The sequence below is a fragment of the Microbacterium sp. NPDC057659 genome, assembly GCF_042799915.1.
In the GTDB taxonomy this organism is placed as follows: domain Bacteria; phylum Actinomycetota; class Actinomycetes; order Actinomycetales; family Microbacteriaceae; genus Microbacterium.
On record NZ_JBHVHU010000001.1, the window covers coordinates 806,381 to 862,331 of the forward strand.

Consider the following 55,951-nt stretch of genomic DNA (forward strand, 5'->3'; position numbering starts at 1 on the left):
AATCCGGGGCACACTGCGGTCACGGTCACGTTGTCGCGGGCGTACTCCGCGTTCGCCCAGCGGCTGAACCCGATCAGCCAGGACTTGCACGCCGAGTACGTCGAGCGCGGGATGAACCCGGCGACGGATGCCACGTTGATGATGCGTCCACCGCGGCCGCGCATGGTCTGCAGGGCGGCGTGCATCAGCCGCATCGAGGCCTCGACGTGGACCCGCAGGTGGCGCACCTCGGCGTCGATGTCGTTGTCGGCGAACTGCAGCGGCAGACCGAAGCCGGCGTTGTTCACCAGCAGGTCGACCGGGTTAGCGGCGTCGCGCAGTCTGACGGCGACGACCTCGACGTCCGCCTCGGCGGAGAGATCGGCGGAGATCACGTCGGCGGAGACGCCGTACGCGTCGCGCAGCTCTGCGGCGAGCGCCTCCAGCGCATCCGCCCCACGGGCGACGAGAATCAGATCGGCACCACGTGCCGCGAGCTGCCGCGCGAACTCGGCGCCGAGTCCGGCACTCGCGCCGGTGATGAGCGCGGTGGGCATCAGCGCTCGTAACGCAGGAACCGATAGCGGATGCCGGTGCGGGAGGTCTGCCAGTCCCCCTCGGACACCAGTCGCCAGCCGGCCTTCGAAGGGGCGTAGGCGTCTCCCGCGACGTCGAGGTCGAGCTCGGTGACCTCGAGGCGGTCGGCGTCGGCGATGACCTGGGCGAAGATCTCGGCCCCGCCGATGACCCAGACCTCGTCGAGGCCGCGCGCGGCATCCTGCACGCTGGCGGCACGCCGCGCGCCCTCTGCCGTCCAGTCCTGCTGTCGGGTGATGACGATGTTCTCGCGCCCGGGCAACGGGCGGAACCGTTCAGGAAGGGAGTCCCAGGTCTTGCGTCCCATGATCACGGGCGCACCGAGGGTGATCTCCTTGAAGTGTGCCATGTCTTCCGGCACGTGCCAGGGCATGCCGCCGGAGGCGCCGATGACGCCGCCGTGCGCTTCGGCCCAGATCAGCCCGACCCAGGTCATACCGCGACCGCCGCCTTGATCGGGGGGTGGTGCTGATAGCCCTCGACGACGAAGTCGTCGTAGGCGTAGTCGAGGATCGACTCGGGCTTCCGTGCGAAGCGCAGCGTCGGATACGGGTACGGCTCGCGAGTGAGCTGCTCGCGCACCTGCTCGACGTGATTGTCGTAGATGTGGCAGTCGCCGCCGGTCCAGACGAAGTCGCCCGGCTCGAGCCCGGTCTGCTGCGCGACCATCATTGTCAGCAGAGCATAGGAAGCGATGTTGAACGGAACGCCGAGGAAGAGATCGGCGCTGCGCTGATAGAGCTGGCAGGACAGCCTGCCGTCGGCGACGTAGAACTGGAACATCGCGTGGCAGGGCGCGAGCGCCATGTCGGGGATGTCGGCGGGGTTCCACGCCGACACGATGAGCCGGCGGGAGTCCGGTGTGTTCCTGATCTGTTCGATCACCTGGGCGAGCTGATCGATGTGCCCACCGTCGGGCGTGGGCCAGGAGCGCCACTGCACGCCGTACACCGGGCCGAGGTCGCCCTCGGCGTCGGCCCACTCGTCCCAGATGGTGACGCCGTTCTCCTGCAGCCAGCGCACGTTCGAGTCGCCGCGCAGGAACCAGAGCAGCTCGTAGGCGATCGACTTGAAGTGCACGCGCTTCGTCGTGATGAGCGGGAAGCCCTGGGCGAGGTCGAACCGGATCTGGCGGCCGAACACGCTGGTCGTGCCTGTGCCGGTGCGATCGTCCTTGTGGGTTCCGTTCGCGAGGACGTCGCGGAGCAGATCTTCGTACGGCGTGGGAACGGTCATGACAGACACGATACCGGCGGGGCACCGACACCGGCCCGTCATCGAGCGACACATCCGCCCCTCTCCCCCGGAGCCCGCCGTACCCTCGGAGGATGACCCCGCTCGCTGCTCTCGCCGCCGTCGGCGTGCTCGTCGTCCTCGCCCTGGTGGCGGGGCTGGTGTGGCGCGCGCGGGACGGCCGCCGCCGCACGGGCCGTGGCGAGACGGTGGATGCCGCGGATGCCGGAGGGCTGGGATCGCGCGCCACTCTCGTGCAGTTCAGCACCGAGATGTGCGCACGGTGCCCGCAGGTGCGCCGGATGCTGGGGCAGGTCGCCGCCGGCCACGACGGCGTGCTGCACGCCGATGTGGATCTGACCCACCGCACCGACCTGGCGACGAAGTACCGGGTGCTGCAGACCCCGACTACGTTCCTGGTGGACGGGGACGGCACCGTGCGCGCGCGTTTCAACGGCGTCCCCCTTCGCGCCGACGTCGAAGAAGCCCTGGGCTCGCTGCCCGCACTGCAGGAGGCATGATGAGCACCCCGACCGGAATCGATCCCCGAGGGCCGCGGTTCGCGGCATCCATCACGGCCGTGCTGTTGCTGATCGCCGTACTGCTGGGGCTCACCGGGCTGTCGACGCAGCAGTCACAGGTCGCATCATTCGGCTGGTTCGCATATCAGCCGCTCGTCTCGGACCCTTCATGGGCGATCACGGCCGCGCCGTTGTCGGCGCGCATCCTCGACCCCGCATTCCTGCTCCTCCTCGTCATCGCGCTGCTCTTCCTCTGGGGCGTGCTCTCGCCGCGCACCCAGCCATGGAGTGTCCTGTTCCGCAGGTTCGTGCAGCCGCGGCTCTCACCGCCGACCGAGCTCGAGGACCCTCGCCCGCCGCGCTTCGCGCAGGGTGTCGGCCTCTTCGTGGTCGGAGTCGGTCTCCTGCTGCATCTTCTCGGGGTGCCCTGGGCGCTGCCGATCGCGGCCGCCGCGGCGTTCATCGCGGCCTTCCTGAACGCGGTGTTCGGATTCTGCCTCGGCTGCGAGCTGTACCTGCTGCTGCGGCGCGCCGGCATCCTGCGCGACGCGACCGCCTGACCCACCCACGGCGGCCCCGCGCTGGGTAGGCTGGCACGATCGACCCCCGACTCACAGGAGGAACCATGCCCGTCACCAGTGAAGCTGCCAGCACCTGGACCGGATCGCTCATCGAGGGGTCGGGCACGGTCGCCTTCTCCTCTTCGAACCTCGGCACCTTCCCGATCGACTGGAAGGCCCGCAGCGAGGGGTCCGACACGACCACCACGCCCGAAGAGCTCATCGCCGCCGCGCACGCGTCGTGCTTCAGCATGGCGCTCTCGAACGCCCTGGCCGAGAACGGCACGCCGCCGGAGCGCGTGAACACGACCGCATCCGTCACGTTCAAGCCCGGCACCGGCATCACCGGCAGCCACCTGAACGTGAACGCGACCGTCCCGGGGCTCACCCCCGAGCAGTTCCAGCAGTTCGCCGAGGGCGCCAAGGCCGGATGCCCGGTCTCGCAGGCCCTCGCCGGCATCGAGATCACCCTCGAGGCCGCGCTCGCCTGAGTGCTCTGACACGCACAACGCCCCCGTCGCCGACGGGGGCGTTGTGCTTTCACCGAGTGGGCGTGCTCAGCGTCGGATCTGACCCGCAACGCGCCAGGAAGCGTCACCGACTCGCTGGTCAGCGACGTGCGGCATCCGACGTCGGGACCGGCCGGCTCAGGGCGCGGTCTTCGCGATCCGGATCGCCTCGCGGATGCTGGCCCTGGCGTCCTTGCGGCGCCCGGCCGCGTCCTGCACCACACCGAGCCGGTAACGGGCGCGCCAGTCCTGGGGCGCAGCATCCGCCGCATCCGCGTACCTGGTCACGAGCGGTTCGATGTCGTCCTTCATCAGCCGCCCGCTGGGCGTGAGCTGCTCCGGCGCCTCCGGCATCCCGCCCTCGCCGTCGAGCAGCCGGCCGAGCCGGTCCGCGGCGAGGCCGAAGGCCAGCTCGCGGTACATCGCCCAGGCGCCGATCGGCGCGATCACGATCAGTGCGACGCCCATGGCGATCCCCGCGCCCGTTCCGCTGCGCAGGAACAGCACCGCGATCCAGACGACGGCAACGATGTACAGCAGCAGCGCGGCGGACATGACGGCGACGCCGATGCGAGAGGTCATGCATCAATCCTATGAGCGGGCGGGACCGGCCCCCGCCCGCTGACAGCGGGTGACAGCGGCGGACAGCGCCGCGACAGCGGGCCGACAGCGGGCGGGCGGATGCTCGTCGCATGACGAATTCCACCTCAGAATGGGCCATCGCGGCCGACGGACTCGTGAAGGTGTTCGGTGAGAACCGCGCAGTCGACGGCGTCGACCTGCGCGTGCCCGCCGGCACCGTCTACGGAGTCCTCGGCCCGAACGGCGCCGGCAAGACCACCACCATCAACATGCTCGCGACACTGATGCGCCCGGACGGCGGCGGCGCCCGCGTCTTCGGCCACGACGTCGTGCGCGAGCCGCACGTCGTCCGCCAGCTCATCGGCGTGACCGGCCAGTTCGCCTCGGTCGACGAGACCCTGTCGGCGAACGAGAATCTCATGATCTTCTCGAGGCTGCTCGGGCTGACACGTGCGGAGGCGCGCGCCAAGTCCGCGGATCTGCTCGACCGGTTCGGGCTCACCGAGGCGGCGCGCCGCCCACTCGCCCAGTTCTCCGGCGGTATGCGCCGTCGCCTCGACCTGGCGGCGTCGCTGATCGCCCAGCCCCCGCTGATCTTCCTCGACGAGCCGACCACCGGGCTCGACCCGCGCACCCGCGGCCAGATGTGGGACACCATCCGCGAACTGGTGCGCACCGGCTCCACGGTCATGCTGACCACTCAGTACCTCGACGAGGCCGACCAGCTGGCCGACCGCATCGCCGTGATCGACCGGGGCCGCGTCGTGGCGGAGGGCACCCCCGACGATCTCAAGGCCTCCGTCGGCGCATCCTCTCTGCAGTTGCGGCTCAGCGAGCCGGCTGACGCCGAGGACGCACTGCGCGCGATCGAGCGGGTGCTCGGCGTGCAGGGTGTGCTCTCCCCCGAAGCCGCGCGCATCACCGCGCCCATGACCGACGCCGATCGGGTCGCGGATCTGCTCATCGTCCTGCGCGAGGCCGGCATCGGCCTCAGCGAGATGAGCGTGCAGAAGCCGACCCTCGACGAGGTCTTCCTCACCATCACCGGTCACTCCGCCGAGGACGAGACCGACGCTCCCGCGGCCACGGCCGCCTCACAGAAGGAGGAGGTGCGCGCATGAGCGCTCTCGCCCCCGCGGCCACCCGCATCATCCCCGCATCCGAACGAAATCTGAAGAACCACGCAGGTCTCGGACTCGCGCTGCGCAACACCCTCACGATGGCAGGGCGCGGCCTCATCAAGATCCGGCGCACACCGGAGCAGCTGATGGATGTCACGCTGCAGCCGATCCTGTTCACTCTGATGTTCACGTACATCTTCGGCGGGGCGATCTCGGGCGACGTGCAGTCGTACCTGCCCGTGATCATCCCCGGCATCCTGGTGCAGACCGTGATCACCACTTCGGTCGTCACGGGCGTGCAGCTGCGGGAGGACATGGACAAGGGCGTGTTCGACCGCTTCCGGTCGCTGCCGATCGCCCGCATCGCGCCGCTCTCGGGCGCGCTGCTCGCCGACACCGTCCGCTACGCGATCGCCACGGTGCTCACGTTCTCCATGGGCGCGCTGATGGGCTTCCGCCCGGGCGGCGGGCTCGGGTCCGTGGTCGCTGCCGGCCTGCTGGTCGTCGTCTGCTCGTGGGCGGTGAGCTGGATCTTCGCGTTCTTCGGGGTGATCGCCCGCACCGCCTCGAGCGTTCAGGGCATCTCGATGATCATCCTGTTCCCCCTGACGTTCCTCTCGAACGCCTTCGTCCCGGTCGACACGATGCCCGACTGGATGCAGTGGTTCGTCAACGTGAACCCCGTCTCGCACCTGGTCACCGCCGTCCGTGATCTCACGTCGACCGGCGCCTTCGGCGTGGATGCGTGGATCTCTCTGCTCGGCGCGGCCGTGATCGTCGCGATCTTCGCGCCGCTCACCGTGCGGGCCTACATGCGCAAGGCCTGACCTTCAGGCGGAAGGGGCGTCCGCCGTCGGCGGGCGTCCCTTCTCCGCACCCGCTTCAGCGGCCGCTGAGCACCGCCAGGCCGCGCTCGACCCGCTGCTCCGGAGCAAGCGCGCCGGCCTCGGCGCGAACCCTCGACACGATGTCGGCGCCTGCGATCCGCTCGGCATCCGCGAGGTGCTCGGTGAGGTCGAGCGTCGGCATGTTCTGCCGACCGCCCAGGACCTCCGCGAGCGCGACCGCCTCGACACCGCGCGCGACCTGCCCGGGGCTGCGGAGCGCCCAGGCCGACCAACCCATAAGTGCGGTGCCGAGCACCGGACGATCCACCCCCTCACGGCGCTGCCGACAGGCGGCGATCGTCCTCGTGCGCAGCCTGCGTTCCCAGACCGCGACCTCGTCGGCGGGCAACCCCAGTGAGCGCACGGCTGCCGCGAGGTAGCCCGACATCGCCATGAGGTACCACGGCGAACGCCGGGTCGTCGGTTCTGCGAACGCACGCATCGCGGCGGCGAAATACTCGGATGCCTTGCCGAGATCGCCGTCCAGCAGGGCGGCCTCGGCAAGACCGTAGACGCCGATGGAGGTGAGCTCCAGGCCGTCCTGACTCAGCCCGCCCTCGTCTACCAGCCGTTGGAAGAGAGGCCTTGCCTCCGCCGTGCGTCGCAGGCAGAGCAGCGCGCCGCCGCGCACCCATTCCTGCTGACTGAGCTGATCCTGCGCGTCGTACTCCCGGAACACCTCGGCCGCGCGGTCCAGCCAGACCAGCGCGTCCTCGGCATCCCCGCTCTGCGCCGCCAGTTGTGCGGCGAGGTCTGCGGCCATGCCCTCGGCCCAGCGCTCGCCGATCCGCCGCGCACGCTCCCAAGCGCTGCGAGCCGCACGCATCGCCGCTTCCGGCTCACCGTCGTTCTCCGCGGCCTGAGACAGGAGGATGTCGGCAGCCAGTTGCGCTCGAGGATCCGTCTCACCCGCGGTGATGTCCGCGGCGCCGGCAGTTCCGCCCCGGGCCGCCACCTCCAGAGCCTCGGCCAGCAGCCGCCAGGCCGGGGCGAGTCGGTCACCGGCCGCGTCTCTGCGCAGACGCAGCAGCGCCAGACCTCGGCCCGCGCTCGGGTCACCGCTGATCATGCACCCGAGCACGCCCATCGCCAGGGCGATGACGACGAGGTCGCTGCCGATGCTGTCGCGCGCCCCCGCGGCCGCGCCGACCATCCGCGGGGCGTAGCCGATGAACTCCGTGAACGAGCCGCGGATGAACCATGACTGGCCGAGCACGGTGAACAGCACGACCGCATCGGCGTCACGGTCTTCGGCGAGGAGATGCCGCAGGACATGCACCAGGTTGTCGTGCTCCCGGCTGACCGACAGATGCTCGGCCGCGGTCAGCCCCGCCGGAAACCGCCTGCTCCCCTCGCCCTGGGCCACGGCGAACGACGTCGCCCAGCTGATGACGGCCTCCCACGCCACGCCCTCGCTTCCGGCTTCCTGGAGTCGCCTCTGGCCGAACTCGCGCACGGTCTCCAGCATCCGGAAACGCACCTCGGCTCCTTCGGGACTCTCGATCACGCCGAGAAGAGAGTGCGAGACCAGCATGTCGAGCACGTCGTCGGCAGGCTCGCCGAGCACCGCCTCGGCGATCGAGGCGGAGAATCCGCCGGGCAGAACCGAGAGCAGAGAGAGCGCGCGCTGGGCTTCGGGCGCGAGCAGATCCCAGCTCCACTCGATCACGGCCTGCAGGGTGCGATGCCGTTCCGGCGCCGTTCTGTCGCCGGTCGTCAGCAGCGCGAAGCGGTTCTCGAGTCGCCGTTCGATCTGCTCCGGCGTCATCGTGCGCACCCGGGCGGCGGCGAGCTCGATGGCCAGCGGCAGTCCGTCGAGGTGGCGGCACAGCCGCGCGACCGTCTCGAGGTCGAGCGTCGCTCCGGGGCGGGCGGCACGCGCCCTCTCGATGAAGAGCCGGACAGCAGGAGCCTCGGGATCGGCGGCGATCGTCAACGGCTCGAGCGGCAGCACCCGCTCGGCGGTGATCGCCAGCGGAGTGCGGCTCGTCGTGACGATCCGCAGCGTCGGCACGGCCGCCAGCAGCTCTGCCGCGCACTGGGCGGCGCCGTCGACGACCTGTTCGCAGTTGTCCAGGACGAGCAGCGTGCGCCGCTCCCCGAGCATCGCGATCACGCGCGCCATCAGATCGGGTCGCGGCACCGCATCGTTCAGCCGGCGACCCGGCGTGATCTCGCTGATGCCGAGGGCAGCGGCGACGGCGATCGGCACCCCCGCATCCTCGCGCACGCCGGCGAGCGGAACGACGACGACCGCCGGCGCATCGGCGTCGAGGGCGATCGCCTGCGCCAGGCGTGTCTTACCCAGGCCTCCGGCGCCGAGGATCGTCAGCAGTCGTGTGCGCGCCAGCAGAGCCTTAGCCTCGCGAAGGGCGTCGTCCCGGCCGATCAGCTCGTTCGGCGCGGCCTGGACGCCGATGCGCATCCGCGGCCCTGGCTGATCCGACGACTGAAGCAGCCGCGCATTGAGCTCGACGGCTGCGGGCGACGGCGAGGTGCCGAGCTCGTCCCGCAGCCGGGTGCGCAGAGCGGCGAAGAGCGAAAGAGCCTCGGGGGTCCGGCCTGCGCGCGCCAGCGACTCCATCAGCGCAACGTGGACGCGGTCGTCGAAAGGACGCTCGTCGGCCAGGACGGTCAGCAGCGCGATGGCCTCGGAATCTCGGCCGGCGTCGGCGTACGCGGTGGCGAGGCCGGAGCGGATCGTGTCGATCAGTGCGGCCGCGGTGCGGGCCAGCTCGCCGGCCACGGGCGCGTCGCCGAGATCGAGCCCTGGCTCGCCGTGCCACAGCGCGACCGCAGATTCGAGCAGATCGATCCGCTGCGACGCCCCGACCGCCCGGTCCGCGGCCGCCGACACGACTTCCCGGGCGCGCTGCAGATCGGTCGCATCAGTGCCCAGGGCATAGCCGCCCGGAGCGCTGCGCACGAGATCCGCGCCGCCGGCCGCCCGCGCTCTCGAGACGAGCGTCTGCAGCGCCGCCTTCGGATTCTGCGGCTGCTCCTCTCCCCAGATGTCGTCGGCGAGGGCCGCGACGGAGCGGACCGAGCCGCTGCCGGTGAGGGTCAGCGCCACCAGAAGAGCGCGCATGGCGACGCCACCCGCATCGCGACCGGCGAGCTGGACGGGGCCGAGCACGCCGACCCGGAAAGTCATGCGTTCGGGCGCAGGCCGAGGTCGATGATGTTCTCCAGGCCGACGACGACACCGCGCGCATCGCGCGCGTAGGGCAGCGCGAGACGGATGCCGGGCGCGTAGGCGGACGCGGAGTCGACGGTGTCATGGATGATGGTCAGCGACTCCCCCGCACCCGACAGGATGACCTCCTGCTTCGCGATGACGCCGGGGCGGCGCAGCGAGTGCACCGGCACACCGGCCACCCGCTGTCCGCGGGCGCGCTGATCGGCGTGGGGCGCGGAGACCGGGCCCTGCCCCGCGCGCGCATCGGCCATCAGCTCCGCGGTGCGCACCGCGGTGCCGCTGGGCGAGTCGATCTTGGTGTCGCGGTGCGCCTCGATGATCTCGGCCGAGGCGAAGAACGGCGCGGCCGCCGCGGCCAGCGCAGAGCCGAGAGCCGAGCCCAGCGAGAAGTTCGGGATGAATACGACGCCGGTGCCCGCGGCATCCACCAGCGGCCGGACGAGAGCGATCCGCTCCTGCGACCATCCGGAGGTGCCGACGAGCACGTTGATGCCGTGCTCGATCGAGGCGCGGACGACCTCGATGCTGACCGACGGGGTCGACGCATCGACGACGAGATCGGCGCCGTCGAGCTCGGAAAGGTCGCTGGACGAGCCCAGCACCCGCCTAACCTCGAAGCCGTCGAGCTCGTCGATCACCGCGCGGATGATGCCGCCGAGCTTGCCGGATCCACCAACGAGGGCAACCTGTGTGGTCATGATTCCAGTTTAGGTATATGACTGCGGTCACGGCTCTGAACCTGCCGTGACCAGCGATAACGTTGCTCCATGGTGACTTTCCGTGCCGTCCCTGCCACAGACCCCTCGGCCGTCGCCGTGCTCACCGACTACTTCGCGATGCGGGCCGCCGCGTTTCCCGGCGAGTACCGCCCGGCGTTCCCTGGTCAGGATGCCTTCCGAGAGCCCGGCGGGGTCTTCCTGCTCGCGCTGGACGACCACGGCGCCGTACTCGGATGCGGCGCCGTCAGACGCCTCGCCGACGGCGACTCCGGCCCGCGCTTCGAGATCAAGCACCTGTTCGTGCAGCCCGCGGAGCGCGGCGCAGGCACCGGTCGCGCGATCCTCGAGGAGCTCGAGCGCCGGGCGGCGAGCTGGGGAGCGACCGAGTTGGTACTCGACACCCACCACACCCTCGAGGCGGCGGGCGGCCTGTACGCCCGCAGCGGGTACGAGCAGATCGAGCCGTACAACGAGAACCCGAACGCGACGCGCTGGTACGGCAAAGCCGTTTCCTGACCCGGCTACCATCGTCCGGTGAGCAGATTCTCCGTCATCCCGGCGTCCTATGTCTTCCTGCGCAGTGACGCGGGCGTGTTGCTGCAGCTGCGGCATAACACCGGATACATGGACGGGATGTGGAGCGCGGGCGCGGCCGGTCACATCGAGCTCGGTGAGACCGCCACCGGTGCGGCCGCGCGCGAGGTCGCCGAGGAGCTCGGCGTCACCGTCGCCCAGGATGATTTCGCCCCTGTCTGCGTGCTCCAGCGCACCGACGGCACCGACGACCCGATCGAGCAGCGGGTCGAGTGGTTCTTCACCGCCGACGTCTGGACGGGCGAGCCCGTGATCCAGGAGTCCGAGAAGTGCGCCGAGCTCCGGTGGTTCGCCCTCGACGCACTGCCCCAGAACATACCCCCGCACGAGCGGCACGCACTGGACTGGTTGCGAGAGCACGCCGAGATCGGCATTCTCGCACTCGGATTCGAGACCGATCAGACCGAGGCGTAGTCGGGCAGGCCGGTGCGCAGCTCCATCGGCAGGTGACCGAGGTCGTTGTGCGTGAGCAGCGACCACGGCCGGCCCTGCTTCTGAGCGATCACCGTCAACCCGCAGTGCGCCTGATTCAGCGTCATCCAGCGCCACTCCGGTGCGCCGAGCACCTCGCGCACGAACCACGAGATCACGAAGTTGTGCGTGATCAGCACCTCGTGGACCTCGCCGTTCTTGCGCATGAGGAACTCGTTCACAGCATCCGACATCTGCGCCTTGCCGGCCTCGACCTCGGCATCCGTGACCGAGCCGAAGAACGGCTCGAACACGGCAGGGGTCTCTTCCGTCATCCCCGTCGGGACGCAGTCGAATAGCAGCGCGGAGGGCTCGGGATCAACCGACGGCAGCCGCGCGGCGACCGCTCGCGCGGTCTCTGCGGCACGCAGGAGAGGCGAGTGCCAGACCGCGTCGAGCGGCAGCCCGGACAGACGATCTGCGATCAGCTCTGCCTGTCGCTGACCTCGCGGCGAGAGGGGTCCGTCGTCGACGCCGTGCTCGGCGTCCTGATGTTCACCGTGTCTGACCAGATAGATGTAATGCGTCACAACCCGCTCGCTTCATGCCCCCTCATCGGGGCACCACCAGCCTATGCCACCCCGCCGACCCCGGACTCCGGACTGAGTCAGCTCGCCGCTCGAGTGAGGTCGGAGATCTGCGCGCGCGACAGCGTCACGCCGGCGCCCTGCATCAGCTCGTCCACCTGCTCGGCCGCGAACGTGTTCACGATCGGCGCGGCGATCGTGCGCTGGGCGAGCAGCCAGGCGATCGACACCGCCGCGACCGGCACGCCGAGCTCCTGCGCCACCAGGTCGAGGGCGCGCAGGATCTTGATGCCGCGCCGGTTCAGGTGGGAGCGGAGCTGCTCGCCACGCACGCCCGTCGCCGACTGCTTGCTGCGGTGCCGCCCCGACAGGAACCCGTGCTCGAGTGCGTGCGATGGGGTGACTGCCAGGTTCTGCGCGCCTGCCACGAGCCGCAGGTCGCCCTCGAAGGGCTCGCGCCGCACGAGATTGTACGGCTCGTCGATGACGTCGATCCGCGGATAGCCGGCGGATGCCAGGATGCGGCCCTCCACCAGGCGCTCGGCGGCGAACCGGAAGGCTCCCACCGATCCGATCTTGCCCGTCTCGCGCAGCCACTCCACCGTGGCGAGGGTGTCCTCGAGGTTGGTGGTCTGGTCGAGGGTGCCGTCCAGATACAGGACATCGATGTGCTCGGTGCCGAGTCGGCCGAGGGATGCCTCGACCGCACGGACCAGGTTGACCGAACCGAGACCGGGATTGTCGGGGTGCGCGCCGACGCGCGCTCCGAGCACGATACGATCGCGCACGCCGCGCGACGACAGCCACTGCCCCACGATGTGCTCGCTGCGACCGCCGGAGTAGCCGTCGGCCGTGTGCACGGCGTTGCCGCCGAACTCGAGGTACCGGTCGAGGATCGCATGGCTGGTGTCGCGGTCGACGTTCCAGCCGAACTCGGCGGCGCCGAGCATGAGCGGGAAGGTGTGCAGTCCCGTCTCCCCCAGTTCGACCCGGATGCTCTCGCCGACACCGGGGCCGACAACGGGGATCGGGGCGGAGGGATGCTCATCGATCCGCTGCGGGGCGCGCTCGGCTTCGGCTGATGTGCCGACGCTGAAAAGACGCATACTCTAAACCCCCGCGGATCCTGCGACCCGTTCGTTTTCAGCACCCCCCGGTGCGTACTTCGAGGGTAAGCGACGATTTCCGCGGCTCCTGCTGATTTCCTGGGAACGGGCGAAATGATGCCGTAACGGTTTGGTCACATCAGATACGACCGAGGTCCGGCCCCGCAAGCGGGACCGGACCTCGTCAGCGGATGCCGGGGCTCAGCCCTCGACGACCTCTTCGACCTTCTCGTCGGCCGCGGCCTCCTCCTCGAGCACGGGCTCGAGGGACAGCTTGCCGCGGTCATCGATCTTGGTGATGCGGACCAGCAGCTTCTGGCCGACCGAGAGCACGTCGTCGACGTTCTCGACGCGCTTGCCACCGGCGAGCTTGCGCACCTCGGTGACGTGCAGCAGGCCGTCCTTGCCGGGCAGCAGCGAGATGAAGGCGCCGAAGGTGGCGATCTTCACGACGGTGCCGAGGAACTGCTCGCCGACCTCCGGGTTGGTGGGGTTGGCGATCGCGTTCACCTGGGCACGAGCAGCCTCGGCCGACGGGCCGTCGGTCGCGCCGATGTAGACGGTGCCGTCCTCCTCGATGGAGATCTGCGCGCCGGTCTCGTCCTGGATCGCGTTGATCGTCTTGCCCTTGGGGCCGATCAGCTCACCGATCTTGTCGACCGGGATCTGCACGCTGATGACGCGCGGCGCGGTCGGCGCCATCTCGTCGGGAGCGTCGATCGCAGCGTTCAGGACGCCGAGGATCGTGAGGCGAGCCTCCTTGGCCTGGGTCAGCGCGCCGGCCAGGACCTCGGACGGGATGCCGTCGAGCTTGGTGTCGAGCTGGATCGCCGTGACGAACTCGCTGGTGCCGGCGACCTTGAAGTCCATGTCGCCGAGCGCGTCCTCCGCACCCAGGATGTCGGTCAGCGCCGCGTAGCGGGTCTGACCGTCGACCTCGTCGGAGACCAGGCCCATGGCGATGCCGGCAACGGGTGCGCGCAGCGGCACACCGGCGTTCAGCAGCGACAGGGTCGAGGCGCAGACCGAGCCCATCGAGGTGGAGCCGTTCGACCCGAGGGCCTCGGAGACCTGACGGATCGCGTAGGGGAACTCCTCGCGGGTGGGCAGCACCGGCACGAGCGCGCGCTCGGCGAGGAAGCCGTGCCCGATCTCGCGACGCTTCGGCGACCCGACGCGGCCGGTCTCACCGGTCGAGTAGGGCGGGAAGTTGTAGTGGTGCATGTAGCGCTTGCTGGTCGTGGGCGACAGCGAGTCGATCTGCTGCTCCATCTTCAGCATGTTCAGCGTGGTGACGCCCATGATCTGGGTCTCACCGCGCTGGAAGATCGCCGAGCCGTGCACGCGCGGGATGACCTGCACCTCGGCGTCGAGCGGACGGATGTCGGCGAGGCCACGACCGTCGATGCGGATGTTCTCGCTGAGGATGCGTCCACGGACGATCTTCTTGGTGACGGCCTTGTAGGCGGCCGAGAACTCCAGGGTCGCGACCGCCTGCAGCTCGCCCGCCTCGACGGCGGCGACCAGCTCGGCGTGGACGCGCTCCTTGATCGCATCGTCAGCGGTCTGACGCTCGATCTTGTCGGCGATCTGGTAGACGCCGACGAGCTCGTCGTAGGCGCGCTTCGCGACGAAGTCGTAGGTCTCCTGCGAGTAGGGCAGGAACACCGGGTAGACGCCCGGCTCCTTCGACGAGTGCGCGGCCAGCTCGGCCTGGGCCTTCACCAGCTGTGCGATGAACGGCTTCGAGGCCTCGAGGCCCTGGGCCACGATCTCCTCGTTCGGCTTGGTGGCGCCGGCCTTGATCAGGTTCCAGCTGCCCTCGGTCGCCTCGGCCTCGACCATCATGATCGCGACGTCCTCGGTGCCATCGGCCTTCGTCACGACGCGACCGGCGACGATCAGGTCGAACACGGCCTCGCTGACCTGCTCGGCGGTCGGGAACGCGACCCACTGGTCGGCGTGCTCGCCGTGGCCGGGGATGAACGCGAGGCGCACACCGGCGACGGGGCCCGAGAACGGCAGACCCGAGATCTGGGTCGACGCGGACGCCGCGTTGATCGCGAGCGCGTCGTAGAACTCACCCGGCGCGATCGAGAGCACCGTGATGACGATCTGGACCTCGTTGCGCAGACCGTCGACGAACGACGGACGCAGCGGGCGGTCGATCAGACGGCAGACCAGGATCGCCTCGGTCGAGGGGCGGCCCTCGCGACGGAAGAACGAGCCGGGGATCTTGCCCGCAGCATAGGAGCGCTCCTCGACGTCGACCGTCAGCGGGAAGAAGTCGAAGCCCTCCCGCGGGTGCTTGCCCGCGCTGGTGGCCGAGAGAAGCATGGTCTCGCCGTCGAGGTAGGCGGCGACTGCGCCCTGAGCCTGCTGCGCGAGGCGGCCGGTCTCGAAGCGGATGGTACGGGTGCCGAAGCGGCCGTTGTCGAGAACGGCCTCGGTGGCGGTGATTTCAGGACCTTCCAAGAGGTCTCTCCTTCTTTGTTTAGACTCGCACGCCCGTCTGGCATGCGAGGACTCACGAAGGAGCGGATGCGGAAAGTCTCGGCGCGCGGGAGAACCCGCGGTTCTCGCCTGCGCTGGTCACCAGTAGAAGACCACCCGACACGCCGCCGGGGAACCCACCACAGGAGACCAGCTTCTCAGCCGACCGCTCCGTGCCTGTATGCAGTTTGAATGGATGCCACAGGCAACCGCATCGAGTCTAGCAGTGCAGCCCGCGGATCACGCCTCCGGCACGTACTCTCCGACGCGGATCCGGCCTCTGCCGATGAACACGTAGTGCGAGCGACGGCACCGACTCGACCTCGCACTCGCCGTGCAGACCGACCGGCCGTCGCTGTGGGTCGTGATCGCCATCGCCGCGGGCAGCGCACTGATGGGCGACGTCGGCTGCTATCTGATCGGACGCACCGTCGGCACCGAGCGGTGGCGGTGGATGCGTCACCCGCGAGTGCGCGCCGCCGTGGGAAGCGCCCGTCGACGGCTGGATCGCGGTACCGCGACCGTGCTGTTCACGGCGCGATTCATCCCTTTCGCCCGTCTGGCCGTGAATCTCGTCGCGGGCGCGGCGCACACTCCACCGGCCCGATACCTGGCTCTGGCGGCCGTCGCCGCAACGGGCTGGGCGGCCTACCAGGCGGCTCTGGGCGCGGCGATCGCACTCGTGCTCCCGGGCGGCCCCGTCGTGACCGTGCTCGTCTCCGCCGGAGCCGCAGTCTGTATCGGCCTGCTCATCGACGCCGCGGTCTCCCGCGCACGCCTTTCCTCACGATCACGCCGTTGATCCGCCCTGCGGGCTAGGCTGGCGCCATGAGTACCGAAGGCAAAGACGCCGCGTCCGAAGAGATGAAGCGCAAGTTCAGAGAGGCGCTCGACAAGAAGAATGCGCACAACCGCTCGGGGCAGGCACACCTCGACGGCGATTCCGCCGTGCACGCCACCGCTGCTCCGCAGATGAAGCGCGAGTTCCGCCGCAAGAGCGGCTGAGCAGAACATCAGCACAGGAGCACGCTCATGACAGACAAGAAGCCCCAGGGGCCCGACGAGGAGAAGGACACCCTTCGCGACGACGAGGCCTTCGAGACGGCGCAGACCGAGGCCGAGCAGCAGCTCGAGATCCGTCGCGGCCTCGGCACCGAGGCGTTCGAGGGCGGCATCGAGGGCTGAACCCTTTCGCCGGCGTGCTGCGGGTCAGCGGATCCGCAGCGCCGCCGGCACTCGAAGCGCGACCGTCCCCACCGAGAGCACGAGCAGCACCGCCGCCCAGAACGTCACCGGCGCGACACCGAAGGTCTGGGCGAATACACCCAGCAGCAGAGAACCGATCGGGATCATCCCGATCGCGAGCTCCTGCAGACCGAGCACGCGCCCGTGCAGCGGCTTGTCGGTGACGATCAGCAGCAGCGTCGTCTGCAGCACACCGAAGGCGGCGCTGGCGAAACCTGCCACTGCCAGCACCACGAATCCGGCCGGCGCCGAGGTGAGCAGCGCGAAGACCGCCCACAGCGCACCCCAGACCATGGTGCCGAACACGAACAGCGCGCCCTTGTTGCGGAAGTCGCCGAGCGAGGCGATCACCACCGACCCGACCAGTCCGCCGATGCCCGCACAGGAGAGCATGACCCCCAGCCCGTCGGCATCCAGGCCGAAGCGCTGATCGGCGAACACCGGCATGAAGGACTGGTAGATCGGCCACAGGAACGTGTTGGCGACCACGGTCACCATGAGCACGCCCACGGCGAGCCTGTTGCGAGCGATCACGCGGAAGCCGTTCACCAGCATCCGCAGCACCGGCTCGGGCTCGGCGTGCGCGACGTGCGGGACCCGACGCAGTGGAACGAGCAGTGCGAAGGAGATGGCGTACCAGGCGGTCGACACCCACAGCGCAGCCGGGGCACCCAGCCCCGCGATCATCGCGCCGCCGATCGCAGGGCCGACTACCTGCGTCATGTTCATCGCCAGCGAGTTCAACGCGTTGGCGTTGGACAGGTTCGCGGGACCGACCAGCTCGAGCGCCAACGAGGCGCGCGCGGTCTGCGACGGCGACTGCGCCAGGCCGATGGCCAGTCCCCCGGCCACCAGGACCCAATAGGACAGCAGTCCGGCGGATGCGAGGAACGAGACGACGGCGATCGACACCGTCGCCCAGCCGCAGGCCAGCAGCAGCAGGCGCACCTTGTCGAACCGGTCGGTGAGCGCGCCGGCGATCGGGCCCAGCAGCAGCGGGGCGAGCCGCACGGCGGTGAACAGGGCGACGAGGAACTCCGAGCCGGTCATCTCGAACGCCATCCAGCCCAGCACGAGCGTCTGTGTCCAGACCCCGCCGAAGAAGAACAGATTCGAGGTCCACAGCAGCTGGAAGTCGCGATTGCCGCGAAGCGAAGAGACCGCCGTGCCGAAGCCGATCCGCTGGGTGGGGCGGGTGTCGGCTTCGGTCACGACGGTCTCCTTCAGTCAGTCCAGACTGAATGGTATACCATTCTGGATCACTCCCCGGCGAGGCCTCCGAGCAGGTGCCCGAAGGAACGCCCCTTTCCGAGGTAGGTCTCCGGATCGAACGGATCGGCATCCGAGGCCGGCTCGCGGCGGGCGACGGCTTCGGCGAGCTCACGCGCGCCGCGCTCGACCCGGGAACTGAGCGGCGCCACGTCGTCGGCGTTCGCACCCCAGTCGCTGGATGCCGCGAAGACACCCGTGGAGACGGGCTCCGCGTGCAGGTAGGTGAACAGCGGCCGGATGGCGTAGTCCACCGCGAGCGAGTGCCGCGCGGTGCCGGCGTTCGCGCCGATCAGCACCGGCTTGCCGGTGAGCGCATCGGGGTCGAGCACGTCGATGAACGACTTGAACAGCCCGGAGTAGCTCGTCGAGAAGATCGGCGTCACCGCGATCAGCGCGTCCGCCGAGACGACGGTGTTGATCGCGGTCTCGAGTGCCGGCGGCGCGAAGCCGGTCAACAGGTTGTTCGTGATGTCGTGCGCCAGGTCGCGCAGTTCGATCACGTCGACCGTCACCGGGATGTCCTGCTCGCGCAGGACCTTCACGGTCTCGGCGGCCAGCCGGTCGGCCAGCATCCGCGTCGAGGACGGGTTCGACAGTCCGGCCGAGATCACGGCGATCCTACGCTCGGTCATCTCAGGCTCCCTTCGTGGCCGCGGCGCCGAACGCCGAGCCGGCAGGGACGGCTCCGCCGTCCTGATAGGGCGATCCGGCGGTGAGGTTGTCGCCGCGGTTCGCACCGGGTCGCGCCTGCCGCGCGGGGCCGTCGCCGTATACCGCCTTGACACGGGCGGCGTGGGTCGGTGCATCCGGCACGTTCGCCGGACGATCCTTCGCGAGCTCCTTCCGGAGCACCGGGACCACTTCGCCGCCGAGCAGATCGATCTGCTCGAGCACGGTCTTCAGCGGCAGACCCGCGTGGTCCATGAGGAACAGCTGGCGCTGGTAGTCGCCGAACGTGTCGCGCATGCCGGCGTAGCGGTCGATGACCTGCTGCGGCGATCCGACGGTCAGCGGCGTCATCTCGGTGAAGTCCTCCATGGACGGGCCGTGTCCGTACACCGGGCCGTTGTCGAAGTACGGCCGGAACTCGTTCACGGCGTCCTGCGACTTCGGGCGGATGAACGCCTGCCCGCCGAGACCGACGATCGCGGTCTCGGGTGCGCCGTGCCCGTAGTGCGCCCAGCGCTGGCGGTACAGCTCGATGAGGCGCTGGTAGTGCTCCTTGGGCCAGAAGATGTTGTTCGCGAAGAAACCGTCCCCGTAGTACGCGGCCTGCTCGGCGATCTCGGGCGTGCGGATCGAGCCGTGCCAGACGAACGGCTTGATGCCATCGAGCGGGCGCGGGGTCGAGGTGAAGCCCTGCAGCGGGGTGCGGAACTTGCCCTCCCAGTCCACGACGTCCTTGGTCCACAGCTCGTTCAGCAGTGCGTAGTTCTCGATGGCGAGCGGCAGGCCCTGACGGATGTCCTGACCGAACCAGGGGTACACCGGCCCGGTGTTGCCGCGGCCCATCATCAGGTCCATGCGACCACCCGAGAGGTGCTGCAGCATCGCGTACTCCTCGGCGATGCGCACCGGGTCGTTCGTGGTGATCAGCGTCGTCGATGTCGAGACGATCAGGCGCTCTGTCTGCGCGGCGATGTACGCCAGCAGCGTGGTCGGGCTCGAGGAGAAGAACGGCGGGTTGTGGTGCTCGCCGATGGCGAAGACGTCGAGCCCCGCCTCCTCGGCGTGCTTGGCGATGGTGACCGCAGCCTGGATGCGCTCCGCCTCGCTCGGAGTGACGCCCGTGGTCGGGTCCTGCGTGATGTCGCTCACCGACATGAGGCCGAACTGCATACCGCTCTGTTCGTTCACGATTTCTCTCCAGATCGGGATGCCGTGGCATCCGTTGTTTATTCAAGTGAATGTATCTCGTACAACGCCCAGACCGCAAACATATTCCCGCAGGTAGCCTCGACAGATGAGCAGTGCCGCAGTACCCCCCGTTCGTGCCCGAAGAAGAGTCCCTTTCTGGGACAACGCCCGTTTCGCCTGCATCGTGCTGGTGGTCCTCGGACACGGCATCCAGCGGCTGATCTACGACTCCGACATCTCGTACGCCTTCTACCTGACGATCTACGCCTTCCACATGCCGGCGTTCGCGATCATCTCGGGCTACTTCTCGAAGGCCGCCAGCCCCACGCGGCGCCAGATGGCGCGGGTGATCACGGACATCCTCCTCCCCTATGTGATCTTCGAGGGCCTGTGGGCACTGACGAAGTGGCTGGTCGAGGGCCAGGCGGACCCGAACCTGACCCAGCCGTCGTGGACGCTGTGGTTCCTGCTCGCCCTCGGCATCTTCCGGCTGGTGCTGCCCTACCTGGCGCTGCTGCGCTGGCCGCTGCTGTGGGCGTTCGTGATCTCGATCGGTGTCGGATACATGACGAACGTGGACAGCACGTTCTCGTTGTCCCGCACCCTCGGCCTGATGTTCTTCTTCACCCTGGGGTGGTGGCTGCGCGAGCACGACATCGTGCGGCGCTTCCAGCTCATCGAGTTCCGCCCCTGGTGGCTGCGCGTCTGCGCGATCGCCGCGCTGGGCGCCTGGGCGTTCGTGTGCTGGCGCTGGCTGCCGTTCTGGGACGATGTCGACCTGCGCTTCTGGTTCTTCTACGACGACTCGTACGCCGGTCTCGCAGCCGACCAGTGGTGGGCCGGCGGCATCCGCATCGCGCTGATGGCGCTCGCCATCGTGCTGAGCGCGGCGTTCTTCGTGCTCATCCCCCGCCGCGCCACCTGGTGGACCCACTTCGGGCAGTACACGATGTACGTCTACCTGCTGCACTCCTTCGTGCTGTACCCGTTCCGGGAATCCGGCATCCTGCGCGGGCTCGACCCGACCTGGATCTGGCTGCCGCTGATCACCGTCGTCGCGGTCCTGATCGCGTTCGGGCTCTCGACCAGGCCGGTGCGGCGGGTGTTCCGCCCGCTCATCGAGCCGCGCCCGCGTTGGCTGTTCGCCGATCCGGCCCTGGTATCGGCGGAGGATCACCGCAGCGACCCCACTGGCTCGCGCCGGCGCCGCGAGTAGAGGCAGAAGCAGAAGGCGCCCGCCCCGGTCGGGGACGGGCGCCTTCTGCGATGGGGCAGATCAGGCGGCGGGCTCCTCGTGATCTGTGGGGGTGTGGATGATGTCGAAGTACACCTCGGTGTTCTCCGGGTCGGGGAACACGCGGTAGGTGAACTCCTCGTCGGTCAGCGTGACGATGTCGGAGTCGCGCTCGAACAGCACCTCGCCGGCGTCGTCCTTCGCGACGATGTGACGGGTCTTGCCGTCCTCGGTCACCGTCCAGTCGCCCTGCATCTTCGGGGAGTCGTCGAGGTTGTACATCGTGAACGACCCGCCGTCCTTGAAGTACGCCCAGCCGACGAAGTTCTTCACGTTCTCGTCGTCGAGGGCGACGTCGGCGCCCGCGGCGTCGGTCGCGCCGCTGGTCTCCCACGCGGTCGACGAGAGCACGTCCGACGGAGTCTGCGCGGCGACCTCCTCGGAAGCCGCGGAGCTGGATGCGGGGGCGCCGGCGGGCTCGGTCGGGGCTGCGGTGCAGCCGGCGAGCAGCCCCAGGGCGACGAACGCCGAGGCGGTCAGCATGATGGTCCTCATGGGCTTCTTGAGCGTCATGTCCATGTCCTTCTTTTCGTGATCGCAGCGGGCCGGACGAGATGTCACGACCTGTCGCATCCATCGTCATCGGGAACACCGGGACGGCTCATCGGCCGGCAGGGTGCGAAGCGATAGCCGATCGGATGATGCCCGACGCCCGCTCACCCTGCGAACCTGGACTGTCCCCGATCCCAGGAGAGACCCGATGAACCCCCGCTCCACCCGTCCCGACCGCCGCCGACCGGCCGCGAAGCTCGCCGGTCTCGCGGCCGGCCTGATCGCCGCCCTCTCCCTCGTCGGCCTGACCGCCTGCACGTCCGTCGCGTTGTCCGACTCCGCCACGTCCGACGACGCCACGGCGGCACTGTGGCAGGCGGTCGGCGACGGTGACGCCGCCGCGGTCCGTGAGGCGATCGACGACGGCGCCGACCTCGAATGGCGCGGTGACGGCGATGCCACTCCCCTGGTCGCCGCGACCAAGGAGGAGCAGACCGACATCGCGCTCATCCTGCTCGACGCCGGAGCGGACCCGAACGCGAAGGACGACATCGAGGACTCCGCGTTCCTGTACGCCGGCGCCGAGGGGCTGGACGAGATCCTGACCGCCGCCATCGAGCACGGCGCCGACGTGAAGAGCACCAATCGCTACGGAGGGACCGCGCTGATCCCGGCCGGCGAGCACGGCCGGGTGTCGACGACGAAGATCCTCATCGAGGCCGGCGTGCCGCTCGACCACGTGAACGATCTGGGCTGGACGGCGCTGCTCGAGGCTATCGTGCTCGGCGACGGGTCGGAAGACCATGTCGAGACGATCCGCCTGCTGCTCGAGGCAGGCGCCGACCCGAGCATCGCGGACGGCAACGGCGCGCTGCCTCGCGAGCTCGCCCAGCAGGCCGGCTACGACGAGATCGTCACCCTGATCGACGCGGCGTCCTGAGCCCGCCTGCGGGCTACGCGAACAGCGGAGCCCCCACGTAGGAGCCCGCTGCAGCTCCGGGCGGGATCGCCCACAGCCCGGAGCCGACGTGGCGGACGTACTCGTTCATCAGGTCGGTGGAGAGACTGCGCTGCAGAGTGATGAACTGCGCAGGATCCCGCTGGTACGACAGGAAGAACAGCCCGGCGTCGAGACGACCCAGCTCGTTGTTGCCGCCGACGTAGTTGAAGCCGCGGCGCAGGATGCGGGTGCCGCCGTTCGAGTCCGGATGCGCGAGCCGAACGTGGCTGCGCGCGTCGAGCCCTGAGAGCTTCGGCTCGGTGAACTCGGTGCCGCCGGACAGCGGCGCTCCCTCGCCCTTGTCGCGCCCGAACGTGCGCTCCTGCTCGGAGAGCCGCACCCGATCCCAGGTCTCGATGATCATCGCGATCTTCCGCGCGACGAGGTACGAGCCGCCGGCGAGCCAGGCCGGCTCGTCGGACGCCGCCACCCACACGCTCTTGTCGAGAGCGGCGGTGTCGTCGGCGAGGATGTTCGCCGTGCCGTCCTTGAACCCGAACAGGTTGCGCGGGGTCTGCTGGTCGGATGTGGTGCGTGACGTCTTCCCGTAGCCGAGCTGGGACCAGCGCAGCCGCGCCCGCCCGAAGGCGATCCGGCTCAGGTTGCGCACCGCGTGCACGGCGACCTGCGGGTCGTCCGCGCACACCTGGATGCACAGATCGCCGTCCGAGGACTCCGGCGCGAGGTCGTCGCCGAGGAACGCCGGCAGCCGCTCGAGCGCGGCGGGGCGCTGGTCCTGGATCCCGTACCGGTCCTCGCCGTCCTTCTCGAACAGCGTGGGGCCGAATCCGATCGTTACCGTGAGCCCGTTCGCGGGCAGCCCCTGCGCCTCACCGGTGTCATCCGGGGGCGACTCCGGCGATCCGCCCACCGCACCGGTGGCCGAGACGTCGAGCCCCTGCGTGATCCGCGATGCGGCGTAGGACCAGTCCTGCAGCAGTTCGACCAGGTCGGCGCGATCGGTGCGCGGCATCATGTCGAAGGACGCGAAGTGCAGGTGCTCCTGCACCGGCGTGATGATGCCCGCCTGGTGCGCGCCGAAGAACTCGTACGGCGCCTCATCGTCGGGACCGCGCGGGGATGCCGCGACCGCGTATCCTGCTCCGGCACCCACCGCGAGCGCCGCGGCGCCGCCACCCACGGCCAGGCCGAGCAGGCCGCGCCTGCTCAGGCCCCGCCGCGCACCGGCATCCGGAGCATCCGCCGCGGGTTCCGCGCTCTCCTGCTCTGTCATGTCAGACCTGCCTGCGCTCAGGAGAGGGTCGTGCCGGTGAGCTGCGAGAGCGGCTCGGCGAGCGAATTGATCAGGTCGACGAGCTCGCGCTTCTGAGCGTCGGTCAGCTTCTTGAAGTCGACGAAGCCGGCCTTCAGCGAGCCGTGCTGCGCGAGCGCGGTCTCGAGGTCGGCGTAACCGGTCTCGATCCGCTTCACCAGCGCGGCGCCGTCCTTGCCCTGGGCCGCGGCGAACTCGCTCACCAGCGAGAACGCCATCTTCGATCCCTCGACGTTCGCGGCGAAGTCGTTCAGGTCGGTGCCCGACCACCAGTCCTCCTCGCCGGTGATCTTGCCGGTCGCGACCTCGTCCAGCAGCGCGATCGCGCCGTTCGAGACGCCGGAGATGCCCTGGTCCTCGAGGTTCTTCACGAAGTCATCGGAGTGCACGTAGTCGTACAGCTCCTGCACGTCGGCGATCAGCTGGTCGCCGTAGTCCGCTCGCTCGGCCGTCGTCGACGGCGCCCAGTCCTTCCAGGCCGAGGTCTCGTGATCGGCGTTCAGCGCGTCCTTGGCGGGGGCCCACAGGTCCTTCTCGATGCGGTGGAACCCGGTCCAGTCCAGCCCCTCGGCGACGGCGTCGACCTCGCGGTAGTCGATCCGCGGGTCGAGGTCGCCGAGCGCCTCGGCCACCGGCTCGATGCGCTCATAGGACGCGCGGGCGGTCGGGAACAGCTGCCGCGCCTTCGCGTCGTCGCCGTTCTCGTAGGCGGTGACGAACTCGTCGACGGCCGGCACCAGCTGGCCGACCTGGTCCTTCACGAAGGCGGCGTAGAGGTCGACGGCCTTCTTCTTCTGCGCGGCATCCGGCCCGTCAACGGCGACCCGGTCACCGGTGACGGTGAACGCCGCCTTGCCCACACCGTCACCGACCATGCCGGGCTTGCACACGGTGAAGTACTTGCCCGGCTGAACGGTGACCGTCAGTGCGCGCGAGGCGGACGGCGCGACGTTCTCGACCTCGCCCACGATCCGCAGCCCGTCATCGGCGAGCAGGTAGAACTCGGTCACCTGATCGCCGCCGTTGGTGATGTCGAAGGTCAGCGTGCCGCTCTTGGCGGTGTCCGTCGAGACGGCGCACTCCGACCCCGTGGACGAGACCGTGAAGGCGGCGGAGGGGTCGGCGTCGGCCTTGGCCACGCAGCCGCTGAGCAGGAGCGCGGCCGCACCGGTGGCGGCGATGGCGCCGAGGACGCGGGAGGAGGAGGTCATGCTGTTCCTTCAGAAGTCGTGACGGGAAGTGCGGATGCCGGGGAGGACGCCGCGGATGCGGCATCCGCGCGGGCGGTGGTCTGTGCGGGCGCGGCTGCGGAGTCGGCGGCATCCGCCTTCTTCGCAGCGCGACGGCGCGGCAGGCCGCGCAGGAAGAACGTGCCGACGATGACGATGTACAGCAGCCACGCGATGACCTGCAGCCAGGTCATCCGCGGCATGAAGCCGACGATGGCCTGCAGGATGGTGGCCACCGTGCTGTCGGGGGCGATGGCCCCGCTGAGGTCGAAGGCCCAGCCGAACGGGAATGCGGCGAACCCGACGGCGACGGCGCCCGTGGCGGGATCCACCGGCGCGGCTGCGGTGAACGGGCCCGGCAGTGCGCCGGCCTCCTGCAGGTCCATGATCGCGTAGGCGAGCACCCCCGCGGCGACGATCACGAGGAACCCGCCCGTCCAGGCGAAGAAGCGGCGCAGGTCGAGCCTGACAGCGCCTCGGGCCAGCAGCCAGCCGACCACGACGGCGATGGCCAGGCCGATCAGTGCGCCCAGCAGCGCGGCGGGTGCGCTGCCGAAGGACTGCACCATGGACCACAGCAGCAGCGTGGTCTCGATGCCCTCGCGCGCCACGGAGACGAAGCCGATCGCGATCAGCGCCCACAGGCCGCCCTTGGCGATGGCGCGGTCGAGGCCGCCCTCGAGTGTGGCCTTCATCGTGCGCCCGGCCTTCTGCATCCAGAAGATCATCCAGGTGACCATCGCGACGGCGAACAGCGAGAGGAGGCCGCCGATGAGTTCCTGCGCACCCGGCGCGAGCGAGTACGCGCCGAACGTGAGCACGGCGCCGATGCCGAGCGCCAGCGCGACGGCCAGGCCGATGCCTGCCCACATCTTGGGGAGCACGTCGGTGCGGCCGATCCGTTTGAGGTAGGCGACGAGGATGCCGACGACCAGCGCGGCTTCAAGGCCTTCACGCAGGCCGATGAGGAGTGATGCGAACACGCGGGGCGACTCCGAGGACGGGTGAAAGTAAGGAATGCCTTACCTATCAAACTCTAGCATCCGGGTAACCCCGCGCAATATTCGTGACGCCGTGCGTAACGGCGTCTACCGTCGACCCATGGCCGAATTGTCCCTCCCCGTGCTCGACCTCTCCCGCCTCGACGCCGGCCCCGAGGCCGCCGAGCGCTTCCGCACCGACCTGCGCGCCGCCACCCACGACGTGGGCTTCTTCTACCTGACCGGAACCGGCATCTCCCCCGAGCTCGAGGCTCGTCTGCACCGCGCGGCGCTGGACTTCTTCGCCCTGCCCGATGCCGACAAGCTCTCGATCGAGAACGTGAAGAGCCCGCACTTCCGCGGGTACACCCGCATCGGCGGCGAGCGCACCCAGGGGAAGGTGGACTGGCGCGAGCAGATCGACATCGGTCCCGAGCGCGAGGCGATCGACGGCGGCCCCGCCTTCAACCGCCTGGTCGGCCCGAACCTGTGGCCGGAGGCGCAGCCCGAGCTGCGCGAGGTGGTGGCCGAATGGCACGCCACGCTGTCCGAGGTGTCCCGCCGGCTGCTGCGCGCGTGGGCCGAAGCGCTGGGCGCGGAGCCATCGTACTTCGACGAGCACTTCGGCGAGCCGCAGACGCTGATCAAGATCGTGCGCTATCCCGGCAAGGCCGATCCCGAGCCGCAGCAGGGCGTGGGCGCGCACAAGGACTCCGGCGTGCTGACGCTGCTCTGGGTGGAACCCGGCAAGGGCGGCCTGCAGGTGCGCCGCGACGGCGAATGGGTGGACGCTCCCCCGGTGCCTGGCGCGTTCGTCGTGAACATCGGCGAGATGCTGGAGTACGCGACCGGCGGGTATCTGAAGGCGACCGATCACCGGGTGATCTCGCCGAAGGCGCCCGACGAGCGGATCTCCATCCCGTTCTTCTTCAACCCCGCACTCGACGCGCGGCTGCCGCTGATCGAGCTGCCGGCCGAGCTCGCCGCCGAGGCCCGCGGGGTGTCGGACGACCCGTCCAACCCGATCCACGCGCTCTACGGCGAGAACGCACTGAAGTCACGACTTCGAGCGCACCCCGACGTGGCGGCGATCCACCACTCCGATCTGGTGAGCGCCTAGACCGGCGGGAACACCGTCGGGAACAGCTCCTCCACCGTCCCGCCCCGGTGATCACGGAGCGCGTACGCGTGCCGCATCCGGTCGAACAGCCGCTGCGCGTCGCGTCGGATCTCTTCGAGATCGATGCCGGGGATCTCGCCGTCGCGCATGACGACCCGACCGCCCACCATGGTCAGGCGTGCGTCTCGCGCGGACCCGGCGAGGATGAGCGCGCGGATCGGGTCGTCGATCGGCCCGGTGCGCACGTCGTCCAGGCGGAACGCGGTGAGGTCTGCGGTGGCGCCGACGGCGATGCGCCCGAGGTCGGGACGATGCAGGGCGTGCGCACCGCCGACGGTGGCGGCGTCGATGTAGCCCGCGACATCCCCCATCGAGAGGTCGCCGTTCTGCACCTTGGCCGCGGAGACGCCCACGTCGATGCCGCGGATGAGGTCGGGCGGGAACGAGTCGGTGCCGAGCGCGAACACGATGCCCGCATCCCGGTACCGGGCGAAGGTCTGCAGTTCGGAGCCGTATCGGGCGTTCGTGAGCGGACAGTGCACCAGGGCGACGCCGGCACCGGCGAGGGTGGCCAGGTCACCGCGGTCCTCGCCGTGCACGCGCGGATCGATGTCGATGACGACGCCGTGCGGCACGATCAGACGGTCGTGCAGCAGCCCGGTGCGCTCGATGAGCTCGAGCGGCGTGCAGCCGTGCGCACGCAGGATCTCGTCCCGCTCCCCCAGCCCCTGCAGCGCATGCAGACGCACCAGGGCGCCGCGCTCGGCGGCAGCCCGCGCCGTGGCTGCCATGAGCTCGGGGGTCAGCGTCTCGATGCGGCAGGGCAGGAACACCGGCGTCAGCAGCGGATCGTTCCAGGAGGCGACCTCGTCATGGAACCGGATCGCGTCGGCGAGACCGGATTCGCCCTCGGATGCCACGAAGCGGAACTCCCTGGCGTCATCGGCGATCACCGGAACCGCGGAGCGGTAGGAGGGACCGAGGAACCCGCGCAGCCCGAGCCCTCGGGAGAACTCCGCCATCGCGAGGAAGTCGTCCGCGCTCTCGGCCCACTCGGAGTGCACCTCCGAGGCGATCGGCATGTACGAGGTGATTCCGTGCAGCGCGAGCTGCACGAGCGCGATCTGGCGCACCCGTGCGCGCTCCTCTGCGGTGAACACGTGACGACGCTGCGCGAACCATTCCTCCGACCAGGTCAGCCGTCTGCTGTGCGTGCCGTCCCACCAGGAGTCCAGCTGCAGGTGGTCGATGTCGGAGAGGGCGTCCAGATCGATGAGCCCAGGCATGAGCAGGCTCTGCCCCAGGTCGATGCGCTCAGCGGCATCCGTCGGCGCCTGTTCGGACGGTCCGGCATACACGATCCTGTCGTCCTCGACGACGAGGGCACCGTCGCGCAGCTCGCGGTGCGTGCTGCCATCGTGGACGAGAACGTGGTCGGCGGTGATCAGGGTGCGTCGGGGCATCGGGGTCCTTCCATCCGATTCTGGTATACCAGAATCGTGCAGATTCGAGACGACGAGCCCCAGGGAGTCGCGCGCGCGATCGCCCTCGGCGCGGCCCTGCTGGTCGGCATCAACCTCCGCCCGGCGATCACGTCCGTCTCCACCCTGCTCGACCACGTCTCGACGACGTTCGACCTGGGCGATGCCGGTACCGGCATGCTCGCCACGCTGCCCATCGTCGCATTCGGGGTGACCGCGCCGCTCGGCCCGATGCTCGCGCGCCGCATCGGCACCTCGCGAGCGCTGCTCGTCGCGATGCTCGCACTGGCGGCCGCGCTCGGACTGCGCGTCGTCAGCGGATGGATGCTCGTACCGGGGACCTTCATCGCCGGTGCAGCGATCATGATGGGGGCGACGCTGATCCCGCCGTTCCTGAAGTCACTGGGGGCATCAGGGCTGTGGGTCGGCCTGAGCACGATGTCCTTCGGCGTGGGTGCCGCCCTCGGCGCCGGACTCTCCGTTCCGCTCGAGGACGCCCTCGGCGGCACGGCGGCGGCTCTGGCCAGCTGGGCGGTGCTCGCCGTGATCGCCGCGATCGCGATGCTCTTCGCGGGCCGCGCGGCCGGCGGCGACCCGCAGCAGCAGGCTCGTATCGTGATCACCCGCGACAATCGGCTGACAGTCCTGATCATGACAACGGTGTTCTCGCTGCAGTCGCTGCTGTACTTCGCGGTCACCACCTGGCTGCCCTCCATGCTCGCCGAGCGCGGCACGGATCCCGCCACCGCCGGATGGCTGCTGGGATGGTTCAGCCTGATCGGTCTCGTGCCCTCCCTGCTGGCACCTGTGATCGCCCGTCGCCGGCGAGCGCTGACCTGGTTCGGCCCCGGTCTCGGACTGGCGATGGCGGCGGGCTACGCGTGGTTCGCGCTCAGCTCCGGAATGGACACGGCCGTCGTGTCCTGGGTCGGCATCGTGCAGAACGCCGGCTTCGGCCTCGCGATGGGACTGCTGGTCAGCCTCTCCGCCGATGCCCCGTCCGCCGGCATCCTGTCCGCGATCGCCCAGGGCGTCGGTTATGCCGTCGCCGGCGTCGGCAGCCTGCTGCTCGGACTGCTGCACGACGCGACAGCCGGCTGGACCGCCAGCATCCTGGTCATGGCCGTCCTCGGTATCGCGCTCAGCGCATGCACGATGCTCGTGATCCGGCGCCGCCCGATCTCGCTGATCGCCGGCTGAGCCCCGGACACGATGAAGGCCTCCCCACACCGTGGGGAGGCCTTCTCAAGAATGTTCTGCGCGATTGAACGCTGGAACGCGTGCTTTGCTCAGCGACGCAGGCCCAGGCGCTCGATCAGCGAGCGGTAGCGCTCGATGTCGACGTCCTGGAGGTAGCCGAGCAGACGACGGCGCTGACCGACGAGCAGGAACAGGCCACGACGCGAGTGGTGGTCGTGCTTGTGCTCCTTGAGGTGCTCGGTGAGGTCCTTGATGCGCTGCGTCAGCATCGCGACCTGCACCTCGGGGGATCCGGTGTCACCGGGGTGCGTCGCGTACTCTTCGATGATCGCCTTCTTGACGTCTGCTTCCAGTGCCATAGATTCGATCCCCTCTCACTCATTGCGCGGTGCCCGGCGCCTTATGCGCGAGCTCTCTTTATCCGCGGCCGATCTAACGGCAACCTGAAGAGTCTACCAGTGATCAGGGGCTCGGACGGACCGCGGGCTCGGCGCCCTCGGATACGCTCGGATGATGCAGTACGGAACGCGCGCGTGAGCCATTTCATCGACCTCTCCCCGCTCAAGGCTTCTCCGGCGTTCGCTCGGATGTGGATCGGCTCGACGCTGGCGGGCATCGGCGGCCAGCTCACCATCGTCACCGTCATGCTGCACGTGTTCGCCCTCACCCAGAGCACCTTCGCCGTGTCGATGATCGCGGTCGCGGGGCTGGTCCCGATGATCCTCGCGGGGCTGTACGGCGGCATGCTCGCCGATGCCTTCGACCGACGTCTCGTCGCGCTGATCGCGGCGACCGTCACCTTCGCCGCCACCGCTCTGCTGGCCGCGCTCACCTGGACGCACTCCGAGACGATCTGGTGGCTGTACGCGCTGAGCATGATCATCGCCGCGGCGAACTCGGTCGGGATGGCCACCCGCACCGCGATCGTGCCGCGCCTCATCTCCCGGGAGAAGCTCGCAGCGGCATCCGCGCTGAACGGCGTCGCGTTCGGGCTGACCGTCATGGCGGGGCCCGCACTGGCAGGCCTGCTCGTCGCTCTGACCGGATACGGGTGGACGTACACGATCGACGTCGTGCTGATGCTGGCGATGTTCCTCGGCCTGTGGACCCTGCCCTCGCTCGTGCCCGAGGGCGAGATCGTACGGCCGGGCCTCGCCTCGCTCGTCGACGGCTGGCGATTCCTGCGTCGCGCCGGCAACATCCGGATGCAGTTCATCTGCGACATCCTCGCGATGACGTTCGGCCAGCCTCTGGTGCTCTTCCCGGCGCTGGGCACCGTCATCCTCGGCGGCGGCGCGTTCACCACCGGCATCCTCACCGCGGCGGTCGCCGTGGGCACCTTCGCGTCCAGTCTGCTCTCCGGGCGTGTGGTGCAGTACCGCTGGCACGGCCGGGGCATCGAGCGGGCGGTGCAGGCCTACGGGCTCTCGATCCTGCTGTTCGGCGCGGTGCTGCTGATCGGATCGTTCACCTCGTCCGCCACGGCGAAGGCGCCGAACATCGGCCTGATCGTCGCCGCGTGCCTCGCGCTCGCCCTGTCGGGCGCGTGCGACAACGTCAGCTCGATCTATCGCAACACGATGATGCAGGCTGCCGTGCCCGACACCATGCGCGGGCGCCTCCAGGGTGTGTTCATCATCGTCGTCGCCGGCGGGCCGCGCATGGGCGCGCTCTACGCAGGCACGCTCGCCACCCTCACCGCGCTGTGGTTCCCGCCGCTGCTCGGCGGCTTCCTCGTGATCGGGCTCGTCGCGCTGCTGGCGCGGCGCAACCCGCAGTTCGCCGCGTACGACGCGGCCGATCCGGTGCCCTGAGCCTCGCCACGCGACTGATTCCTGCCGATCATCGGCGGATATCGGACGTCGCATCCGGAACCTCGCCGGAACCCACCGCCGCGTGAATAGAGTTCCGGAGTGACCTCGACCGCCGCTCCCCCGTCATCCGTCGCCACGCGCCGTCAGGCCGCGTCGATCGTGATCCAGTTCATCCTCACCGGCATCGTGTGGGGATCCAGCTTCCTGTTCATGAAGGTCGCGCTCGGCGGGATCTCCCCGGCCCAGGTGGCATGGTCCCGGCTGCTGCTCGGCGCCCTCGCCCTCGGCCTCTTCGTCGTGCTGCGCCGCTACCGGCTGCCGCGCACACGGCGCGTCTGGATGCACCTCACCGTCGTCGCCGTGACCTTCTGCGTGGTGCCGTTCCTCATCTTCGCGTGGGCGCAGCAGCACGTGAGCTCGGGACTCTCCAGCATCTACAACGCGACGACGCCGATCATGACGGCGATCATGGCGTGGGCCGTGATGAGGGTGGAGAGGCTCAGACCCGGGCAGATCGTCGGCATCCTCGTGGGTATCGCGGGCGTGATGGTCATCATCGCACCATGGAGCGGACTGGACGCCAGCCAGAGCATCGGCGCGCAGCTGGCCATCCTGGGCGCCACCGCCTGCTACGGCTTCAGCTTCGCGTACATGCGCCGCTTCCTCTCGGACAGCGGGGTGAGCGCGCTGGTCTTCTCCTTCCTGAACATCGGCCTCGCCGCCGCGATCATGCTCCTGCTGACACCGGTGCTGGTGCTGACGCCGGTCCGTCTCGACGTCGGGATCGTGGTGGCCGTCGTGCTCCTCGGATTCCTGGGCACGGGCCTCGCCTACGTGTGGAACCAGAACGTGCTGCGGGCCTGGGGCCCGACCAGGGCGTCGACGGTCACCTACATCACACCCGTGGTCGGGGTCACCCTCGGAGTGCTGGTGCTGCACGAACAGGTCAGCTGGAACGAGCCGGTCGGCGCACTGATCGTGTTCGCCGGCATTCTGCTCGCGCAGAACCGGCTCAGGCTCGGCCGGCGCACCGCCTGAACATGCGAGAAGGGTGCGGATGCCGCAGCATCCGCACCCTTCTGGAGCGGCTATCAGGCCTGCAGAGCGCCCTGCAGGTCGAGGTTGATCGTGACGTCCTTGCCGACCAGGACACCGCCGGTCTCGAGGGCGGCGTTCCAGGTGAGGCCGAAGTCCTCGCGGTTGATGACGGTGGTGGCGGACGCGCCGGCCTTGTAGTTGCCGTAGGGGTCGGTGCCGAAGCCGCCGAAGTCCAGGGCGAAGCTCACGGGCTTGGTGGTGCCGCGGATGGTCAGGTCACCGTCGACGAACAGGTCGCCGTCCTCGACACGGGCACCGGTCGAGACGAACTCCATGGTGGGGTGGTTCTCGGTGTCGAAGAAGTCGGCGGAGCGCAGGTGCGCGTCGCGGCCCTCGTCGTTGGTGTCGATCGAGGTGACATCGACGCTGGCCTCGACCCGGGTCTCGAGCGGGTTCTCGGGAGCGTACAGGGTCGCGCTCTTCACGCCGAAGCTGCCGCGCACCTTCGAGATCATCATGTGGCGAACGCTGAAGGTGACCTCGCTGTGCTGGGGGTCGAGGGTCCAGGTGCCGGCGCGGTAACCGGGGACGTCGATGGTGCTCATTGTGCTCCTTGGGGAAGTCGTTGCCGCCGATCGGCGACACGGGTTACAACTTACATGCGTTTGGATATATTCCGGAGAATCGAGATTTCTTCCCCCGGGGGCAGAACAGGCCCCCACCCGGATACCGGATGGGGGCCTGCACAGCGATGTCAGCCGACGGCGACGAGGTCGATGATGAAGATCAGGGTCTTGCCGGACAGGAAGTGGCCGGCACCGGCCGGGCCGTACGCCAGGTGCGGCGGGATGACCAGCTCGCGGCGACCGCCGACCTTCATGCCGGGGATGCCCTCCTGCCAGCCCTGGATCAGTCCGCGCAGCGGGAACTGGATGGTCTCGCCGCGACCCCAGGACGAGTCGAACTCCTCGCCGGTGTCGTACTCGACGCCCGCGTAGTGAACGGTGACGGTGTCGCCGGGCTTCGCCTCGGTGCCGTCGCCGTCGATGATGTCGCGGATGACGAGCTCCGCGGGAGCCTCGCCGGTGGGGGCGTCGAACTCGGGCTTTGTGCGATCAGTCATGCCTCCATGTAACCGGACGCTCCGCGCACGGTCAACGCGAGGTTGCGCGCCGAGAGCGAACAGCCGGCCCTTGACACTTCAGGTCGGGTGATGCACCCTGGGTACAGATCAACTCAGCGCCCGGATTCGCTTGCAGGCATCGCCGCAGCACCGGGCGCTGAGTCTTGCTGCGACGCGGATCAATGCGAGCGGAGCACGCGTCGATGCGCGGGCACAGCAAGGTTGAGCGAGCGCAGCGAGTCGAAACCTCAGCCTCAGTACGCCAGCAGCGCCACCCTGGTCGCCCGGGTGCGCACCAGCAGCGCGTGCTCGTCGGCAGCGGCGTACCTGTCGTGTCCGTGGATCGCCCGCTGCCGCACGGCGGCCAGCTCGGTGGCGTCACGGATGAACGACTTCATCAGCGGGCGACGGTCGCCGCGCAGCGTCGACGCCCACCTCAGCGCGGAGCGCCGGCCGGCCGACGTGGCCAGCATGGTGACCTCCTCGGGGGTGAACCACCCGGCCTTCGCATAGTCGCCGAGGCGCTCCCTGGTCAGTCGTGCTTCTTCACGCTTGAGCGCGATGATGCCCAGGATGAAGCCGATGAAGAGCGGCACCTGCATGGTGAGGTACAGGGGGAAGAAGTCCCCGAACAGCGAGGAGCCGTTCCACAGCGCGTGCAGCGCCATCGCGCCGAGCAGTCCGAGGCATCCGGCGCCGAGGACGCTGCCCGTGCTCGCCCCCCGGCGTGCCGCGAGACCGATCGCGAAGCCGGTCAACGAGGTGAACATCGCATGCGCGAACGGCGACATCAGCCCACGCACCACGAACGTGGCGGTGAGCGCCTCCCCGCCACCCTCGTGCAGGCTGATCGCGAAATACTGGATGTTCTCGGTGAAGGCGAACCCGGCACCGACCAGGGCGCCGTAGACGACGCCGTCGATCGGGCCGTCGAACGCGCGCCGCGCCATGACGAAGATGAGGAACACTCCGAGGCCCTTGGCGACCTCCTCCACGATCGGCGCCTGGCCGACCGCTGTCAAGGCGTCGGGCCTGGCGCCGAACATCTCGCCGAGACCGCGGTCGACCAGCAGGGCGATGCCGACCGCGGCGATCCCGCCCCATGCCAGCGCGAAGATCACCAGACTGCGCGGCTCGGGCTCCCAGCGGTCTATGAACCACACTCCGAGCAGCACGATCGCCAGAGGTACGAGCGCGAGGAACAGACCGAGGAGGGATGCCCCGGCGCCGAGCGCGTTGACGAAGTAGCCGATCAGCTGCAACAGGGCGAAGCCGAGGACGCCGAAGACCCAGATCGCCACGGTGCGGCCGGTCCGCACCGGCGCCGGGAGGGCGGGCAGCGCGGGTGCGGGCGCCGGTGCGACAGGGGCGGCGGGCGCCGCATACCTCGGGGCTCTCGCAAGCGGTGACGCGTACACGGGGCGCGGCGGCTGATATTGCTGCGGTCCGCCGCCCTGCGCGGGCGGCGGACCGTAAGCGGGTGGCTGTCCTCCGGAGCTCATGCAGGACAGCCTATTGGCGACGGAGGGTCAGTCGTCCTCGGCGGCGATGATCGGGATCGCCGCGGTGACCGTCTCGAGCCCCGACAGGCGCGCAGGCGACAGCTGCTTGGTGACCTCTTCGCGGGTCATCAGGTCGGCCTCGACGACGAGGTCGGCGATGTTGCGGCCCGTGAGGAGAGCCGTCTTCGCCAGGGCCGCGGACGCCGCATAGCCGATGAACGGGGTGAGTGCGGTGACCACGCCGACCGAGGCCCCCACCATCGCGCCGAGGCGGTCGGTGTTCGCGGTGATGCCGTCGACGCAGTTCACGCGCAGCGTCCACATCGCCTGGCGCATCCAGGTGATGGACTGGAAGATCGAGTGCGCGATGACCGGCTCGAACGCGTTCAGCTGCAGCTGACCTGCCTCGGCCGCCATCGTGACGGTCATGTCGGCGCCGGCGACGGCGAACGCCACCTGGTTGACGACCTCGGGGATGACCGGGTTCACCTTGCCGGGCATGATGCTGGAGCCCGCCTGCATGGCGGGCAGGTTGATCTCGCCCAGACCCGCCTGCGGGCCCGAGGAGAGCAGACGCAGATCGTTGCAGATCTTGGAGAGCTTCATGGCGTTGCGCTTGAGCGACGACGAGAACGACATGAACGAGCCCGTGTCGCTGGTCGCCTCGACCAGGTCGCTGGCGGTCTGCAGGTCGAGACCGGTGATCCTGCGCAGGTGCTTCAGCACGGCCGGGGCATACGCGGGGTGCGTGGTGATGCCCGTCCCGATGGCGGTGGCGCCCATGTTGATCTCGAACAGCAGCGAGGCGTTCTCGGTCAGGCGGGCGTGATCGAAGCCGAGAGTCGAGGCGAAACCGTGGAACTCCTGGCCGAGAGTCATCGGAACGGCGTCCTGCAGCTGGGTGCGACCCACCTTGAGGATGTCGTGGAACTCGCGCGACTTCTTCAGGAACGAGCCGCGCAGCAGGTCGAGCTCCTCCAGCAGAGAGCGCAGCGTCAGCGACAGACCGATCTTGACGGCAGTCGGATACACGTCATTGGTGGACTGGCTGCGGTTGGTGTGGTCGATCGGCGACAGGAAGTCGTAGTCGCCCTTCTCCCGCCCCGCCATCTCGAGCGCGATGTTGGTGATGACCTCGTTCGCGTTCATGTTCGTCGAGGTGCCGGCACCGCCCTGGATGACGCCGACCACGAACTGGTCGTGGAACTCGCCGTCGATCACGCGCTGCGCGGCGGCGTCGATGAGGTCGGCCCGCTCGGCGTCGAGCACGCCGATCTCCTTGTTCGCCCGCGCGCTGGCCTGCTTGACCATGGCGAGGCCGACGACCAGATCGGGATAGACCGAGATCGGGCGCTTCGTGATCGGGAAGTTCTCCTCGGCACGGAGCGTGTGGACGCCGTAATAGGCATCCGCGGGGATCTCCATGCTTCCGATCGAATCGGTCTCTGTGCGAGTACGGGCAGGCGCGTCAGCGGCCATGTCACATCCTTGTGGGTGTTCGGCGGGTACTGGAAAGCGGGGGATGCGTCCAGTCTACGCCGGGGGCTTCCGCGAGAACGCCTCCAGGCGCTGCTCCGGCGTGAGCGCCGCCATCTCGCGCACCCACTCCTCCGAGAAGAAGTCGCCGGTGGGTGCGTCGACGACCGGCACGACGGTGTGCGTGATCGTGTCGGGATACACGTGCACCAGATGGAACGACTGCGCGGCATCCATGCCGTTCACGTCCACCGCCGGCAGCGCGACGTTCATCGTGTAGCAGGTGGACGAGGCGACGTTGACGGGCACCCCGGCGAACATGCCCGCCGAGGAGTAGTGCAGATGACCGGCGAGGATGCCGCGGACGTCGGTGCCGCCGATCACCTCGGCGAACTCGTCCTGATGGCGCAGTTCGAGGATGTCGAACAGCGGCAGGTGCGAGGGCAGCGGAGGGTGGTGCAGCGCGAGCAGGGTTCCGTGGCGTGCGGGCGTGCGCAGCTGCTCTGTGAGCCACTCCAGCTGCCCGGCATCCAGGTCGCCGTGGTGCCAGCCCGGCACGCTCGAGTCCAGGGCGATCAGCCGCAGTCCGTCGAGATCCCATACCCCGGTGATCGGGTCCTCCGTCGGCGCCGCGTCCAGCAGTTCGGCGCGCAGCGCCGGACGCTCGTCGTGGTTGCCCGCGACCCAGACGATCGGGCAGCCGAGATCGGTTGCCACGGGCTCGAGCGCCGCCCGCAGCCGACGGTAGGCGTCCGGCTCTCCGAAGTCGGTCAGGTCGCCGGTGACGACGATGGCGGACGGCGCCGGATGCACCCGTCGCACGGCCTGCAGCGTGCGCGCGAGATTCGCCTCGGAGTCGGCACCTCCCGCATGCCGCGCTCCTCCGGCGAGCAGGTGCGGATCGCTGAGATGGATGATCGTGTGCGACGCCGCCGCATGACGACCGAACGCGGGAAGGGCGGTCATGCCCTCATGATAGGGCGGTCAGTGGCCGATGACGATCAGGGCGATGCCGCCCAGCACGGCGAGGCCGCACAGGATGAAGCATCCGATCGCGGCGACGAAGGCGAGCATCTTCTGCGCGTCGGTGAGCGGGCTCTTCTTCGCCGCCTTTGCCGCCTGCTTCTCGGCGCGGCGGATCTCCTTGTCGGTGAGCACGGTGATCGCGTCGGTGAACTCCGCCGGCGACACCACGGGGATGCGTCCGGCGCGGACCAGCATCCGCAGGCCGAGCGAGTAGAACACGACGATCGCGACCGCGCCGATCAGCGCCGCGAAGAAGACGTAGCCGAAGTCGATCCAGTTGATCTCGACGCTCATCGGGCATCCTCCTGCTCATCGATGTCGAGGTCCCACTCGGCCAGCTTGGCGCGGGCGCGGCGGCTGCCGCTGAGCTCTTCCCACTCCCTGGCCGCCTGATCGGCCTCGGCATACTTCTGCGCGGCGCGCTCGGCGGCCTTGCGCGCGGCCTTGACCTCGCTCGGCTTGCCGCCGGACTTCTTCAGCTTCTTCGCCTTGCGGGCGGCGCGCTCCGCCTCGTCGGCCTTGCGCTCGGCGCGCTCCAGCGCGCGCATCAGTTCGATCCGACTCGTGCGGCGGGTCGGACCGGGGACCTCGGGCAGCTCGACGGCGTGGCCGGACTCCGCGACGTCGCTCATCGCGTTCGACGCGGTCACGGCGTTCTTGCGGGAGCGCAGGAAGATGCCGACGATGATGACGACCGCGGCGATCGCGTCGATCACGACGCCCCAGCCGCCGAACCAGACGACGAGTACCGCCGCGATGGCGCCCACGGCGCCGGCGGCGGGCAGCGTCAGCAGCCAGCCCAGCGCGATGCGCCCGGCGGTGCGCCAGCGCACCGTGGATCCGCGCCGGCCCAGGCCGGACCCGATGACCGAGCCGGAGGCGACCTGCGTGGTCGAGAGGGCGAAGCCGAAGTAGCTCGAGGCCAGGATGGTCGCGGCGGTCGAGCTCTCGGCGGAGAAGCCCTGCGCGGGCTTGACGTCGGTGAGGCCCTTGCCGAGCGTGCGGATGATCCGCCAGCCGCCCAGGTAGGTGCCGAGCGCGATCGTGAACGCACACGCCACGATCACCCAGAACTCCGGGTTGTGGTAGTCGGCGCTGTTCCGGTCGCCGGTCTGCCAGCCGACCGAGATCAGAGCGAGGGTGATCACGCCCATGGTCTTCTGGGCGTCGTTCGTTCCGTGCGAGAGGGCCACCATCGACGAAGTGAAGATCTGTCCCCAGCGGAAGCCGGAACGGCCGTCGGGACGACCGTCGTAGCGCCGGGTGATGCCGTAGGCGACCTTGGTCGCCGCGTACGCGATCACACCGGCCGTGACGGGGGCGATCAGCGCGGGCAGCACGACCTTGGAGAGCACCATGCTGAAGTTGACGCCGGCCAGGCCGTAGCCGACCAGGGTCGCGCCGATCAGGCCGCCGAACAGGGCGTGCGACGAGCTGGACGGCAGGCCGAGCAGCCAGGTCAGCATGTTCCAGGTGATCGCGCCGATGAGGCCGGCGAAGATCAGCGAGGGCAGCAGATCATGCGGGATGTCGGCCTCGTTCACGATGCCACCGGAGACCGTCTTGGCGACCTCGGTGGACAGGAACGCGCCGACCAGGTTGAGGCCCGCTGCCAGCAGCACGGCCACCTTGGGCTTGAGAGCACCGGTGGCGATGGGCGTCGCCATCGCGTTGGCGGTGTCGTGGAAGCCGTTCGTGAAGTCGAAGAACAGTGCCAGCGCGATGACCAGCACGACGATGAGGGCTGCGGTTTCCACCGGTCGCTTTCGTTGAAGATGCAGAGACAGTGCCGACGAGGTCGGCGTGACGAACGAAGAGTTCACCGTGGGTTCACGTTCCGTTGATCGGCCCTTGTGAATCCTCCCACCCCTCTCCCCCTCGGTCAACTTGCGCCCGGTAGCGTGGGAGGGTGACCGAGCAGACCACGAGTGCGCCCGTCGCGGCGCGCCGCCCCGCGCCCCGCACCCACCACGGCGACACCTTCGACGACCCCTACGAATGGCTCCGCGCCAAGGAGGATCCCGAGGTCGTCGCCCACCTCGAGGCGGAGAACGCCTACACCGAGCAGCGCACCTCGCACCTCGACGCGCTGCGCGAGCGCCTGTTCCAGGAGGTCAAGGGTCGCGTGCAGGAGACCGATCTCTCGGTGCCGACCCGCCAGGGCGACTGGTGGTACTACGGACGCACCGAGGAGGGTGCGCAGTACGGCATCCAGTGCCGCACCGCGGCATCGCCCGGCGATTGGACGCCGCCGAAGCTGGTGCCGGGCGAGCCCGTGCCCGGCGAGCAGGTACTGCTCGACGGCAACATCGAGGCGGAGGGCCACGAGTTCTTCTCACTGGGCGCGTTCGACGTGTCCGACGACGGCACGCGGATGCTGTGGTCGGTGGATGTCGAGGGCGACGAGCTCTACACGGTGCACGCGCGCGACCTCGCGACAGGCGCCGACTTCGACGATGTGATCGAGAACACAGGCCAGGCCTTCTTCACCCCCGACGGCACCGCCATCCTGTACACGACGCGCGACGAGGCCTGGCGACCCGACACCCTCTGGCTGCACCGCCTCGGCACCCCGGTGACCGAGGACGCGAAGCTGCTCCACGAGCCCGATGAGCGGTTCTGGCTCGGCGCGGGGATCACCCGCTCCAAGAAGTACCTGGTCGTCGAGATGGGCTCGAAGATCACCAGCGAGGCGCACCTGTTCGACCTCGCCGATCTGACCGCGGGCGGACGGGTGGTCTGGCCGCGGCGCGACGGCGTGGAATACGAGATCGATCACGCCGTGATCGACGGCGAGGACGTGCTGTACGTGCTGCACAACGACGGCGCCCTCGACTTCGAGCTTGTCGCCGTGCCGGCATCCGACCCGCAGGGCGAGCGCCGTGTGGTGCTGCCGCACACGCCCGGTCGCCGCATCCTCGAGGTGGATTGCTTCCGCGACTTCGCGACCGTCGAGTACCGCCGCGAGGGGCTCGGGCAGATCGCCCTGCTCTCCTACGCCGACGACGCGCTCGATGAGCTGGAGTTCGACGAGCCGCTGTACACGGCGTGGTTCTCCGGCAACCCGGAGTGGCATGCCCCGCTGCTGCGCATGGGCTACGTCTCGTTCGTCACCCCTTCGACCGTGATGGACCTCGACGTCGCGACCGGCGAGCGCTTGGTGCGCAAGCAGCAGACGGTTCTCGGCGGTTACGACCCCGCCGACTACGACCAGCGCCGACTGTGGGCCACCGCCGAGGACGGCGCGCAGGTCCCGATCTCGCTGGTCTGGCGGCGCTCGTCCGGCGAGCCGGGAGCCGAGCCCCGCCCGGTGCACCTCTACGGCTACGGCTCCTACGAGTCGAGCATGGACCCCGGGTTCTCCCCGATGCGCCTGTCGATGCTCGACCGCGGCGTGGTGTTCGCGATCGCGCACGTCCGCGGTGGCGGTGAGATGGGCCGGCACTGGTACGACGACGGCAAGATGCTGCGCAAGCGCAACACGTTCACGGACTTCGTCGCCTGCGCACGGCACCTCGTGGACACCGGGGTCACGACGCCCAACCGGATGATCGCCGAGGGCGGCAGCGCCGGAGGGCTGCTGATGGGCGCGGTCGCCAACCTCGCACCCGAGCTGTTCACCGGCATCCTCGCCGAGGTCCCGTTCGTCGATGCACTGACGTCGATCCTGGACCCGTCGCTGCCGTTGACCGTCGTGGAGTGGGACGAGTGGGGCGACCCGCTGCACGACCCCGAAGTGTACGCCTACATGAAGTCGTACACGCCGTACGAGAACATCAGGACGGATGCCCCGTACCCACCGATCCTCGCGATCACCTCGATCAACGACACCCGGGTGCTGTACGTCGAGCCCGCGAAGTGGGTCGCGGCGCTGCGCTTCGCCGGTGCCGACGACGTGCTGCTGAAGTGCGAGATGGCCGCCGGGCACGGTGGAGTCAGCGGCCGCTACAACGCCTGGCGCGAGCGCGCCTTCGCGCTGGCCTGGATGCTGGACCGCTTCGACCTCGCAGACTGAGGCCCGCCGGCTTCGCTGAGAACAGGAGATCGCGCAAGGACAGGACGGACGCTGCAACAGCACCCTGTTCTGAGCGGATCTCCTGTTCTCGTGAGCGCGAGGATCAGCCGAAGAGGGCCGCGGCCTCGTCGTACCGGCTGCGAGGCACGGTGTTCAGCTCGCCGAGCGCGTCCTCGAACGGGACGCGGACGATGTCGGTGCCCTGCATGGCCACCATCTGGCCCCAGGCGCCGTCGACGATCGCATCGGCGGCGTGCAGGCCGAGGCGGGTGGCGAGCACGCGGTCGAACCCGGAGGGCGAGCCGCCGCGCTGGATGTGGCCGAGGATGGTCGCTCGTGTCTCGATGCCGGTGATGCGCTCGATCTCGGGCGCGAGGCGATCGCCGATGCCGCCGAGGCGGGGGCGGTTGAACGCGTCGAGGCCCTTGTCGCTGTACGCCTCGTCCATGCCCTGCAGCTTGAAGCCCTCGGACACGACGACGAGCGGCGCGCGACCGCGATCATGCGCGCTGGTGACCAGCGCGGCGATCTCGTCGAGGGTCTGCGGCACCTCGGGGATGAGGATGGCGTGCGCACCCGCGGCCATGCCTGCGTGCAGCGCGATCCAGCCGACGTGGCGTCCCATGACCTCGGCGACCATGCAGCGCTGGTGCGAGTCACCGGTCGTGCGCAGCCGGTCCATCGCCTCGGTGGCGATGTTGACGGCGGTGTCGAAGCCGAAGGAGTAGTCGGTGGCGCGCAGATCGTTGTCGATGGTCTTCGGTACGCCGATGACGTTGATGCCGTCCTTGGCGAGCCGGTCGGCCGCGGCGAGAGTGCCCTCGCCGCCGATAGCGATGATGCCGTCGATGCGATGCCCGTACAGGGTCTTCGCGATGTTCTCGGCGCCGCCGCGCTCGCCCTCGTAGGGGTTGGTGCGGCTGGTGCCGAGGATGGTGCCGCCGACCTTGGAGAGCCCCTTGACCTCGTGCCTGGTGAGCGGGAAGAAGTCGCCGTCGACCACGCCGCGCCAGCCGTCGCGGATGCCCACGAACTCGAGGTCGTAGGTGGTGGTGCCCTTGAGCACGATGCCGCGGATGACTGCGTTCAGTCCGGGGCAGTCGCCACCGCTGGTCAGAATGCCGATCTTCATGCTGCTGCCTTCATGCTTCGGGGGAAAGGGTAAAGGCGACGCTGCCTGCTTCCGACCCTAGTGGGCGGCGGCATCCGATGCCATTCGAAGTGACCGAAAACCGTGAATCTTGCGGTACGCATCGGGTCGAAACGATGATCTTGCGAGATCTTCCCGATATCGAACGCCAGAGGGCGTCAAGAACTCTCGTTCTTAACGCCCTCTGACCGGCCTGTGACGTCAGGCGCCCTGCAGTGCCTCCCGCAGCAGGTGCATGAGCGCGCCCAACTGCACGGACTCCGTGCTTCCCGGCTCGATGTTCTCGCCGTCCAGCGCCCGGCCGGCCAGGCCCTGCTTCTGGTCGATGAGCTCGGCGATCTTCGTGTCGATCGTGTGCGCGGCGATGATGCGCCACGCCGTGACGGGCTCGTCCTGACCGATGCGGTGCACGCGGTCGATTGCCTGCGTCTGCTCGGCCGCGGTCCAGCTGAGCTCGGCGAGCACGACGTTCGATGCGGCCTGCAGGTTCACGCCGACACCGGCAGCGGTGAGCGAGCACACCGCGATCCCGACATCCGGGTCGGTGTTGAACGCATCGATCGCCGCCTGCCGGGCCGGGGCGGTCTGATCGCCGCGGATGGAGACCGCCTTGATGCCGGAGGCCGCGAAGTGCGCCTCGGCCTGGTCCATGACGTCGATGTGCTTGGCGAAGAACACGACCTTCTCGACCGAGCGCTGCAGCTGGGCGGCGTAGTCGGCGGCGAGCTGGGCCTTGGCCTGGCCGATGCGGCGCACCATCGTGAAGACGTTGTCTCCGCCGGTCCCCGCGGCCTTGGACTCCTCGAGCTCGTTGTGTGCGACCAGACGGACGATGTCGTCGTCGATCTCACCGGCATCGGACGGGCCGTGCGCAGCCGCACGGGCCTCGACGATGCGGCGGTACTTCGCCGCCATTCGCTGGCCCAGCTCGCGCTCCGCCTCGCGGATGCCGCGGCCGAACTCGTCGTCCAGCTGCACCGGCAGGTCGGCCACGAGCTTGTCGGGCAGATCGGCGGCGACGTCCTTCTTCTTGCGCCGCACGATTCCCATGGAGATGACGGCCTCGCGCGCCTCCGCGTAGAACGACTTGTCGGCCGGGGTGAGCCCCGTGGCATCCAGCTTGTCCATCAGCGCCGGTTCCGGCTTCTCGCCGTTGGTCCAGCCCAGGAAGCGCCAGATCGCGTCGAAGTCCTCGACGTCATTGATCAGCGGCGTTCCGGTGAGCGCGAGCATGAGCGGGTCGCGCTCACGGTCGCGGATGCGGGAGGCCAGCGCCAGCACGTTCTGCGAGCGCTGCGAGGAGAGGTTCTTGATGAAGTGGGCTTCGTCGACGACCATGCCCTTCAGGCCGATCGAGCTGAGCCAGGACAGGTGCCGGTCGAGGATCTCGTAGTTCACGATGAACACGTCGGCGAACGCGTCGATGTCGGCTCCGTCGCCCTGGATCACCGTGGCGCGCCGCTGCGGCGTCCACAGCTCGACCTCGCGGGCCCAGTTCATCTTCACCACGTTGGGCACGACCACGAGCAGCGGGTACGCCTCGGCGACGGATGCCGCGAGCACCGACTGCGCGGTCTTGCCGAGGCCGGGCTCGTCGGCGAGCAGGAAGCTGCGGTGGCCGGCGCGCACGGACTCGATGAACCGCGACTGGTGCACCATGACCTCGCGGCCCTTCGGCGAGATGTGGTCGTACTCGGGCACCGGCGGCAGCTCCATGGTGGCCGCTCCCCCGCCGGCGCCGGACTCGAACGCCTTGTACAGCGGGCCCATCAGCTCCCAGCCGTCCAGCCGGCGGCGCGGCGTGGACGCGGGGCGCGGCGTGAGGTCGGGGGCGAGGAAGGGGTTCGCGAGCTGGCGGGCCTCGACAGAGGGCGGGGTGACCTGCTTCTCGGCGAGCGCCGGGGGAACGACGACCGTGGCCTTGACCGGGGCGATGTCGGTGATGACGAGCTCCTCCGGTGCGAGCTCCGCACCCGACTCGAGCAGCCAGTCCCGGCGCATCCGCTTGGCCACAGGGCTGGTGGCCTGGTCGGCCTCGAGCAGCTGGATCAGCGACGTGTCGCGCGCGGCGGTCTTGGCGAGGATGGTCGCCACGCCGTCGAGGCGCTTCAGCAGCTCGGCGCGCGCCGAGTCGGACAGCTCGGGGTCGGCCTTCACCCTGGCGCGCTCCTCGCGCACCAGGAAGGCGATGACCTGGAACTTCACACGATTGGTGGGCCCGAGCTTTCCGCGCTGAGCCTTCGCCTCGATCTCGCGCACCTTGCGGGCGAGGATCGGGATCAGAGGCGCCTCGTCATCGCGACGGGACGTCTTCTTTCGCCGCGGGGCGGCGGTCGCCGTGGTCGGCATGCTCCTCCTGAGCTGAGATATCCGTGCCGAGGATGCTCGGCCGTACCTGTCGTCCGCGGGCGGCGTGCTGCCGGAACGGACCTCACCGGATGCGTATTCGCATGGCGACTGCGCATTCGGGCCGATGCCCCCGCGACCTCCGGATCGCCGGCGCCGATGCGCAGCAGATGCGCTCGGGCGGGAATCCACCCACGAGTCTACGCCATCGCGCGGTTCCGGCGCCGCGACAGGCCGCGTGTCAGACGCCCAGCAGCCGCTTCGCAGCGGCGACGTCGGCATCGATCTGCGCGATCAGCGCGTCGATCCCCTCGAAGGCGACCATGCCGCGGAGACGGTCGGCGAACTCGACGGAGATGTGGTGACCGTACAGATCCAGACCTGTCTCGCCCAGCACGTGGGCCTCGACCTGGCGCCGGGGCACGTCGTCGAAGGTCGGGTTGGTGCCGACCGAGATCGCGGACGGGTACCGCTGGTCGCCGTCGACCAGCCAGCCGGCGTAGACGCCGTCCGCGGGGACCAGCGCGTCGACGGTCTCGGAGAGGTTCGCGGTCGGGAAGCCCAGTTCGCGGCCGCGCTTGAGCCCGTGCACAACCTCTCCCGACACCGAGACCGGGCGACCGAGCACCTGTGCGGCCGTGGCAACGTCACCGGCGTCGAGCAGCTCTCGCACCCAGGTCGACGACACGCGACGATCGGAGCCCGGCAGGAACACGTCGTCGACCACGTCGACCGTGAAACCGTGCTGCGCGCCGAGCTCGCGGAGCAGCCCTGGCGTGCCCGCTCCCCCTCGGCCGAAGCGGAAGTCCGCGCCGACCAGCACCGTGCGCACGCGCAGAGCGTCGACCAGGATGCCGGTGACGAAGTCCGCAGGCTCACGCGAGGACAGCTCGCGATCGAAGGTGAGCACGAGCGTGGCGTCGATGCCCGTGCCCGCGAGCAGCTCGAGCTTGCGCTCCAGGTCGACGACGCTCTCCGGGCAGATCTCGGGGCGGAGAAGAGCGAGAGGGTTGCGGTCGAAGGTCACGGCGACGGTGCGGGCGCCGGATGCCGCGGCATCCTCCTGCATCCGCCGGATGACGGCCTGATGGCCGATGTGCACGCCGTCGAACTTGCCGATCGCGACGACCGAGGGACCGAAGTCGGCCGGCACGTCCTCCGTGCCGCGGAACACGATCATGATGCGACCGCCGGACGGTGCGTGCGCAGCCACCACAGGCCGCAGATCGGCAGCACGAGCGGGATGAACACGTATCCCATTCCGAAGTACGACCAGACCGAGTCGTGCCCGAACAGCTGCGGCTCCACCAGGCTGAGCGTGCCGACGACCAGCACGCCTGCCAGCTCGAACACGATCGCCACCCAGGCGACCGTGTACCAGCCGGGCTTGCCCGCGTTGATCAGCGCGAGAGTGGCAAGGATGTACACCACGGCGGCGATCGCCGAGAGCGTGTACGCCAGCGGCGCCTCATCGAACCGGCGGACGATCTGCACGAAGCTGCGTCCGGTCGCACCCAGCGCCATCACGGCGTAGACGATCACGAGGACGCGGCCGACACCCGTCATCCGGGCGCGCGAAACAGTGTTGGTCATGGCGTGTTCCAGTTTAGAGGCGGGTGGCTTCAGGCGACCTGGATCGTCCAGATGGTCTGCATGCGCCACAGCATGATCGCCAGCGACAGGCCGACGACGCCGAGGATGACGGTGCTCCAGCGGCTGCGCTCCAGCAGCGCCCAGGCGACGCCGCCCAGCGGCAGCAGCACCGCGGCCACCAGGTAGACCCAGAACTCGAGCAGATCCCCGGTGGGCGGATTGCCTGCGAACGGCGCGATGATCGCGACGACCACCTGCACGAGCAGCAGCAGCTCCACGACGGCGAGGCTGCCGACGGTCCAGTCGCTCGGGCGGCGGCCGGCGAAGCCTGCGATCAGGCAGAACAGCCCGGAAGCGCAGGCGAGCGCGATCTGCACGATCGTGAACCACAGGATCATCGGGATGCCTCCTCGGGCATGTTCATCGCGCTCTTCAGATCGTTGCCACGGGCCTCGACCACGCCCACCAGGACGTCGTCGGGGTCGATCGCCGCGACGAGCGGCGCGGTAAGACGCGATGCCTGCCCACCGAGGCGCTTGCCGTGGCGCAGATCGCGCGCCTCGTCGACAGAGACGGCGAGCACGGGCAGCACCCGCTCGGCCGCCGCGGCCGGGGTCATCGGCTCGGCATCCGACAGCTGCTCGATCGTCACGGCATCGGTGACGTCGAAGCGGCCGACCCTGCTGCGGCGGAGCGCGGTCAGGTGCCCGCCGACGCCGAGCCCGGAGCCGAGATCGCGGGCGAGTGCGCGGATGTACGTGCCGGAAGAGCAGTCCACGATCACGTCGAGATCGATGACCCCGTCGCCACGGCGCTCCGACAGCACCTCGAAGCGCGAGACGGTCACCTCGCGGGCGGCGAGCTCGACCTGCTCCCCCGCGCGCACGCGGTCGTACGCCCGGCGCCCGTCCACCTTGATGGCCGAGACGGCGCTGGGGACCTGCGAGATCTCGCCGGTCAGCGCGGCGATTCCCGCCTCGATCGCGGACGCCGGTACAGCACCGGGATCCGTCGTGGAGACGATCTCGCCCTCGGCGTCGTCGGTGCTGGTCGCCTGGCCGAGGCGGATCGTCGCCTCGTAGGTCTTGTCGGCGCCGACGATGTACGTCAGCAGCCGGGTCGCGCCCTCGATGCCGATGACGAGGAGTCCCGTCGCCATCGGGTCGAGCGTGCCTGCGTGACCCACCTTGCGCGTGCCGAAGGCACGACGCACGCGCGCCACGACGTCATGGCTGGTGAGCCCGCCTGGCTTGTCGACGAGGAGGATTCCGGGCGAGACCATCCCTCAAGCCTACGGCGTGTCAGCCGCAGACCTCGTACGGCGGCTCGTCGCGCGAGGTGACCGTCACCGCAGTCACGGCGTCCTCGCCTGCGCGGAACGAGAAGAAGATCGTGCCCTGCCCGGGACCGGCCGGGCCCAGGCGCAGCAGGGTGCCGTCTCCGATGGTCGGCTTCTGCTCCGCCGCGTCCGCGTGCGCCGCGAGCACCTCGTCACGGGTGGACCCGAGGCCGAGGCCGTCGGCGGTGCGCGGACCACCGTCCGGCTTCACGGTGTCGGTGGTGGACTCGGCCTCGATCGTGGTGACGTTCCCGTCGCTGACCTCGCTGTCGCGCGCGAAGTACACGGTGACGCCGGTCGCCTGGTCGTTCCGGAACGCCGCCCAGGTGCAGTTCTGATCGACGGTCCAGTTCGGCACGCCTGCGACGGCGTCGGCGAAGAGCTCGTCCAGTTGGACGGGCCCCATGCCCTGCTCGGTGATCGTCCAGGTGCGCACGTCGGCCGGATCGGCGTCTGTGTGCTCCGTCTCGATCGGCGACGGCGTCGGCGACACCACGGACGCCGGTGGCGATGGCGAGGGGCTCGTCCAGGACCCCGACCCGCAGCCCGCCAGCGTCGCCGCCAGCACCATCGCGCCCAGCATCGCCGCCGTGCGCTTCCCCGTCATCGTGTTCATGGCTCGCCCTCCGTCGCAGCCGTCGCCTCGATAGGCTGGCTGGATGCCCACGCCCGCGATTCCCCCCGCCGCGTGGCGTCCAGCTCTGCTGGAATGGTATGCACACGAGGCCCGCGATCTGCCGTGGCGGCGACCGGAGTTCTCGGATCGTTATGGCGCCTGGGGCACGCTCGTCAGCGAGTTCATGCTGCAGCAGACCCCCGTCGCCCGCGTGATCCCGCACCTGCAGGCATGGTTGGCGCGATGGCCGACCCCCGCCGCACAGGCGACGGCGACACCCGCCGAGGTCGTGCATCAGTGGGCCAACCTCGGCTATCCGAGGCGCGCGCTCTGGCTGCACCGCGCCGCGATCGAGGTGGTCGAGCGGCACGACGGCATCGTGCCGCGCGACGTCGACGCGCTGCTCGCGCTCTCGGGCATCGGCGACTACACCGCACGCGCCGTCGCCGTGTTCAGCTACGGCGACCGGCATCCGGTCGTCGACACGAACACGCGCCGCGTGATCGCGAGGGCGGTCGACGGGCACTCGCAGCCCGCGCCCCCGGCACGAGCGGATCTGACGCGCATGTCGGCCCTGCTGCCCGACGACGACGCGGATGCCGCCGTGTTCAACGCCGCTGCGATGGAGCTGGGAGCAGTGGTCTGCACGGCCCGCGCGCCGCGGTGCGACGTGTGTCCCATCGCGGCGTCCTGCGTCTGGCTCGCCGCCGGCCGGCCCGACACCGGCGATGAGCGTCGCCGGCAGGCGCGCTACGAGGGCTCCGACCGGCAGACGCGTGGCGGCATCCTGCGCACGCTGCGGCACGCGCCCGATCACCGGATGCTGGCCGACGCCGTGCTCGCGGACTGGCCGGACCGAGTGCAGCGCGACAGAGCGATCGACTCGCTCATCGCAGACGGGCTCGTCGAGGCATCCGGCGATCACCTGCTACTCCCCCGCTGAACGCACGGATGCCCCGGGGAACCCGAATCCCCGGGGCATCCGCACGCCGCGTCACGGCGTCAGGCGATGCGGATCAGCTGCAGGCGGCGACGAGCTCCCACGCACCCCACTGGGATGCGCCGGGGGTCTCGCCCTGCGTCCACCACTTCGCCTTGTAATCGGACCCCTTGTAGCTCACGGTCGAGCCTCCGGGGTACGCGGTTCCGGCAGCCCACGCCGCGGCGCAGGCACCGGGAGTCGTGCCGGGATCTGTCCCCGGGCCGGTGCCGGTACCAGTCCCGCAGCTGCCGGCCTTCTCCCACACGGCGTTCGTGCCGGGCTTGTCGCCCTGCGTCCACCACTTCGCGGTGTACTCGGCGCCCTCGAAGCTGACCTTCGCGCCGCCGGAGTACGTGGCGGTGGCAGACCAGGCGGCCGCGGCACAGGTGCCCGTGCCGGGATCCGTCCCCGGGTCGGTACCGGGGTCGGTGCCACCACCGTTGCCGGGGGTGTCACCGCCGCCGGCCTTGCCGGTGCGCAGCTTGTCGGCGTAGGCGCCGATCAGTTCGCCGTTGCGGTCACCGTCCAGCTCCCAGAACATGCCGCCGCCGAGGCCGAGATCCAGGGTGTACTGCGCCTTGCGCTCGATGGACTGCGTGTTGTCGTAGCTCCACCACTGGTCGCCGTTGTAGCGCCAGGCGGCACCGGTCGCGGCGTCGTAGTACTCCGTGCCGAGCGTCTTCAGCTTGTCGTAGTCCTCGTTGCCGGCCTCCCATGTCCCTGGAGCGGCGCCGGTGGCGGCGTTCCACGGCTGAGCCGAGGCGACGCCCTTCCAGCCGCGGCCGTAGGCAGCCATGCCGAGGCCGAGCTGCTTGGGGTCGATGCCCGCCTTCAGGTACATCTGCACGGCCTTGTCGGCGCTGAACCGACGGTCCGCAGCGCGGGTGTCCTTCGGGTCGTCGAACAGGTTCGCCTGGTGCCCGGTCAGCGCCGGATCCCATGCCCCGTGCAGGTCGTAGCCCTGCACGTTGCCGTAGTCGAGCGACCTGAAGTTCTCCGGATCGTTCCAGCCGCCCGCGGTGATGTCCGACGGGTTCGCAGGCAGGAACGCCGACAGCAGGTACTTCTTGCCGTTCGTGGCGCCGAAGGCGTCGAGCTGAGTGCGGAACTCCTTCAGCAGCGCCTTGAAGTTCGCCTTGTCGTTCGCCTCGTCGACGTAGTTGCCGACGTTGCCGTTCTGGCTACCCGGCCATTCCCAGTCGATGTCGACGCCGTCGAAGACGCCCGCTGCGGCTCCTGCGCCGCCGCGGCCGTCGATCACGGGCAGGTTGCCCTTGATGTACAGGTCGATGCAGCTGGAGACGAAGGCCTTGCGAGAGGCATCCGTGGCCGCGGCCTTGGAGAAGTTCTTCGACCAGGTCCATCCGCCCAGCGAGATCAGCACCTTCAGATTGGGATGCTTCGCCTTGAGCTGCTTCAGCTGGTTGAACGAGCCTGCCAGGGGCTGGTCCCAGGTGTCGGCCGTGCCCGACACCGACGATGCCGCGTCGTAGCTCATGCCGAAATCGGCCCACGCGTCACCGGCGCCGTCGGAGCCGTTGGGCCCCTCGCCCTGCGCCTTGTTCGCGATGAAGCACTTCAGCGTCTGGTTGTTGATGTTGCCGAAGGAGTAGTTGATGTGGGTGAGGTCCTCGGCGGCGCCCGAGGTGTCGATCTGCTTCACCTTGAAGTTGCGTCCGTACACGCCCCACTGGGCGAAGTAGCCGACGTTTCGGTAGCCGTTGACGTTGCCGGTGTCGCTCGCCGCGGAGGTCTCGGCGGGTGCGGCCGCGGCAGCCGGCACCGCGAAGGCCGCGGCCAGCGTCGCTGCGGCCGCCACGCCCGCGAGCGCTGCGACGATGCCGCGCCGGGGGGATCTGGTCTTCTTCATACCTTCTCTTCCTGTTTCGGCGGATGCCGGGCATCCGCTCTGCGACCCGCGTTCTGCGGGACTTCTGTTCCGGGCGGCGCGAGGAGGGTCGCACCGCCCGGAGGCTCCGCCGCTCGGGGTCAGCAGCGAGTGCCGTCGCCCCAGACCGAGGCTGAGCCGGGCCTGTCGCCCTGCGTCCACCACTTGGCTGCGTACTCGGCGCCCTCGTGGCTGACCTTCTGGCCGCCGGTGTAGACCGTGGTCGCGCTCCAGGCGGGCGCGGTGCAGGTGCCCGTGCCGCCGCCGTTCGTACCACCGCCCTCCGAGCCGGGCTCGACGACGGTCGCACCGCGCGGAAGGTCATACAGCGTGGCGTAGGTCTCGGCGCCGATTGTCACGCGCAGGTTCGAGATCTGCGCCATCGGCAGTCGCCAGCTGAGCTTCGTCCATGCCGATCCCCCGGCCGGGATGCCGCCCGCGGGCACCTTCAGCGAGTAGGTGTGGAAGTCGCCCTTCAGACCGCCGACGTTGCTGCCGGTGTGGTCGCTGGAGACCTTCGTCAGGCCCCATCCGTTCTGCTCGCCCATGGCGCCGGTGTCGCTGGTGCCGGTGTCGAATGTGATCATCGCACCCGCGGGAATGGCGGACTTCCCGTTATTGGTGAACGTCACCTTGGGGTTGATCGGATAGTTGTTGTCGCCCAGCGCGAAGTCGCTGTAGCTCACCTGCAGATCCAGCGCCTTCGTCGGCATCGTGACGTCCGCCTTCGTCGCGCCGTAGGGCTTCGACGTCGCCAGGCGGTCGTGGATGATGTCGATCAGGGTCTCGCCCATCTCGTACTGGCCCTTGGTCTGGTTGTAGCCGTAGTCGCCGGCGAGCTCCCAGATCATCATTCCGCCGATGCCGTTGTTCGCCACGTAGTCGGCCTTGGCCCTGATGGCCTGGTCGGCGTCGCCGGAGAGGAACGTCTTCGTCTGCACGTTCCACCACCACTCGACCTTCGTCGTGTTGTCGAAGTGACGGGTGTAGGTGCCGTTGATCGTCGTCGGCGCACCGTATGAGGCGGTGTAGTCGCCGACCACGCCCTTCTCCAGGTTCAGCACGTGCCAGATCGGGTTCGCGCCCGCTCCGACCTCACCGCCGGACTTGTCCAGGTCGTGCCACAGGTTGTTGATACCGACAGCACCGGCGCCGCACTTGGAGGTGCCGCCGAGCGACGGACCAGTGCCCGCCGGGCACTTCGTCTGGTCGGCGAGCGGTGCCGAGCCGTACAGTCCGTCGGTGCCGCCCTGCACACCGTCCCAACCGCGGGTGTAGAACGGCACGCCGACGTTGATGCGGCCGGCAGGCATCGCACCACGGAAGTAGTGGTACGCCCAGTCGGTGTTGAGGTAGCCGATGTTGCTGTACGCGTTGTAGACGCCACCCGCCGCGAGCTCCGGGTCCTTGCCGTCGTCGTACAGTGCGCCGTTGCCGCCCACGTAGTTGTTCCACGACCCGTGCAGGTCGTAGCTCATGATGTTCACGTAGTCGAGGTACTGCAGGATCTGGTGCGCCTCGGCACCGCGCAGCAGCCAGCCCGATGCCGGTGCGGCGACGGTCAGCATGTACGCCTTGCCGTCGGCGGCGGAGGCCCGGTCGAGCTTCTCGCGGAGGGTCTTCATGAGCGACTGGTAGCCGGCCCAGAGCTTGGCGCGGCGGGGCTCGGAGTATGTGAAGTCGTCCGGGCTGCCGGCCTTGCCGTTGCTGTTCGCGTACTCGTAGTCGATGTCGACGCCGTCGAAACCGTAGGTGCGGATGAACTGCACGGCGGAGTCGGCGAAGGTGTCGATCTTGGCCTGCGAGTCGGTCAGGGTGTAGAAGCCCCCGTCGGCGACGCGGTTGCCGTCGGCGTCGAAGTGCCCGCCGGTCTCGGCCCAGCCGCCCACCGATACCAGTGCCTTCACGCCGGGGTTCGCCTTCTTGTACTTGTTCAGCAGGTTGAAGTGGCCGGTGTACGTGTACGCCGGGTCCATCTCGGCGCCGGCCCTGCCGGGCCAGGTCATGTCGGTGGCCGGATTGCCCGCGGCATCCTGATTGACCGAGACCTTGCTGTCGCTGCCGATGTGCGCGAAGGCGTAGTTGATGTGGCTGAGCTTTGTCCAGGGGATGTCGGATGCCAGGTAGCCGGGCTGTCCGTTCTTGCCGGTGCGCCAGCTGGTGAAGTAGCCGATCACGCGGTTCTCGAGGCCGTTCGGCAGCTTCTCCCGACCGGCCTGGTCGTAGACGGTGCAGTAGGGCACATCGACGCCGGGGGTCTGGTAGAGGCCGTCGGGGCGGCACTTCTCATCCGGGTTCGAGGTCCACGGGGTGCCGGGTTCCGGCGTGGGCGTGGGTTCCGGCGTGGGCGTGGGGTCCGGCGTGGGCGTGGGGTCCGGCGTGGGCGTGGGGTCCGGCGTGGGCGTCGGGTCCGGCGTGGGCGTCGTGCCGCCGCAGGCGCCGATGTTCTCCCAGGCGCCCCAGGCACTGGCACCGGGGGTCTCGTTCTGGGTCCACCACCGCGCCTTGTAGTTGGCGCCCTGATACGAGACCTGCGCGCCGCCGGAGTATGCGGTGGCTCCTGCCCACGGGGCCTGGCAGGGCTCCACCGCAGTGGCCGTGGTGGTGGCTGTCGCGAAGCCCGCGATCACCACCGCGGCGCTGATGACCGCCCCGGCGCGAAGCCGGAACGAGGATCGACGAGTGTGCATGGGGCTCCTGTTCTCCGAACGGACAGCAGGCCCGGGAATCGGGCTGGCCCGACGCTATCGGCGAGCGCAGGATCCCCACATCAGTGGTTTCCACATTGTCTGGAGGGCGGGTCAGACGTGCTGGTTCGTGCGATGCGCGAGCGCGGTCAGCTCGCCCCTCGTGCGCACCTCGAACTTGCGGAAGATCCGCCCGGCGTGCACCTCGATCGTGCGCACGGACAGGTGCAGGCGCTCCGCGATGTCGCGGTTGCTCGCCCCCTCGGCGATGAGCATCGCGATCTCCAGCTCGCGTCCGGTGAGCATCGGCTGCCAGGCCGAGCGGCACACGCCGAGCGGATCGGTCGTGCACACCGGGATCGGCGTGGTGGGGGTGCGCACGTCGATGATGGGCTGCTCCCCCAGCTTCGCGAGTCGTGCCTCGGCCGCGCAGCGCCAGGCGTCGGCGCCCGCGTCGGCGAGCAGGCCGATGGACGTGCGCAGGTGCCTCGCCGCCGCGGCGGCGTCGCCTCTGGTCATCCCCACGACACCCAGCATCGCCTCGATCCGGCCGCGTTCGAATGGCGATCGGATCTGCACAGCCTCATCCGCGATCTCGTCGAGCGGGAACCCGGTCGCTCCGGCTCCCATGGAACGGATCTGCCTGCGCAGCGCACCGGCGCGGGCCGCCTCGGGCGGCTGCACCTGTACCGGCACATCGAGCGGGCCCACCTCGTCCAGACCGGGCAGCCCGACCTCGATCCCCTGCGGGGTGCGCTCCGCCCAGATCCGCAGATGCACGGAGGCCTCGTCGCTGCGACCGGACAGGTAGGCGGCGATCGCCCTCTCCATCGATCTCGCCTGCATCCGAGGGAGCGGAGACACGGCCTCGAGCACGGCGGAGAGCTCACCGGCGCGGCCGTCGCAGGCCAGTTCCAGACGCCGCGCGAGACGGATCGCCAGGCCGCCGAACGGCAGCGCCAGCGGCACTGCCGATGCCGCTCGCTGCAGTGCGGCGCGCGCTTCGCCCAATTCGCCGTTCCAGGTGCGCAGCAGCGCTGCCAGCACCTCTCGATGTGCTCGCAGGAGCGGTCCGTGCGCCACGCCGAGCGCACCGGGATCCGCATTCACCGGCAGCGGCGCCGCCGCTACGGCGAGGATGCTCAGTCCCTCCGGGACATCACCGCGCAGTGCGGTGCGCAGGGCCGCCCGCAGCGGTGCGCGCACCGGCTCGTCCTCCACATCCAGGGAGACGTCGATGCTCGCCCAGTGCCCGGCGAGCAGGTCGCGATCGGCCGCATCCTGGTCGTCCTCGATGACCGACGGCGAGGCCCCGTAGCGGAGCATCGTCGCGATCGACAGCGCTCGAGCCGCGCGGGCATCCGGACGCGGGCCCGCCATCACCGGAGTCAGCCAGGCAACCGCGTCGTCGAGCCACCCCCCGCTGAGCGCCGCGCATCCCGCCGCCACGCGGGCGGCGTCCACGTCCGCGGCGTCCGCGTGACTCGCGGCCTCGCGGGCGATCGCATACGCGCGCTCCGCCTGCCCGGCATCCAACGCGCGATCCGCGATCCTCAGCAGGGGGCGGGTCAGCGCGCCGTCGCCCTGCATGTGGCTGAGCGCGCGGTGCCACAGCGCCCGTTCCTCCTCACCGCGCGTGACGTAGACCTGCTCGAGTATGCGGTGCGCCTCGGTGCGAGCCCCGAGGTCGGCCGACTCGTGCGCAAGGATGCGCGCCCTCGGGTCGGCGAACCAGAATCGGCCGGCGACAAGCGTGAGCACCGCACCGGCCGCGGAGTCCACGAGCTGATCCATGTCCATGCCGCAGGCCTCGAG

Annotated in this window: 53 protein-coding genes (2 of these 53 cut by a window edge); 18 read left to right on the forward strand and 35 right to left on the reverse strand. The window is 69.5% G+C overall.

Going from position 1 to position 55,951, the window contains the following annotated elements; translation table 11 throughout:
• The 3 genes in view from ACFVAE_RS03910 to ACFVAE_RS03920 are tightly spaced (each overlapping or abutting the next) and all read right to left on the reverse strand, a layout consistent with a single transcriptional unit that may run on beyond the window.
• Positions 1-536, reverse strand: partial view of an SDR family NAD(P)-dependent oxidoreductase gene (locus ACFVAE_RS03910; RefSeq protein ID WP_378888089.1) — the 5' portion only. It extends 226 nt beyond the left edge of the window; only the first 536 of its 762 coding nucleotides appear in the window; the start codon lies at positions 534-536; its stop codon lies beyond the left edge, outside the window.
• A complete protein-coding gene (locus tag ACFVAE_RS03915; RefSeq protein ID WP_378888092.1) occupies positions 536-1,012 on the reverse strand; it encodes a dihydrofolate reductase in 477 nt (158 codons plus the stop codon). Before ACFVAE_RS03915 ends, ACFVAE_RS03910 begins: the two co-directional genes overlap by 1 nt.
• Positions 1,009-1,812, reverse strand: a complete 804-nt coding sequence (locus ACFVAE_RS03920; RefSeq protein WP_378888095.1) for a thymidylate synthase — start codon at positions 1,810-1,812, stop codon at positions 1,009-1,011. The genes ACFVAE_RS03915 and ACFVAE_RS03920 overlap by 4 nt, the downstream gene beginning before the upstream one ends.
• A 92-nt stretch (positions 1,813-1,904) precedes the next feature.
• On the opposite strand from ACFVAE_RS03920, the gene ACFVAE_RS03925 reads away from it, so the two are divergent.
• From ACFVAE_RS03925 to ACFVAE_RS03935, 3 genes are all read left to right on the forward strand, one after another.
• A complete protein-coding gene (locus ACFVAE_RS03925; RefSeq protein WP_378888098.1) occupies positions 1,905-2,330 on the forward strand; it encodes a thioredoxin family protein in 426 nt (141 codons plus the stop codon).
• Positions 2,330-2,890 carry a DUF4395 family protein gene (locus tag ACFVAE_RS03930; protein ID WP_378888101.1) on the forward strand — a complete coding sequence of 187 codons (561 nt, stop codon included), beginning with the start codon at positions 2,330-2,332 and terminating at the stop codon, positions 2,888-2,890. The genes ACFVAE_RS03925 and ACFVAE_RS03930 overlap by 1 nt, the downstream gene beginning before the upstream one ends.
• 65 nt (positions 2,891-2,955) lie before the next feature.
• The gene (locus tag ACFVAE_RS03935; RefSeq protein ID WP_116241690.1) at positions 2,956-3,381 is read left to right on the forward strand and encodes an OsmC family peroxiredoxin; all 426 of its coding nucleotides are present in this window, start codon (positions 2,956-2,958) and stop codon (positions 3,379-3,381) included.
• Between the two features lie 156 nt (positions 3,382-3,537).
• Here the strand turns inward: ACFVAE_RS03935 and ACFVAE_RS03940 are convergent, their stop codons facing one another.
• On the reverse strand, positions 3,538-3,981 hold the full coding sequence (locus ACFVAE_RS03940; protein WP_378888104.1) for a hypothetical protein: 444 nt from the start codon (positions 3,979-3,981) through the stop codon (positions 3,538-3,540).
• A 110-nt stretch (positions 3,982-4,091) separates the two neighbouring features.
• Between ACFVAE_RS03940 and ACFVAE_RS03945 the strand changes: the two genes are divergently transcribed.
• Both ACFVAE_RS03945 and ACFVAE_RS03950 read left to right on the forward strand, forming a co-directional pair.
• On the forward strand, positions 4,092-5,102 hold the full coding sequence (locus tag ACFVAE_RS03945) for an ATP-binding cassette domain-containing protein (RefSeq protein ID WP_378888107.1): 1,011 nt from the start codon (positions 4,092-4,094) through the stop codon (positions 5,100-5,102).
• Positions 5,099-5,929, forward strand: coding sequence for an ABC transporter permease (locus ACFVAE_RS03950; RefSeq protein WP_378888110.1), 831 nt, complete (start codon positions 5,099-5,101; stop codon positions 5,927-5,929). Before ACFVAE_RS03945 ends, ACFVAE_RS03950 begins: the two co-directional genes overlap by 4 nt.
• Positions 5,930-5,984: 55 nt before the next feature.
• Here ACFVAE_RS03950 and ACFVAE_RS03955 read toward each other — a convergent pair whose 3' ends face one another.
• Both ACFVAE_RS03955 and dapB read right to left on the reverse strand, forming a co-directional pair.
• Positions 5,985-9,143 carry an ATP-binding protein gene (locus tag ACFVAE_RS03955; RefSeq protein ID WP_378888113.1) on the reverse strand — a complete coding sequence of 1,053 codons (3,159 nt, stop codon included), beginning with the start codon at positions 9,141-9,143 and terminating at the stop codon, positions 5,985-5,987.
• Positions 9,140-9,886 (reverse strand): 4-hydroxy-tetrahydrodipicolinate reductase, encoded by a 747-nt coding sequence (dapB, locus tag ACFVAE_RS03960; protein WP_378888116.1) that lies wholly within the window; start codon positions 9,884-9,886, stop codon positions 9,140-9,142. Before dapB ends, ACFVAE_RS03955 begins: the two co-directional genes overlap by 4 nt.
• Positions 9,887-9,955: 69 nt before the next feature.
• On the opposite strand from dapB, the gene ACFVAE_RS03965 reads away from it, so the two are divergent.
• Both ACFVAE_RS03965 and ACFVAE_RS03970 read left to right on the forward strand, forming a co-directional pair.
• Positions 9,956-10,423, forward strand: a complete 468-nt coding sequence (locus ACFVAE_RS03965) for a GNAT family N-acetyltransferase (RefSeq protein WP_378888119.1) — start codon at positions 9,956-9,958, stop codon at positions 10,421-10,423.
• Between the two features lie 18 nt (positions 10,424-10,441).
• On the forward strand, positions 10,442-10,915 hold the full coding sequence (locus ACFVAE_RS03970; RefSeq protein ID WP_378888122.1) for an NUDIX domain-containing protein: 474 nt from the start codon (positions 10,442-10,444) through the stop codon (positions 10,913-10,915).
• On the opposite strand, the gene ACFVAE_RS03975 is transcribed toward ACFVAE_RS03970, so the two are convergent.
• The 3 genes from ACFVAE_RS03975 to ACFVAE_RS03985 form a co-directional block, all read right to left on the reverse strand.
• Positions 10,900-11,502 carry a histidine phosphatase family protein gene (locus ACFVAE_RS03975; RefSeq protein ID WP_378888125.1) on the reverse strand — a complete coding sequence of 201 codons (603 nt, stop codon included), beginning with the start codon at positions 11,500-11,502 and terminating at the stop codon, positions 10,900-10,902. The two genes, ACFVAE_RS03970 and ACFVAE_RS03975, sit on opposite strands and share 16 nt — an antisense overlap.
• Before the next feature lie 77 nt (positions 11,503-11,579).
• Positions 11,580-12,605 (reverse strand): aldo/keto reductase, encoded by a 1,026-nt coding sequence (locus ACFVAE_RS03980; protein ID WP_378888128.1) that lies wholly within the window; start codon positions 12,603-12,605, stop codon positions 11,580-11,582.
• A 201-nt stretch (positions 12,606-12,806) separates the two neighbouring features.
• Complete coding sequence (locus ACFVAE_RS03985) at positions 12,807-15,080, reverse strand: polyribonucleotide nucleotidyltransferase (protein WP_378888130.1); 2,274 nt, start codon at positions 15,078-15,080, stop codon at positions 12,807-12,809.
• Between the two features lie 352 nt (positions 15,081-15,432).
• On the opposite strand from ACFVAE_RS03985, the gene ACFVAE_RS03990 reads away from it, so the two are divergent.
• From ACFVAE_RS03990 to ACFVAE_RS04000, 3 genes are read left to right on the forward strand one after another with little or no spacing between them, the layout of a single operon-like run.
• On the forward strand, positions 15,433-15,900 hold the full coding sequence (locus tag ACFVAE_RS03990) for a DedA family protein (protein WP_378888132.1): 468 nt from the start codon (positions 15,433-15,435) through the stop codon (positions 15,898-15,900).
• A gap of 26 nt (positions 15,901-15,926) precedes the next feature.
• A complete protein-coding gene (locus tag ACFVAE_RS03995; RefSeq protein WP_378888134.1) occupies positions 15,927-16,103 on the forward strand; it encodes a DUF5302 domain-containing protein in 177 nt (58 codons plus the stop codon).
• 27 nt (positions 16,104-16,130) lie between these two features.
• The gene (locus ACFVAE_RS04000; RefSeq protein WP_378888136.1) at positions 16,131-16,283 is read left to right on the forward strand and encodes a hypothetical protein; all 153 of its coding nucleotides are present in this window, start codon (positions 16,131-16,133) and stop codon (positions 16,281-16,283) included.
• Positions 16,284-16,307: 24 nt separating this feature from the next.
• On the opposite strand, the gene ACFVAE_RS04005 is transcribed toward ACFVAE_RS04000, so the two are convergent.
• Genes ACFVAE_RS04005 through ACFVAE_RS04015 form a run of 3 tightly spaced genes read right to left on the reverse strand, consistent with a single transcriptional unit; the run spans position 16,308 to position 19,454 of the window.
• On the reverse strand, positions 16,308-17,555 hold the full coding sequence (locus tag ACFVAE_RS04005) for an MFS transporter (protein WP_378888137.1): 1,248 nt from the start codon (positions 17,553-17,555) through the stop codon (positions 16,308-16,310).
• 47 nt (positions 17,556-17,602) lie between these two features.
• Positions 17,603-18,247 carry an FMN reductase gene (locus tag ACFVAE_RS04010; RefSeq protein WP_378888138.1) on the reverse strand — a complete coding sequence of 215 codons (645 nt, stop codon included), beginning with the start codon at positions 18,245-18,247 and terminating at the stop codon, positions 17,603-17,605.
• Between the two features lies 1 nt (position 18,248).
• The gene (locus ACFVAE_RS04015; RefSeq protein WP_378890477.1) at positions 18,249-19,454 is read right to left on the reverse strand and encodes an LLM class flavin-dependent oxidoreductase; all 1,206 of its coding nucleotides are present in this window, start codon (positions 19,452-19,454) and stop codon (positions 18,249-18,251) included.
• 124 nt (positions 19,455-19,578) lie between these two features.
• Between ACFVAE_RS04015 and ACFVAE_RS04020 the strand changes: the two genes are divergently transcribed.
• Positions 19,579-20,688, forward strand: a complete 1,110-nt coding sequence (locus ACFVAE_RS04020) for an acyltransferase family protein (RefSeq protein WP_378888139.1) — start codon at positions 19,579-19,581, stop codon at positions 20,686-20,688.
• A gap of 60 nt (positions 20,689-20,748) precedes the next feature.
• On the opposite strand, the gene ACFVAE_RS04025 is transcribed toward ACFVAE_RS04020, so the two are convergent.
• Complete coding sequence (locus ACFVAE_RS04025) at positions 20,749-21,279, reverse strand: DUF4822 domain-containing protein (protein WP_378888140.1); 531 nt, start codon at positions 21,277-21,279, stop codon at positions 20,749-20,751.
• A gap of 187 nt (positions 21,280-21,466) precedes the next feature.
• Here ACFVAE_RS04025 and ACFVAE_RS04030 point away from each other — a divergent pair, with 187 nt between their 5' ends.
• Positions 21,467-22,198 carry an ankyrin repeat domain-containing protein gene (locus ACFVAE_RS04030; RefSeq protein ID WP_378888141.1) on the forward strand — a complete coding sequence of 244 codons (732 nt, stop codon included), beginning with the start codon at positions 21,467-21,469 and terminating at the stop codon, positions 22,196-22,198.
• Between the two features lie 13 nt (positions 22,199-22,211).
• Here the strand turns inward: ACFVAE_RS04030 and efeB are convergent, their stop codons facing one another.
• The 3 genes from efeB to efeU are packed head-to-tail and all read right to left on the reverse strand — an operon-like array spanning position 22,212 to position 25,743.
• Positions 22,212-23,492: an iron uptake transporter deferrochelatase/peroxidase subunit gene (efeB, locus tag ACFVAE_RS04035; RefSeq protein ID WP_378888142.1), complete on the reverse strand. Its 1,281-nt coding sequence runs from the start codon at positions 23,490-23,492 to the stop codon at positions 22,212-22,214.
• 17 nt (positions 23,493-23,509) lie between these two features.
• Entirely contained in the window at positions 23,510-24,742 is a 1,233-nt protein-coding gene (gene efeO, locus ACFVAE_RS04040) for an iron uptake system protein EfeO (protein WP_378888144.1), read from the reverse strand.
• The gene (efeU, locus tag ACFVAE_RS04045; RefSeq protein ID WP_378888145.1) at positions 24,739-25,743 is read right to left on the reverse strand and encodes an iron uptake transporter permease EfeU; all 1,005 of its coding nucleotides are present in this window, start codon (positions 25,741-25,743) and stop codon (positions 24,739-24,741) included. Before efeU ends, efeO begins: the two co-directional genes overlap by 4 nt.
• 118 nt (positions 25,744-25,861) lie before the next feature.
• On the opposite strand from efeU, the gene ACFVAE_RS04050 reads away from it, so the two are divergent.
• Positions 25,862-26,860, forward strand: a complete 999-nt coding sequence (locus ACFVAE_RS04050; protein WP_378888148.1) for an isopenicillin N synthase family dioxygenase — start codon at positions 25,862-25,864, stop codon at positions 26,858-26,860.
• Here the strand turns inward: ACFVAE_RS04050 and ACFVAE_RS04055 are convergent.
• The gene (locus tag ACFVAE_RS04055) at positions 26,857-28,323 is read right to left on the reverse strand and encodes a chlorohydrolase family protein (protein WP_378888151.1); all 1,467 of its coding nucleotides are present in this window, start codon (positions 28,321-28,323) and stop codon (positions 26,857-26,859) included. The two genes, ACFVAE_RS04050 and ACFVAE_RS04055, sit on opposite strands and share 4 nt — an antisense overlap.
• A gap of 36 nt (positions 28,324-28,359) precedes the next feature.
• Here ACFVAE_RS04055 and ACFVAE_RS04060 point away from each other — a divergent pair, with 36 nt between their 5' ends.
• Positions 28,360-29,541 (forward strand): MFS transporter, encoded by a 1,182-nt coding sequence (locus ACFVAE_RS04060; protein WP_378888154.1) that lies wholly within the window; start codon positions 28,360-28,362, stop codon positions 29,539-29,541.
• Between the two features lie 89 nt (positions 29,542-29,630).
• Here ACFVAE_RS04060 and rpsO read toward each other — a convergent pair whose 3' ends face one another.
• Positions 29,631-29,900: a 30S ribosomal protein S15 gene (gene rpsO, locus ACFVAE_RS04065; protein WP_116241715.1), complete on the reverse strand. Its 270-nt coding sequence runs from the start codon at positions 29,898-29,900 to the stop codon at positions 29,631-29,633.
• Positions 29,901-30,074: 174 nt separating this feature from the next.
• On the opposite strand from rpsO, the gene ACFVAE_RS04070 reads away from it, so the two are divergent.
• On the forward strand, positions 30,075-31,355 hold the full coding sequence (locus ACFVAE_RS04070; protein WP_378888157.1) for an MFS transporter: 1,281 nt from the start codon (positions 30,075-30,077) through the stop codon (positions 31,353-31,355).
• A gap of 99 nt (positions 31,356-31,454) precedes the next feature.
• Positions 31,455-32,393, forward strand: a complete 939-nt coding sequence (locus tag ACFVAE_RS04075; RefSeq protein ID WP_378888160.1) for a DMT family transporter — start codon at positions 31,455-31,457, stop codon at positions 32,391-32,393.
• A 53-nt stretch (positions 32,394-32,446) separates the two neighbouring features.
• On the opposite strand, the gene ACFVAE_RS04080 is transcribed toward ACFVAE_RS04075, so the two are convergent.
• The 7 genes from ACFVAE_RS04080 to ACFVAE_RS04110 form a co-directional block, all read right to left on the reverse strand.
• Complete coding sequence (locus ACFVAE_RS04080) at positions 32,447-32,998, reverse strand: YceI family protein (protein ID WP_378888163.1); 552 nt, start codon at positions 32,996-32,998, stop codon at positions 32,447-32,449.
• A 149-nt stretch (positions 32,999-33,147) separates the two neighbouring features.
• Positions 33,148-33,516 carry an FKBP-type peptidyl-prolyl cis-trans isomerase gene (locus ACFVAE_RS04085; RefSeq protein WP_378888166.1) on the reverse strand — a complete coding sequence of 123 codons (369 nt, stop codon included), beginning with the start codon at positions 33,514-33,516 and terminating at the stop codon, positions 33,148-33,150.
• Positions 33,517-33,770: 254 nt separating this feature from the next.
• Complete coding sequence (locus ACFVAE_RS04090) at positions 33,771-35,018, reverse strand: PrsW family intramembrane metalloprotease (RefSeq protein ID WP_378888168.1); 1,248 nt, start codon at positions 35,016-35,018, stop codon at positions 33,771-33,773.
• 27 nt (positions 35,019-35,045) lie between these two features.
• Positions 35,046-36,497 carry an aspartate ammonia-lyase gene (locus ACFVAE_RS04095; protein ID WP_378888171.1) on the reverse strand — a complete coding sequence of 484 codons (1,452 nt, stop codon included), beginning with the start codon at positions 36,495-36,497 and terminating at the stop codon, positions 35,046-35,048.
• Between the two features lie 54 nt (positions 36,498-36,551).
• Positions 36,552-37,460 (reverse strand): metallophosphoesterase, encoded by a 909-nt coding sequence (locus ACFVAE_RS04100; protein WP_378888174.1) that lies wholly within the window; start codon positions 37,458-37,460, stop codon positions 36,552-36,554.
• An 18-nt stretch (positions 37,461-37,478) separates the two neighbouring features.
• On the reverse strand, positions 37,479-37,814 hold the full coding sequence (locus tag ACFVAE_RS04105; RefSeq protein WP_378888177.1) for a peptidase: 336 nt from the start codon (positions 37,812-37,814) through the stop codon (positions 37,479-37,481).
• A complete protein-coding gene (locus tag ACFVAE_RS04110; RefSeq protein ID WP_378888179.1) occupies positions 37,811-39,277 on the reverse strand; it encodes an anion permease in 1,467 nt (488 codons plus the stop codon). The genes ACFVAE_RS04105 and ACFVAE_RS04110 overlap by 4 nt, the downstream gene beginning before the upstream one ends.
• Positions 39,278-39,429: 152 nt before the next feature.
• Here ACFVAE_RS04110 and ACFVAE_RS04115 point away from each other — a divergent pair, with 152 nt between their 5' ends.
• Positions 39,430-41,535, forward strand: coding sequence for a S9 family peptidase (locus ACFVAE_RS04115; protein ID WP_378888181.1), 2,106 nt, complete (start codon positions 39,430-39,432; stop codon positions 41,533-41,535).
• Positions 41,536-41,638: 103 nt separating this feature from the next.
• Here ACFVAE_RS04115 and ACFVAE_RS04120 read toward each other — a convergent pair whose 3' ends face one another.
• The 7 genes from ACFVAE_RS04120 to ACFVAE_RS04150 form a co-directional block, all read right to left on the reverse strand.
• Positions 41,639-42,667 carry an ATP-dependent 6-phosphofructokinase gene (locus ACFVAE_RS04120; protein ID WP_378888183.1) on the reverse strand — a complete coding sequence of 343 codons (1,029 nt, stop codon included), beginning with the start codon at positions 42,665-42,667 and terminating at the stop codon, positions 41,639-41,641.
• A 219-nt stretch (positions 42,668-42,886) separates the two neighbouring features.
• Complete coding sequence (locus ACFVAE_RS04125; protein WP_378888185.1) at positions 42,887-45,034, reverse strand: DEAD/DEAH box helicase; 2,148 nt, start codon at positions 45,032-45,034, stop codon at positions 42,887-42,889.
• Positions 45,035-45,272: 238 nt separating this feature from the next.
• A complete protein-coding gene (locus ACFVAE_RS04130) occupies positions 45,273-46,211 on the reverse strand; it encodes a bifunctional riboflavin kinase/FAD synthetase (RefSeq protein ID WP_378890480.1) in 939 nt (312 codons plus the stop codon).
• Entirely contained in the window at positions 46,208-46,624 is a 417-nt protein-coding gene (locus ACFVAE_RS04135; protein ID WP_378888187.1) for a hypothetical protein, read from the reverse strand. The genes ACFVAE_RS04130 and ACFVAE_RS04135 overlap by 4 nt, the downstream gene beginning before the upstream one ends.
• A gap of 29 nt (positions 46,625-46,653) precedes the next feature.
• A complete protein-coding gene (locus ACFVAE_RS04140; protein ID WP_378888190.1) occupies positions 46,654-47,022 on the reverse strand; it encodes a hypothetical protein in 369 nt (122 codons plus the stop codon).
• Positions 47,019-47,906: a tRNA pseudouridine(55) synthase TruB gene (gene truB / locus ACFVAE_RS04145; protein WP_378888192.1), complete on the reverse strand. Its 888-nt coding sequence runs from the start codon at positions 47,904-47,906 to the stop codon at positions 47,019-47,021. Before truB ends, ACFVAE_RS04140 begins: the two co-directional genes overlap by 4 nt.
• Before the next feature lie 19 nt (positions 47,907-47,925).
• Positions 47,926-48,579: a hypothetical protein gene (locus ACFVAE_RS04150; protein ID WP_378888194.1), complete on the reverse strand. Its 654-nt coding sequence runs from the start codon at positions 48,577-48,579 to the stop codon at positions 47,926-47,928.
• A 43-nt stretch (positions 48,580-48,622) separates the two neighbouring features.
• Between ACFVAE_RS04150 and ACFVAE_RS04155 the strand changes: the two genes are divergently transcribed.
• Complete coding sequence (locus ACFVAE_RS04155) at positions 48,623-49,522, forward strand: A/G-specific adenine glycosylase (RefSeq protein ID WP_378888197.1); 900 nt, start codon at positions 48,623-48,625, stop codon at positions 49,520-49,522.
• 73 nt (positions 49,523-49,595) lie between these two features.
• On the opposite strand, the gene ACFVAE_RS04160 is transcribed toward ACFVAE_RS04155, so the two are convergent.
• From ACFVAE_RS04160 to ACFVAE_RS04170, 3 genes are all read right to left on the reverse strand, one after another.
• Positions 49,596-51,431: a glycosyl hydrolase family 18 protein gene (locus ACFVAE_RS04160; protein ID WP_378888200.1), complete on the reverse strand. Its 1,836-nt coding sequence runs from the start codon at positions 51,429-51,431 to the stop codon at positions 49,596-49,598.
• 119 nt (positions 51,432-51,550) lie between these two features.
• Positions 51,551-54,139, reverse strand: coding sequence for a glycosyl hydrolase family 18 protein (locus ACFVAE_RS04165; protein WP_378888203.1), 2,589 nt, complete (start codon positions 54,137-54,139; stop codon positions 51,551-51,553).
• A gap of 111 nt (positions 54,140-54,250) precedes the next feature.
• Positions 54,251-55,951, reverse strand: partial view of a LuxR C-terminal-related transcriptional regulator gene (locus ACFVAE_RS04170; RefSeq protein ID WP_378888206.1) — the 3' portion only. It continues 309 nt past the right edge of the window; the window shows 1,701 of its 2,010 coding nt (coding positions 310-2,010); the start codon falls outside the window, past its right edge; it ends in the stop codon at positions 54,251-54,253.

Coding starts and splice junctions, on each gene's coding strand:
- ACFVAE_RS04120 (WP_378888183.1), bottom strand. CDS start 42,667: ATGAAGATCGGCATTCTGACCAGCGGTGGCGACTGCCCCGGACTGAAC.
- ACFVAE_RS04020 (WP_378888139.1), top strand. CDS start 19,579: ATGAGCAGTGCCGCAGTACCCCCCGTTCGTGCCCGAAGAAGAGTCCCT.
- ACFVAE_RS04165 (WP_378888203.1), bottom strand. CDS start 54,139: ATGCACACTCGTCGATCCTCGTTCCGGCTTCGCGCCGGGGCGGTCATC.
- ACFVAE_RS04025 (WP_378888140.1), bottom strand. CDS start 21,279: ATGACGCTCAAGAAGCCCATGAGGACCATCATGCTGACCGCCTCGGCG.
- ACFVAE_RS04055 (WP_378888151.1), bottom strand. CDS start 28,323: ATGCCCCGACGCACCCTGATCACCGCCGACCACGTTCTCGTCCACGAT.
- ACFVAE_RS04090 (WP_378888168.1), bottom strand. CDS start 35,018: ATGAGCTCCGGAGGACAGCCACCCGCTTACGGTCCGCCGCCCGCGCAG.
- ACFVAE_RS04160 (WP_378888200.1), bottom strand. CDS start 51,431: ATGAAGAAGACCAGATCCCCCCGGCGCGGCATCGTCGCAGCGCTCGCG.
- ACFVAE_RS03965 (WP_378888119.1), top strand. CDS start 9,956: ATGGTGACTTTCCGTGCCGTCCCTGCCACAGACCCCTCGGCCGTCGCC.
- ACFVAE_RS04080 (WP_378888163.1), bottom strand. CDS start 32,998: ATGAGCACCATCGACGTCCCCGGTTACCGCGCCGGCACCTGGACCCTC.
- ACFVAE_RS04000 (WP_378888136.1), top strand. CDS start 16,131: ATGACAGACAAGAAGCCCCAGGGGCCCGACGAGGAGAAGGACACCCTT.
- ACFVAE_RS03955 (WP_378888113.1), bottom strand. CDS start 9,143: ATGACTTTCCGGGTCGGCGTGCTCGGCCCCGTCCAGCTCGCCGGTCGC.
- ACFVAE_RS04125 (WP_378888185.1), bottom strand. CDS start 45,034: ATGCCGACCACGGCGACCGCCGCCCCGCGGCGAAAGAAGACGTCCCGT.
- ACFVAE_RS03915 (WP_378888092.1), bottom strand. CDS start 1,012: ATGACCTGGGTCGGGCTGATCTGGGCCGAAGCGCACGGCGGCGTCATC.
- ACFVAE_RS03980 (WP_378888128.1), bottom strand. CDS start 12,605: ATGCGTCTTTTCAGCGTCGGCACATCAGCCGAAGCCGAGCGCGCCCCG.
- ACFVAE_RS04100 (WP_378888174.1), bottom strand. CDS start 37,460: ATGACCGCCCTTCCCGCGTTCGGTCGTCATGCGGCGGCGTCGCACACG.
- ACFVAE_RS03935 (WP_116241690.1), top strand. CDS start 2,956: ATGCCCGTCACCAGTGAAGCTGCCAGCACCTGGACCGGATCGCTCATC.
- ACFVAE_RS04015 (WP_378890477.1), bottom strand. CDS start 19,454: ATGCAGTTCGGCCTCATGTCGGTGAGCGACATCACGCAGGACCCGACC.
- ACFVAE_RS04085 (WP_378888166.1), bottom strand. CDS start 33,516: ATGACTGATCGCACAAAGCCCGAGTTCGACGCCCCCACCGGCGAGGCT.
- ACFVAE_RS04140 (WP_378888190.1), bottom strand. CDS start 47,022: ATGATCCTGTGGTTCACGATCGTGCAGATCGCGCTCGCCTGCGCTTCC.
- ACFVAE_RS03920 (WP_378888095.1), bottom strand. CDS start 1,812: ATGACCGTTCCCACGCCGTACGAAGATCTGCTCCGCGACGTCCTCGCG.
- ACFVAE_RS04010 (WP_378888138.1), bottom strand. CDS start 18,247: ATGACCGAGCGTAGGATCGCCGTGATCTCGGCCGGACTGTCGAACCCG.
- ACFVAE_RS03945 (WP_378888107.1), top strand. CDS start 4,092: ATGACGAATTCCACCTCAGAATGGGCCATCGCGGCCGACGGACTCGTG.
- ACFVAE_RS03930 (WP_378888101.1), top strand. CDS start 2,330: ATGAGCACCCCGACCGGAATCGATCCCCGAGGGCCGCGGTTCGCGGCA.
- ACFVAE_RS04030 (WP_378888141.1), top strand. CDS start 21,467: ATGAACCCCCGCTCCACCCGTCCCGACCGCCGCCGACCGGCCGCGAAG.
- ACFVAE_RS04095 (WP_378888171.1), bottom strand. CDS start 36,497: ATGGCCGCTGACGCGCCTGCCCGTACTCGCACAGAGACCGATTCGATC.
- ACFVAE_RS03925 (WP_378888098.1), top strand. CDS start 1,905: ATGACCCCGCTCGCTGCTCTCGCCGCCGTCGGCGTGCTCGTCGTCCTC.
- ACFVAE_RS04135 (WP_378888187.1), bottom strand. CDS start 46,624: ATGACCAACACTGTTTCGCGCGCCCGGATGACGGGTGTCGGCCGCGTC.
- ACFVAE_RS03950 (WP_378888110.1), top strand. CDS start 5,099: ATGAGCGCTCTCGCCCCCGCGGCCACCCGCATCATCCCCGCATCCGAA.
- truB (WP_378888192.1), bottom strand. CDS start 47,906: ATGGTCTCGCCCGGAATCCTCCTCGTCGACAAGCCAGGCGGGCTCACC.
- ACFVAE_RS04155 (WP_378888197.1), top strand. CDS start 48,623: ATGCCCACGCCCGCGATTCCCCCCGCCGCGTGGCGTCCAGCTCTGCTG.
- ACFVAE_RS04150 (WP_378888194.1), bottom strand. CDS start 48,579: ATGAACACGATGACGGGGAAGCGCACGGCGGCGATGCTGGGCGCGATG.
- ACFVAE_RS04130 (WP_378890480.1), bottom strand. CDS start 46,211: ATGATCGTGTTCCGCGGCACGGAGGACGTGCCGGCCGACTTCGGTCCC.
- efeB (WP_378888142.1), bottom strand. CDS start 23,492: ATGACAGAGCAGGAGAGCGCGGAACCCGCGGCGGATGCTCCGGATGCC.
- efeO (WP_378888144.1), bottom strand. CDS start 24,742: ATGACCTCCTCCTCCCGCGTCCTCGGCGCCATCGCCGCCACCGGTGCG.
- dapB (WP_378888116.1), bottom strand. CDS start 9,886: ATGACCACACAGGTTGCCCTCGTTGGTGGATCCGGCAAGCTCGGCGGC.
- ACFVAE_RS03995 (WP_378888134.1), top strand. CDS start 15,927: ATGAGTACCGAAGGCAAAGACGCCGCGTCCGAAGAGATGAAGCGCAAG.
- ACFVAE_RS04105 (WP_378888177.1), bottom strand. CDS start 37,814: ATGAGCGTCGAGATCAACTGGATCGACTTCGGCTACGTCTTCTTCGCG.
- rpsO (WP_116241715.1), bottom strand. CDS start 29,900: ATGGCACTGGAAGCAGACGTCAAGAAGGCGATCATCGAAGAGTACGCG.
- ACFVAE_RS04050 (WP_378888148.1), top strand. CDS start 25,862: ATGGCCGAATTGTCCCTCCCCGTGCTCGACCTCTCCCGCCTCGACGCC.
- ACFVAE_RS03940 (WP_378888104.1), bottom strand. CDS start 3,981: ATGACCTCTCGCATCGGCGTCGCCGTCATGTCCGCCGCGCTGCTGCTG.